53 protein-coding genes, 1 tRNA gene, 1 pseudogene and 1 riboswitch are annotated in these 54,535 nt (G+C 70.3%); of the genes and pseudogenes, 27 read left to right on the top strand and 28 right to left on the bottom strand.

What is annotated here, in order from left to right:
• Positions 1-93: 93 nt before the first annotated feature.
• Positions 94-828, top strand: coding sequence for a YebC/PmpR family DNA-binding transcriptional regulator (locus DEIPH_RS06350; protein ID WP_034355598.1), 735 nt, complete (start codon positions 94-96; stop codon positions 826-828).
• A gap of 104 nt (positions 829-932) precedes the next feature.
• Positions 933-1,355 (top strand): hypothetical protein, encoded by a 423-nt coding sequence (locus DEIPH_RS06345; RefSeq protein WP_034355594.1) that lies wholly within the window; start codon positions 933-935, stop codon positions 1,353-1,355.
• 22 nt (positions 1,356-1,377) lie between these two features.
• Here DEIPH_RS06345 and DEIPH_RS06340 read toward each other — a convergent pair whose 3' ends face one another.
• Positions 1,378-2,889: an amidohydrolase gene (locus DEIPH_RS06340; RefSeq protein ID WP_034355592.1), complete on the bottom strand. Its 1,512-nt coding sequence runs from the start codon at positions 2,887-2,889 to the stop codon at positions 1,378-1,380.
• Between the two features lie 84 nt (positions 2,890-2,973).
• On the opposite strand from DEIPH_RS06340, the gene DEIPH_RS06335 reads away from it, so the two are divergent.
• The gene (locus DEIPH_RS06335) at positions 2,974-4,008 is read left to right on the top strand and encodes a response regulator (RefSeq protein ID WP_034355589.1); all 1,035 of its coding nucleotides are present in this window, start codon (positions 2,974-2,976) and stop codon (positions 4,006-4,008) included.
• A 53-nt stretch (positions 4,009-4,061) separates the two neighbouring features.
• Here the strand turns inward: DEIPH_RS06335 and hisA are convergent, their stop codons facing one another.
• On the bottom strand, positions 4,062-4,790 hold the full coding sequence (hisA, locus tag DEIPH_RS06330) for a 1-(5-phosphoribosyl)-5-[(5-phosphoribosylamino)methylideneamino]imidazole-4-carboxamide isomerase (protein ID WP_034355587.1): 729 nt from the start codon (positions 4,788-4,790) through the stop codon (positions 4,062-4,064).
• A 72-nt stretch (positions 4,791-4,862) separates the two neighbouring features.
• Here hisA and DEIPH_RS06325 point away from each other — a divergent pair, with 72 nt between their 5' ends.
• The gene (locus DEIPH_RS06325; RefSeq protein ID WP_034355584.1) at positions 4,863-6,026 is read left to right on the top strand and encodes a glycosyltransferase family 4 protein; all 1,164 of its coding nucleotides are present in this window, start codon (positions 4,863-4,865) and stop codon (positions 6,024-6,026) included.
• 309 nt (positions 6,027-6,335) lie between these two features.
• Here the strand turns inward: DEIPH_RS06325 and DEIPH_RS06320 are convergent.
• The 5 genes from DEIPH_RS06320 to DEIPH_RS06305 form a co-directional block, all read right to left on the bottom strand.
• Positions 6,336-6,420: transfer RNA gene (locus DEIPH_RS06320), tRNA-Leu, on the bottom strand.
• 183 nt (positions 6,421-6,603) lie between these two features.
• Positions 6,604-7,608, bottom strand: coding sequence for a malate dehydrogenase (locus DEIPH_RS06315; RefSeq protein ID WP_051517195.1), 1,005 nt, complete (start codon positions 7,606-7,608; stop codon positions 6,604-6,606).
• A 158-nt stretch (positions 7,609-7,766) separates the two neighbouring features.
• The gene (locus DEIPH_RS19725; RefSeq protein ID WP_152544835.1) at positions 7,767-8,336 is read right to left on the bottom strand and encodes a hypothetical protein; all 570 of its coding nucleotides are present in this window, start codon (positions 8,334-8,336) and stop codon (positions 7,767-7,769) included.
• Between the two features lie 99 nt (positions 8,337-8,435).
• Entirely contained in the window at positions 8,436-9,272 is an 837-nt protein-coding gene (locus tag DEIPH_RS06310; protein ID WP_034355581.1) for an enoyl-CoA hydratase/isomerase family protein, read from the bottom strand.
• Between the two features lie 25 nt (positions 9,273-9,297).
• Positions 9,298-9,894, bottom strand: a complete 597-nt coding sequence (locus DEIPH_RS06305; protein ID WP_034355578.1) for a hypothetical protein — start codon at positions 9,892-9,894, stop codon at positions 9,298-9,300.
• Positions 9,895-9,971: 77 nt separating this feature from the next.
• On the opposite strand from DEIPH_RS06305, the gene DEIPH_RS06300 reads away from it, so the two are divergent.
• On the top strand, positions 9,972-10,505 hold the full coding sequence (locus tag DEIPH_RS06300; protein ID WP_034355574.1) for a DinB family protein: 534 nt from the start codon (positions 9,972-9,974) through the stop codon (positions 10,503-10,505).
• Between the two features lie 28 nt (positions 10,506-10,533).
• Here DEIPH_RS06300 and DEIPH_RS06295 read toward each other — a convergent pair.
• Together DEIPH_RS06295 and DEIPH_RS06290 are read right to left on the bottom strand one after the other, a co-directional pair.
• A pseudogene (locus DEIPH_RS06295) lies at positions 10,534-11,073 on the bottom strand (histidine phosphatase family protein); the annotation flags it as partial.
• 27 nt (positions 11,074-11,100) lie between these two features.
• Positions 11,101-11,580, bottom strand: a complete 480-nt coding sequence (locus tag DEIPH_RS06290) for an acyl-CoA thioesterase (protein ID WP_051517193.1) — start codon at positions 11,578-11,580, stop codon at positions 11,101-11,103.
• 201 nt (positions 11,581-11,781) lie between these two features.
• Between DEIPH_RS06290 and DEIPH_RS06285 the strand changes: the two genes are divergently transcribed.
• From DEIPH_RS06285 to sugE, 8 genes are all read left to right on the top strand, one after another.
• The gene (locus DEIPH_RS06285; RefSeq protein WP_034355571.1) at positions 11,782-12,918 is read left to right on the top strand and encodes an ABC transporter substrate-binding protein; all 1,137 of its coding nucleotides are present in this window, start codon (positions 11,782-11,784) and stop codon (positions 12,916-12,918) included.
• A gap of 61 nt (positions 12,919-12,979) precedes the next feature.
• Entirely contained in the window at positions 12,980-13,840 is an 861-nt protein-coding gene (locus tag DEIPH_RS06280) for a branched-chain amino acid ABC transporter permease (RefSeq protein WP_034355616.1), read from the top strand.
• A 118-nt stretch (positions 13,841-13,958) separates the two neighbouring features.
• Positions 13,959-14,942 carry a branched-chain amino acid ABC transporter permease gene (locus DEIPH_RS06275; RefSeq protein WP_034355568.1) on the top strand — a complete coding sequence of 328 codons (984 nt, stop codon included), beginning with the start codon at positions 13,959-13,961 and terminating at the stop codon, positions 14,940-14,942.
• On the top strand, positions 14,935-15,762 hold the full coding sequence (locus tag DEIPH_RS06270) for an ABC transporter ATP-binding protein (protein ID WP_034355565.1): 828 nt from the start codon (positions 14,935-14,937) through the stop codon (positions 15,760-15,762). Before DEIPH_RS06275 ends, DEIPH_RS06270 begins: the two co-directional genes overlap by 8 nt.
• Positions 15,755-16,462: an ABC transporter ATP-binding protein gene (locus DEIPH_RS06265; protein WP_034355562.1), complete on the top strand. Its 708-nt coding sequence runs from the start codon at positions 15,755-15,757 to the stop codon at positions 16,460-16,462. Before DEIPH_RS06270 ends, DEIPH_RS06265 begins: the two co-directional genes overlap by 8 nt.
• Positions 16,463-16,580: 118 nt before the next feature.
• The gene (locus DEIPH_RS06260; RefSeq protein ID WP_034355559.1) at positions 16,581-17,072 is read left to right on the top strand and encodes a hypothetical protein; all 492 of its coding nucleotides are present in this window, start codon (positions 16,581-16,583) and stop codon (positions 17,070-17,072) included.
• A complete protein-coding gene (locus DEIPH_RS06255) occupies positions 17,069-17,602 on the top strand; it encodes a hypothetical protein (protein ID WP_034355556.1) in 534 nt (177 codons plus the stop codon). Before DEIPH_RS06260 ends, DEIPH_RS06255 begins: the two co-directional genes overlap by 4 nt.
• Before the next feature lie 206 nt (positions 17,603-17,808).
• Positions 17,809-17,880: riboswitch (guanidine-III (ykkC-III) riboswitch) on the top strand.
• Positions 17,881-17,900: 20 nt separating this feature from the next.
• Positions 17,901-18,221, top strand: coding sequence for a quaternary ammonium compound efflux SMR transporter SugE (gene sugE, locus DEIPH_RS20390; RefSeq protein ID WP_034355553.1), 321 nt, complete (start codon positions 17,901-17,903; stop codon positions 18,219-18,221).
• A 72-nt stretch (positions 18,222-18,293) separates the two neighbouring features.
• Here the strand turns inward: sugE and DEIPH_RS06245 are convergent, their stop codons facing one another.
• A complete protein-coding gene (locus DEIPH_RS06245; RefSeq protein WP_034355551.1) occupies positions 18,294-19,073 on the bottom strand; it encodes a DeoR/GlpR family DNA-binding transcription regulator in 780 nt (259 codons plus the stop codon).
• Positions 19,074-19,350: 277 nt separating this feature from the next.
• Between DEIPH_RS06245 and ptsP the strand changes: the two genes are divergently transcribed.
• The 3 genes from ptsP to DEIPH_RS06230 are packed head-to-tail and all read left to right on the top strand — an operon-like array spanning position 19,351 to position 24,765.
• Positions 19,351-21,849 (top strand): phosphoenolpyruvate--protein phosphotransferase, encoded by a 2,499-nt coding sequence (gene ptsP / locus DEIPH_RS06240; RefSeq protein ID WP_034355549.1) that lies wholly within the window; start codon positions 19,351-19,353, stop codon positions 21,847-21,849.
• Positions 21,846-22,817 (top strand): 1-phosphofructokinase, encoded by a 972-nt coding sequence (pfkB, locus tag DEIPH_RS06235; protein ID WP_081790816.1) that lies wholly within the window; start codon positions 21,846-21,848, stop codon positions 22,815-22,817. The genes ptsP and pfkB overlap by 4 nt, the downstream gene beginning before the upstream one ends.
• Before the next feature lie 58 nt (positions 22,818-22,875).
• The gene (locus DEIPH_RS06230) at positions 22,876-24,765 is read left to right on the top strand and encodes a PTS fructose-like transporter subunit IIB (RefSeq protein WP_034355546.1); all 1,890 of its coding nucleotides are present in this window, start codon (positions 22,876-22,878) and stop codon (positions 24,763-24,765) included.
• An 86-nt stretch (positions 24,766-24,851) separates the two neighbouring features.
• On the opposite strand, the gene DEIPH_RS06225 is transcribed toward DEIPH_RS06230, so the two are convergent.
• From DEIPH_RS06225 to DEIPH_RS06200, 6 genes are all read right to left on the bottom strand, one after another.
• A complete protein-coding gene (locus DEIPH_RS06225; RefSeq protein ID WP_034355542.1) occupies positions 24,852-26,216 on the bottom strand; it encodes a flavin monoamine oxidase family protein in 1,365 nt (454 codons plus the stop codon).
• Positions 26,217-26,447: 231 nt separating this feature from the next.
• A complete protein-coding gene (locus DEIPH_RS06220) occupies positions 26,448-27,392 on the bottom strand; it encodes an acetyl-CoA carboxylase carboxyltransferase subunit alpha (protein ID WP_034355539.1) in 945 nt (314 codons plus the stop codon).
• Positions 27,389-28,243, bottom strand: coding sequence for an acetyl-CoA carboxylase, carboxyltransferase subunit beta (gene accD, locus DEIPH_RS06215; protein WP_034355536.1), 855 nt, complete (start codon positions 28,241-28,243; stop codon positions 27,389-27,391). Before accD ends, DEIPH_RS06220 begins: the two co-directional genes overlap by 4 nt.
• A gap of 140 nt (positions 28,244-28,383) precedes the next feature.
• On the bottom strand, positions 28,384-28,836 hold the full coding sequence (locus DEIPH_RS06210) for a hypothetical protein (RefSeq protein WP_034355534.1): 453 nt from the start codon (positions 28,834-28,836) through the stop codon (positions 28,384-28,386).
• 177 nt (positions 28,837-29,013) lie between these two features.
• Complete coding sequence (locus tag DEIPH_RS06205) at positions 29,014-29,682, bottom strand: response regulator transcription factor (protein WP_034355531.1); 669 nt, start codon at positions 29,680-29,682, stop codon at positions 29,014-29,016.
• A gap of 104 nt (positions 29,683-29,786) precedes the next feature.
• On the bottom strand, positions 29,787-30,065 hold the full coding sequence (locus DEIPH_RS06200; RefSeq protein WP_034355529.1) for a hypothetical protein: 279 nt from the start codon (positions 30,063-30,065) through the stop codon (positions 29,787-29,789).
• A gap of 121 nt (positions 30,066-30,186) precedes the next feature.
• Between DEIPH_RS06200 and DEIPH_RS06195 the strand changes: the two genes are divergently transcribed.
• The 3 genes from DEIPH_RS06195 to DEIPH_RS06185 all read left to right on the top strand — a co-directional run bounded on the left by DEIPH_RS06195 (position 30,187) and on the right by DEIPH_RS06185 (position 32,440).
• The gene (locus tag DEIPH_RS06195; RefSeq protein WP_034355526.1) at positions 30,187-31,113 is read left to right on the top strand and encodes an alpha/beta fold hydrolase; all 927 of its coding nucleotides are present in this window, start codon (positions 30,187-30,189) and stop codon (positions 31,111-31,113) included.
• Positions 31,114-31,180: 67 nt separating this feature from the next.
• Complete coding sequence (locus DEIPH_RS06190) at positions 31,181-32,218, top strand: sugar phosphate nucleotidyltransferase (protein ID WP_034355523.1); 1,038 nt, start codon at positions 31,181-31,183, stop codon at positions 32,216-32,218.
• A gap of 42 nt (positions 32,219-32,260) precedes the next feature.
• Complete coding sequence (locus tag DEIPH_RS06185) at positions 32,261-32,440, top strand: hypothetical protein (RefSeq protein ID WP_034355520.1); 180 nt, start codon at positions 32,261-32,263, stop codon at positions 32,438-32,440.
• A 25-nt stretch (positions 32,441-32,465) separates the two neighbouring features.
• On the opposite strand, the gene DEIPH_RS06180 is transcribed toward DEIPH_RS06185, so the two are convergent.
• Complete coding sequence (locus tag DEIPH_RS06180; RefSeq protein ID WP_034355519.1) at positions 32,466-33,704, bottom strand: MFS transporter; 1,239 nt, start codon at positions 33,702-33,704, stop codon at positions 32,466-32,468.
• A gap of 30 nt (positions 33,705-33,734) precedes the next feature.
• Between DEIPH_RS06180 and DEIPH_RS18685 the strand changes: the two genes are divergently transcribed.
• From DEIPH_RS18685 to DEIPH_RS06160, 4 genes are all read left to right on the top strand, one after another.
• Positions 33,735-34,427, top strand: coding sequence for a hypothetical protein (locus DEIPH_RS18685; protein WP_051517192.1), 693 nt, complete (start codon positions 33,735-33,737; stop codon positions 34,425-34,427).
• A 76-nt stretch (positions 34,428-34,503) separates the two neighbouring features.
• A complete protein-coding gene (locus DEIPH_RS06170) occupies positions 34,504-35,208 on the top strand; it encodes an IclR family transcriptional regulator (protein ID WP_034355516.1) in 705 nt (234 codons plus the stop codon).
• A 163-nt stretch (positions 35,209-35,371) separates the two neighbouring features.
• Positions 35,372-35,671 carry a DNA-directed RNA polymerase subunit omega gene (gene rpoZ, locus DEIPH_RS06165; protein WP_026332496.1) on the top strand — a complete coding sequence of 100 codons (300 nt, stop codon included), beginning with the start codon at positions 35,372-35,374 and terminating at the stop codon, positions 35,669-35,671.
• Positions 35,672-35,825: 154 nt separating this feature from the next.
• Positions 35,826-37,088 (top strand): cation:proton antiporter, encoded by a 1,263-nt coding sequence (locus DEIPH_RS06160; protein ID WP_034355511.1) that lies wholly within the window; start codon positions 35,826-35,828, stop codon positions 37,086-37,088.
• Positions 37,089-37,234: 146 nt separating this feature from the next.
• On the opposite strand, the gene DEIPH_RS06155 is transcribed toward DEIPH_RS06160, so the two are convergent.
• The 3 genes from DEIPH_RS06155 to DEIPH_RS06145 form a co-directional block, all read right to left on the bottom strand.
• A complete protein-coding gene (locus DEIPH_RS06155) occupies positions 37,235-39,025 on the bottom strand; it encodes an N-acetylmuramoyl-L-alanine amidase (protein ID WP_034355508.1) in 1,791 nt (596 codons plus the stop codon).
• A gap of 124 nt (positions 39,026-39,149) precedes the next feature.
• The gene (locus tag DEIPH_RS06150; protein WP_034355504.1) at positions 39,150-39,950 is read right to left on the bottom strand and encodes an AIM24 family protein; all 801 of its coding nucleotides are present in this window, start codon (positions 39,948-39,950) and stop codon (positions 39,150-39,152) included.
• Between the two features lie 15 nt (positions 39,951-39,965).
• Positions 39,966-41,141 (bottom strand): DUF418 domain-containing protein, encoded by a 1,176-nt coding sequence (locus tag DEIPH_RS06145; protein ID WP_034355501.1) that lies wholly within the window; start codon positions 41,139-41,141, stop codon positions 39,966-39,968.
• Positions 41,142-41,433: 292 nt separating this feature from the next.
• Here DEIPH_RS06145 and DEIPH_RS06140 point away from each other — a divergent pair, with 292 nt between their 5' ends.
• Positions 41,434-42,177 (top strand): GNAT family N-acetyltransferase, encoded by a 744-nt coding sequence (locus tag DEIPH_RS06140; RefSeq protein ID WP_034355498.1) that lies wholly within the window; start codon positions 41,434-41,436, stop codon positions 42,175-42,177.
• Positions 42,178-42,207: 30 nt separating this feature from the next.
• Here the strand turns inward: DEIPH_RS06140 and DEIPH_RS06135 are convergent, their stop codons facing one another.
• The 6 genes from DEIPH_RS06135 to ftsH all read right to left on the bottom strand — a co-directional run bounded on the left by DEIPH_RS06135 (position 42,208) and on the right by ftsH (position 47,952).
• Positions 42,208-42,666 (bottom strand): NUDIX hydrolase, encoded by a 459-nt coding sequence (locus tag DEIPH_RS06135; RefSeq protein ID WP_034355495.1) that lies wholly within the window; start codon positions 42,664-42,666, stop codon positions 42,208-42,210.
• Positions 42,663-43,106 carry an NUDIX hydrolase gene (locus DEIPH_RS06130; protein ID WP_034355493.1) on the bottom strand — a complete coding sequence of 148 codons (444 nt, stop codon included), beginning with the start codon at positions 43,104-43,106 and terminating at the stop codon, positions 42,663-42,665. The genes DEIPH_RS06135 and DEIPH_RS06130 overlap by 4 nt, the downstream gene beginning before the upstream one ends.
• A 13-nt stretch (positions 43,107-43,119) precedes the next feature.
• Positions 43,120-44,019: a P1 family peptidase gene (locus DEIPH_RS06125; protein ID WP_034355490.1), complete on the bottom strand. Its 900-nt coding sequence runs from the start codon at positions 44,017-44,019 to the stop codon at positions 43,120-43,122.
• An 82-nt stretch (positions 44,020-44,101) separates the two neighbouring features.
• Positions 44,102-45,409, bottom strand: a complete 1,308-nt coding sequence (locus DEIPH_RS06120) for a thymidine phosphorylase (protein ID WP_034355487.1) — start codon at positions 45,407-45,409, stop codon at positions 44,102-44,104.
• 24 nt (positions 45,410-45,433) lie between these two features.
• A complete protein-coding gene (locus DEIPH_RS06115; protein ID WP_034355484.1) occupies positions 45,434-45,973 on the bottom strand; it encodes a (4Fe-4S)-binding protein in 540 nt (179 codons plus the stop codon).
• Positions 45,974-46,092: 119 nt separating this feature from the next.
• Complete coding sequence (gene ftsH / locus DEIPH_RS06110) at positions 46,093-47,952, bottom strand: ATP-dependent zinc metalloprotease FtsH (protein WP_034355482.1); 1,860 nt, start codon at positions 47,950-47,952, stop codon at positions 46,093-46,095.
• A 246-nt stretch (positions 47,953-48,198) separates the two neighbouring features.
• Here ftsH and DEIPH_RS06105 point away from each other — a divergent pair, with 246 nt between their 5' ends.
• On the top strand, positions 48,199-49,599 hold the full coding sequence (locus tag DEIPH_RS06105) for a tetratricopeptide repeat protein (RefSeq protein WP_034355480.1): 1,401 nt from the start codon (positions 48,199-48,201) through the stop codon (positions 49,597-49,599).
• Positions 49,600-49,674: 75 nt separating this feature from the next.
• On the opposite strand, the gene DEIPH_RS06100 is transcribed toward DEIPH_RS06105, so the two are convergent.
• A complete protein-coding gene (locus tag DEIPH_RS06100; RefSeq protein ID WP_034355477.1) occupies positions 49,675-50,433 on the bottom strand; it encodes an ABC transporter substrate-binding protein in 759 nt (252 codons plus the stop codon).
• A gap of 123 nt (positions 50,434-50,556) precedes the next feature.
• Here DEIPH_RS06100 and DEIPH_RS06095 point away from each other — a divergent pair, with 123 nt between their 5' ends.
• Positions 50,557-51,168 (top strand): hypothetical protein, encoded by a 612-nt coding sequence (locus DEIPH_RS06095; RefSeq protein WP_034355474.1) that lies wholly within the window; start codon positions 50,557-50,559, stop codon positions 51,166-51,168.
• A gap of 63 nt (positions 51,169-51,231) precedes the next feature.
• Here DEIPH_RS06095 and DEIPH_RS06090 read toward each other — a convergent pair whose 3' ends face one another.
• A complete protein-coding gene (locus DEIPH_RS06090; RefSeq protein WP_034355471.1) occupies positions 51,232-53,688 on the bottom strand; it encodes a glutamine--tRNA ligase/YqeY domain fusion protein in 2,457 nt (818 codons plus the stop codon).
• Between the two features lie 58 nt (positions 53,689-53,746).
• Here DEIPH_RS06090 and DEIPH_RS06085 point away from each other — a divergent pair, with 58 nt between their 5' ends.
• Entirely contained in the window at positions 53,747-54,478 is a 732-nt protein-coding gene (locus tag DEIPH_RS06085; RefSeq protein ID WP_034355469.1) for a GNAT family N-acetyltransferase, read from the top strand.
• Positions 54,479-54,535: the final 57 nt, after the last annotated feature.

The following is a 54,535-nucleotide window of genomic DNA, read 5'->3' as shown; positions in this document are numbered from 1 at the left end:
CAGAGTGCGGCGGACGCGGCGCGTTAGAATGCTGGCCGTCACGCGCCCCCGGCTTCCCAGCGGGCGCGGTTCTACGGTAAGGAGACACTGAACATGGCCGGTCACAGCAAGTGGGCGCAGATCAAGCGCAAGAAGGGTGCGAACGACAAGAAGCGCAGCGCGATGTACTCCAAGCACATCCGCGCGATTCAGGCGGCGGTGCGGTCGGGCGGGAGCGGCGACCCGGCGGGCAACCTCAGCCTGAAAAACGCCATCGCGGCGGCCAAGGCCGACACCGTCCCCGCCGACAACATCGAGAACGCGATCAAGCGTGCGGTGGGGGCAGCAGAAGGTGCCGCCGAATACAAGGAAGTCACCTACGAGGGCTACGGCCCCGGCGGCACCGCGATCTTCATCGAGACGCTGACCGACAACGTGAACCGCACGGTGGCCGACATCCGCGCCGTGTTCAACAAGCGCGGCGGCTCGCTGGGCACCAGCGGCTCGGTCGCCTGGCAGTTCGAGAAAAAGGGTGTGATTCTGCTGCCCGACGCCTCGGAGGCCGCCCAGGAAGCCGCCATCGAGCACGGCGCGGAGGACATGCAGGAATCGGAGGACGGCCTGGAGATCAGCACCGCCCCCAACGATCTGTATGCCGTGCAGGACGGGCTGGCGGCGGCCGGCTTCCGGGCCGAGAGCGGGCAGATCACCATGATCCCCACCAACACGGTGGCCGTGAGCGGTGACGACGTGCGCAAGCTCATGACCCTGATCGACTCGCTCGAAGACCTCGACGACGTGCAGAACGTCTATTCCAACGCGGAATTGCCGGAGGACGTGGAGGCGTAAAGGGTGGGACGGAGCAGAGGGGCGGAGGGCCAACGGGTGCCTCCGCCTCTCTGCCTGGTGGAACGGCCCGCTCAGGACTCACGCCTGTCCCGTGTGGGGATGACATGGGGTTGAACAACCGCTGGATGGCCGCCTTTTTGAAAGACGTGGGGGATGCCTTCCCGGAACTGCGGCGGGAACTCAACCCCATCGTGGGGCGGCATGGGCCGTCCGGACTCGCCCTGCTGCCCGTCCTCCATCACCTTCAACGAATGGTCGCCCACGGCGAGACCGTCCCGCTCGCGCAGATGGTTGCCCTACTGGAACAGTACTACTGCCCGGACGATGAACGGCTCAAACCCTTCAACGACATAGTTGAGCAGTGCATCTTCGACTCCCTGACCTTCCACTGCCGGGGTGGACGGGCCTCCTGGCTGGTTTTCACGCCCAGGCTCCGACGAGCGTACAGGCGCTGGATCACCGAGGGGTTGGGGTTTCCCTGGCGGAACTTCGCGCCCTACAACCCCGGCGATCTGCCGGACGGCTGACGCCCGGGGTTCTTCCTGCCCCCTACAGCATCAGTGCCCGCGCGTTCCCGCCCACGCGGTCCCACAGCGTAAAGGCGGCGCGCGCTCCGGGCCGGATGATTCCCTCGTCGTCCCACCCGGCGGCGAGGGCGGGGCCTCGGGTATGTGCCCAGAGCACGTCCTGCTCCGTCAGGGCCTCCCGCGGCGCGAGGCGGTGGCCCGTGTCGTCCACGCGGGTCATGGCCGCGGCGAAGTTGGCGCGGTACTCGGGCGGCGCGACCGGGGCATCGGACCCGAAGGCCAGGACCGCCCCGGCGTCCCGCAGTGAGCGGAAGGCGTAACTGGTCTCTGTCAGGTGCGGCAGCAGCTCGCGGATCATCGCGCCGTCCGCCTGGAGGTGAATGGGCTGCGCGCTGACCGTGAGGCCCCGGAAACGGGTGATGTCTTCCGGGCGCAGATGCTGGGCGTGTTCGATCCGCAGGCGCACCCCCTTCTCGGCGGCGAGGGGGCGCAGGGCGTCATAGGCGTCCAGCACCTCGGTATTCGCGCGGTCCCCGATCGCGTGCGTGACGGGCGTCAGGCCCAGGCGCAGCGCCTCGGCGCCCAGCTCGCGGATCAGCTCGGGCGGGTCGAGGGGCATTCCGGTGCCGCTGCCGTCCGCGAAGCCGGGGGCGTGCAGCCAGGCCGTGCGGCTGCCCAGCGCCCCGTCCGCGAAGAACTTCACGCCGCCCCACTGGAAGAGGCCGCCGGGATTGAGGCCCAGGCCCAGCTCGCGGGCGTGCGGGAGGCGGGCGTGCGGCAGGGTGGCCCAGATTCTCAGCGGCAGTTCTCCCCGCGCCGCGAGGGTCTGGAGGGCACGCGGCGCTTCCGGGGCCTCGAAGGCCATGGTGTGCGCGCTGACGTAGCCCCGCGCGGCGAGGTCGTCCGCCCCGGTTCTGGCCGCCGCCAGGAACTCGGCCTCACTGGGAACGGGCATGACGCGGGTGACCAGGGCGCTGGCGCTTTCCAGCAGCGTGCCCAGGGGACGCACGATCTTCCCGCCCTCGGGGTCGGGGGTGTCCGGGGTCACGCCCGAGAGCCGCAGCGCCAGCGCGTTGGCCCAGCTCAGGTGCAGGTCGCGCGAGTACAGCAAGACGGGGTGGTGGGGGCTGACCTCGTCCAGCAGGGCGGCGGTCGGATAGTCGCCCAGGCCCAGTTCGCTCAGCAGGAACCCGCCGCCGCGAATCCAGGTCCCGGCGGGCAGGGTGCTGGCCCGCTGCGCCACCCGCGCCTGCACCTCGGACACGCTGCGCGCGCCGTGCAGGTTGAGTTCCGAGAGCGAGAAGCCGTAGGCGACGAGGTGAATGTGCGCCTCGGCCAGCCCCGGCGTCAGGGTGAGGTCACGGTGATCAAGGACACGGGCGCGGGGGGCCTGGGCGCGGACCTCCTCGCGGCTTCCGGCCGCCAGCACCCGCCCGCCGCCGACGAGCACCGCCTCCGCCTGGGGACGGGCATCGTCGAGGGTGAGGGTGGTCGCGTGAATCACGGTCAGGTCAGTGCCGGGCGGGAGAGTCATGCCCCTCAGCCTAAGCCAGCCGCAGCCTGAAGGGAGGGTGAAGTTTCGTACTCGCCCTTCTCAGGGCGCTGCTAGACTGCGCCTATGCCGCGCATCCTTGTCGTGGATGACGACGCCGCCATCCTCAAACTCATCAGCGTGATCCTCAGCCGCGCCGGGCACGAGGTCCGCACCAGCAGCCACCCGGTCGAGGCCCTCGATCTGCTTCAGGTGTTCACGCCCGATCTGGTCATCAGCGACGTGGTGATGCCGTACATGACCGGCCTGGAGTTTCTGGAAAAGGTGCGCGACCACGAGAAGCTGGGCGCGCTGCCCTTCGTGCTGCTTTCCAGCCACGCCGAGCGTGACGACGTGCGCCGGGGCATGAACCTGGGTGCGGACGACTACCTGCCCAAGCCCTTCACGCCGCAGGACCTGACGACCGCCGTGGACGCGAGGTTGCGCCGCGCGGGCCTGACCCTCCAGGGCGAGAGCGGCATGTCGGCGCGGGGGCTGGGGACGGCGCAGGTCGTGTGGCAGGGCACGCCCGTGTCCTGGGTGTCACGCAAGGCGCTGGAGCTGTTCTTCTACCTGCTGGAACACAAGGAAGTCACCTCCTGGGAGGCCGCCGAGGCGCTCTGGCCGGAAAAGGACGAGGCGCGGGCCAGCAGCCTTTTCCACACCACCCTGCACCGCTTGCGCCGCAGCCTGAGCGGCGAGGCGGTCATCAGCACCAACCGCCGGTATGCGCTGGCCGCCGACCTGCGCCCCGACTATGACGTGGCCCGCTTCGAGCTGCTGGCCGCGCAGGCCGAGCAGGGCGCGCTGGGGCTGGAGGAACTGCGCGAACTGACCGGCCTGTACGGCCACTTTCTGCCCGGAGCCGACAGCCCCTGGGTGGACGACGTGCGCTCGCGCCTGGAGCAAAAGCAACTGAGCGTGCTGGGGCTGGCCGCACAGGCCGCCACCCAGGCGGGCCGCGCCAAGGACGCCGCCACCTTCCACCAGCGGGCGCTGGCGCTCGACCCCATGAGCGAACTCGACTGGCAGGGCCTGACGCGGGCACTGGACACGATCGGCGACCCCCGCGCCCGTCTGGCCGCCCAGCGCGAAGCGTGGTGGGCCGTGGACCTGGATTGAGCGGCTGGGACTGAGCGGGTGGGACTGGGCGGGTGGGGCCGTTGCCCATCCGCTCAGAGCAAGACCGGATAGGCCAGCGTGCCCTCGTAGATCGCGCGGCCCACGATGGCCCCGTGGATGCCCTCCTCGGCGAGCAGCCGCACGTCGGCCTCGTTGGCGACGCCGCCGCCCACGATCAGGGTATTGGTCCAGAGCTGGCGCACCTGCCGCATCAGGGCGCGGTCCAGGCCCCTCAGGGTGCCGTCGCGGGTCACGTCGGTAAAGATCAAGGTTTCCAGGCCCGCATCGGCTAGGGCGGGCGTGAGTTCCGCGACGCTCACGCCGCTGCCCTCGGCCCAGCCGTGGGTGGCGACTTCCAGACCACGCGCGTCGAGGCTGACGACCACCCGTTCGGGGCCGTGGGCGGCGATCAGGGTGCGCACCAGTTCCGGGTCCTTCACGGCGGCGGTACCGATCACCACCCGCTCCACGCCCGCCCGCAGCAACTCCTCCGCCGTCTCGCGGTCCCGGATGCCGCCGCCCACCTCGGTGGGCACACCCAGCTCGGCGGTGATCTGCCGGATCACCCGGCGGTTCTCGCCGCGTCCGGTGGCGGCATCGAGGTCCACCAGATGCACCAGCGGTGCGCCCAGCCCGGCCCAGTGGCGCGCGGCGGCCAGCGGCGACTCGAAGTACACCGTCTCGCGGTCGGGGTCCCCCTCGTACAGGCGCACGGCGCGGCCCGACTGGATGTCCACGCACGGGATGATCAGGGGAAGGGAGGCCAGGGGCGTGCCGGTCATGCGGGCAGGATAGCGGCCTGCCGCCCGTGGGTCGGGCCTGCCGGGCGGGGAGGAGGGTAGACTCCGGGGGTCGTGCGTATCGGGATCGTCACCGCCACCTACCTGCCGTCCCGCAACGGCGTCGCCACCAGTACGGCGCTGTATGCACGCGGCCTGCGCGCGCTCGGCCACGAGGTCCGCATCTTCGCGCCGCGCCACCCGCAGGAACCCGCGCACGAGGACGGCGTCTACCGCCTGAACAGTTCCTTTGCGGGCGCGCGGGCGCTGGGTGCCCCCGCCGACTACCCGGTGATGCTGGCCCCGGGGCCGCTGCTGACCTCGCGGCTGCCGCTGCGCGATCTGGACGTGCTGCACACCATGCACCCCTTTCTGGCCGGACGGCTGGCCCTGACGTGGTCGCGGCTGGCGAACGCCCCGGTGGTCTTCACGGCGCACACCCAGTACGACCAGTACCTGCACTACGCGCCCATGCCGAAGCGGGTGGGGCGCGCGATGCTGCGCCCCCACGTGGCCGCCTTCGCGCGGCGGGTGGACACGGTGCTGGCCCCGGGCCGCGCGATGGTCGAGATGCTGCGCGAATACGGCTTCGGGGGCGAGGTGGGGCTGTTTCCCAATCCGGTGGACCTGGCGGCCTTCCGGCAGGCGCGGGGCCAGGCCTTCCGCGCCGAGTACGGCGTGCCGCAGGACGTGCCGCTCGTCATGTACCTGGGCCGCCTGGCCCCCGAGAAGAATCTGGAAGTGATGCTGCGGGCCTTTGCCCAGGCGCAGGCCTCGCGCCCGGACCTGCGCCTGCTGGTGGTGGGCGACGGCCCCAGCCGGCAGGAGGCGCAGGCGGGAGCGCCGCAGGGCGTCACCTTCACTGGCCCGGTCCCCTACGCCCGCGTGCCGGAAGCCCTGGCCGCCGCCGACGCCTTCATGACCGCCAGCACCAGCGAGGTGCTGCCCATGAGCATGATCGAGGCGCTGGCCGCCGGTGCCCCGCTGGTCGCCGCCCGCAGCCCCGCCGCCCTCGATCTGGTGCAGGAGGGCCTGAACGGCACGGTGACGGACGCTGCGCCCGAAGGGCTGGCCGCCGGGCTGCTGGACGTGCTGGACCCGGCCCGCCTGCCCGCCTTGCAGGCCGGGGCACGCGCCAGTGCGGTCCAGTACGACCTGCCGACCCGCGCCGCCGCGCTGGAGGAGGTCTACGCGCGGACAGTGGCGCGGGGACGCACCCGCAGCCGCTTTTCACGGTAGGGCCATGCCGGGACAGATCCCCGAACCTGTCTGAGCCGCATGGCCTTAGAGCATTTGTCCGAATTACACCGTTGGAGAGAAAGCGCCTCCAACGGTTCCATTCTCCCAAACGCTCTTCCTCTTTCACTCGCTGTCTTGGGCAGAACGGACGCCCTTGAGGACGCCTGCCCGCCCGCTCGGTCAAAAAGAAGGTCTCTTTTTGACAAATGCTCTAGGAAGCTGCGGGAGAACCCGTGGTGACGACGGCGCACCCCAGACGGCAGACCCAAAGGCAAAAGCCCCCGCAACCTTCGCGGGGGCCTTGTGCTGTGGTGCCGAGGATGGGACTTGAACCCACACGCCTCGCGGCGCTAGTCCCTGAAACTAGTGCGTCTACCAATTCCGCCACCTCGGCAACCTCTGGTATGTGCGCCCGCGCAGGAGCGCGTTTCAGGGCTTGCTTACTTTAGCGGCGGTCCCCCGAACTGTCAACCGGGGGCCGGCTGGGGAGAAGAAGAAACCACCAGGGGAAGGCGGCCTGAGCCGGGCCAGCAGGAAAAGGCGAGGCCCACCGGACCCCGCCCTCTCCCCTGCCGGCTTACTTCACCAGGCCGAGCTTGCGGACCTCGTCGCGTTCCTCGGTAAGTTCCTGGGCGGTGGCGTCCATCTTGCCCCGGCTGAAGTCGGACACGTCCAGGCCCTGCACGATCTCGTACTGGCCGCCGTGCGTGCGCACGGGGAAGCCGTAGATCAGCCCTTCGGGGATGCCGTAGCTGCCGTCGCTGGGAATGCCCATGCTGACCCACTCGCCCTCGGCGGTGCCCAGCGCCCAGTCGCGCATGTGGTCGATGGCCGCCGACGCGGCGGAAGCGGCGCTGCTGGCCCCGCGCGCCTCGATGATCGCCGCGCCGCGCTTGGCGACGGTGGGGATGTAGGTGGTCTCGTACCACTCGCGGTCCACCAGGTCGAGGGCGGGCGTGCCGTTCACCGTGGCCTGCGAGAGGTCGGGGTACTGGGTGGAGGAGTGGTTGCCCCAGATGATCACGTTCTTGATCGCGGTGACGGGCGCGTCCGTCTTCTCCGCGAGCTGCGAGATCGCGCGGTTGAGGTCGAGGCGGACCATCGCCGTGAACTGTTTGGGGTCGAGGTCGGGGGCGTTCTGCTGCGCAATCAGGGCGTTGGTGTTGGCGGGGTTGCCCACGACCAGCACCTTCACGTCACGGCTGGCCACCTTGTTCAGCGCCTCGCCCTGGGGCTTGAAGATGCCGCCGTTGGCCCCCAGCAGGTCGCCGCGCTCCATCCCGGCCTTGCGCGGCATCGCGCCGACCAGCAGGGCGTAATCGGCGTCCTTGAAGGCCACCATCGGGTCGTCGCTGGTGATGACGTCGGCCAGCAGGGGGAAGGCGCAGTCGCGCAGCTCCATCACGACGCCCGCCAAGGCCTTGAGGGCGGGCGTGATCTCCAGCAGTTGCAGGATCACAGGCTGGTCCTTGCCCAGCATGTCGCCGGAAGCGATGCGGAACAGCAGGCTGTAGCCGATCTGCCCGGCAGCGCCGGTCACGGCCACACGAACGGGTTGCTTGGTGCTCTGGTTCATCGTCATGGTGATGCCCTCCCGAAAGGTGAAGTTTTTCGGCCCATCCTAACGCCAGGGGCGGCCCAGGGGCGGGGGCGTTCCCCTGGGGGAGACAGGGGGAGAGGGCACAGCAAAATCTCACCAAGGGTAACAGAATGAACGGGGCTGTACCTCTCCGCAACTGTCTACTCGTTTAGCTTTTGAGAGGCCTTCTCGGCATATCTAAGGCGCTTGAGTTCTAAAGTGGACAACTTATCTAATATAGAACTGTATATCTCTATTACAAGATCATACTCTCGATTCTTCCAGGCCTCCTCTGCCTTCTCTTTAACGGGTAAGTTAAAGTAACGATACATTGCTTCAGCGCTAACTCTTTCGCGTTCAAATAAAATCCTCTCAAGTGAATCTCTCTCAGCCAAGATTAGCCCGATGGCATATGACTTCAACGCCTCAACAAGTAGATTAAAGACAAGGTCGGTCTTATTTGTGTATGGATACAAAAATAAAGACTTCCTATTATAAGCGGGCAAAATGTCATTTAAAGAAAATCTCTCATAGATTAGCTCATTCGATAGAACATTAAAGATGCACCTAATCTCTCCCGAAGACCTACTCTGAATGATTAACAGTTTTGAAGTGGCAAATTCATACCGTAATCCACGGTCATCCACATTAACAGAAATGAAACCGTCCAGCTCCTCTAGATACGAGAGCAGTCGCCCTAGATGCTCCCAATGTGCTGATTCCAACTTCATGTTTACCTATCCTGGACGTGTTCATTACTGAGGGTTACATCGAGCACCCCGACACACAACCTGAAGTTTCTTGATCTCCCCTACGCCTTACTCCTTCCCTCAGATCGGCGCGTCCTCCTGAAACCTCGGCTCGCGCTTCTCGCGCAGACTGGCGAGGCCCTCTTTCACGTCGGGGCCGGTGAAGCCCAGGAACTCCAGGGCGAGGCTGGCGTCGAAGGTCGGCCCGGCCTGCCTCAGCCAGTTGTTCAGGGCGTACTTGGTCCAGCGGACGGCGGTGGGGCTGCCCGCTGCGAGCTTGCGCGCCACCGTCCAGGCGCGCGGGAGCAGCTCCTCGTCGGGGACGCACAGGCTGACCAGGCCGATGCGCTCGGCTTCCTCGCCGCTGACAGGTTCGCCGGTCAGGAGGTGGTATTTGGCCTTGTTCAGCCCGCACAGCAGGGGCCAGATAATCGCGGCGTGGTCGCCCGCCGCCACGCCGAGGCGCACGTGCCCGTCGAGCAGGCGCGCACTTTTTGCCGCCACGCTCACGTCGGCCAGCAGCGCCACCGCCAGGCCCGCGCCCACACAGGGGCCGTGAATGGCGCTCACGATAGGCTTACCGCAGTTGACGACGTTGTAGACGAGGTCCCGCGCCTCGCGCCACACGCGGGCCAGGGCGGTGAAGTCCCCGCTCATCTCCTCGATCAGCGTGAAGTCGCCGCCCGAAGAAAAGCCGCGCCCCTCGCCCCGGATCAGCACGCAGCGGATACCGGACGCGGCGTCGATGTCGCGCCACACGTAGGTCAGCGCGCGGTGGGCATCCGCGTTCACGCTGTTGAGCGTCCCTTCGCTGCGGATGACGAGTTCGAGCAGGCCGCCCCCGTGCAAGGTCAGGTCCAGGCCCGGGTACGCTCCCGGCGCGGTCAGTTGCTCGGCGCTCAGTGAATGTGGGGTCATGGGCGGAGGCTAACACTCTGCCGCGTCAGGGCAGCCCAACCAGCCCCAGCGGATTCACCAGCGCCGTCTCCGTCCCCAGTTCGGCGGCGAGGCCCGCGTCCGGCACGCCCGGCGGCCCGGCCAGCAGCAGCGTCGGGCGGGCTTCCAGGGCGATGCTGCCGGTGTCGTCCAGCCTGGAGAGCAGCGCCTCGAAGGTCCAGTCGTGTGCCCACAGCCGCTTGACGGCGTGCAGGGCGGCGGTGCCGGGGGGCGTAACGCGGGCGGCCTCCACCCCCCGCCCACCTGGTCGCCGGGCGTGGACCTCGCCCGCACTCAGGCCCGCGTTGCCCAGCGCGCGGTAAAAGACCTGCACGCCGTCGTCGAGCAATGAACTGGTGCGGATGAGAGCCTGGGCCTGGGCGGCCAGCCTTTCGAGCAGGTCCTCGTCCAGGCGGGCCGGGTTCACGGGCGCAAGCAGGCGCGCGAGCTGTTCGGGCAGGTTGGCCGTGCGGTAAAACGTTTCCTCGAAGGCCGCAGGCACCAGCATCGCGGCGGGCACGCGGTCAGGGTGCGCCGCCAGCCGCCGTATTTCCGCGCCCACCTGCGTTCCTGGGAACCGGGCCGCCTCCGCCAGCGTCAGCATGGGGGCAGCTTAACGTGCAGCAGGCTGGCGACGGCTGTGTTCCGTCCCTGCTGGCAGCCAGGGGCAATACTGTCCGCATGACCCCCGACCCCGACGCCCGGCGCTTTCCCATCGGCCCGCTTCAGGACCTGCCCCGGCGGGACGCGGCCATGCTGGCGGAGGTCGCGGCGCGCATGGAGGACACGGCCCGCCAGTGGCGCGCGGCCCTGGCCGAGCTGGCCCAGGCCGTCCTGACCCGCAGCTACCGCCCCGGTGCATGGACGGTGGCGCAGCTCGCCCACCATGCGGCGGACGCGCACCTGCACGGGCTGAACCGCCTGCGCTTCGGCCTCACGACTGAGGAATACGTGATTCAGCCCTTCGATCAGGAGGCGTGGCTGGCCCTGCCCGACGCGGCTCTGCCTCCCTCGGCGGCGCTGGCCCTGCTGGACGCGGCGAATCTGCGCTGGGGGGCGCTGCTGCGTGGGGTCGCCCCCGAACACTTCGCCCGCCGCGTCATGCACCCGCAGGAGGGCGAGCAGGACCTCTGGCGGCTCCTGGCCAAGCACGACTGGCACCTGCGCCACCACTTGGGGCACGTGCGGCTGGTGCTGGCCGTCACGGCCTCCTGAGCGGCGGCTCCGCCGATGTCACGACACCTCAATCTTCCAGGTGCGCGTGATCGTTGTAGGTGAGCAGGGTCCAGCGGCCCGCCTCACGGGTCAGGCGGGTCAGGCCGGTGTGGGCCAAGCGGTAGGGAAAGGGCAGGACGTAATCCGGCTGGGGCGTCACCGGCCAGCCGAACAGGTCGCACAGCAGCGCGCGGAGGGCGGCCCCGTGCGTGAAGGCGGTGACTGTGCCGCCGGGCAGTTCCTCCGCCCAGCCGCGCAGGCGGGCCGCGACCTCGCGCAGGCTCTCGCCGCCCGGGGCGGGAAGGGTCCAGGGGTCACGCTGCCACGCCGCGTAGCCGGGGTCATGCCGGACCTCGGCGCTGGAGACGCCCTCGTAGTCGCCGAAGTGCAGTTCGCGCAGCCGCACGTCGAGGGTCAGCGGCTGACCCGGCAGGGCGAGCAGAGCGGTGTCGGCGGCCCGCTGGAGGTCGCTGGCATAGACCCGGCCCGGATCACGGCCCGCCAGCCGCCGCCCCAGCCGGCGCGCCTGCTCGGTGCCGAGGGTGCCCAGCGGCGTGTCGGTCCAGCCCTGCCAGCGGGCCGGTCTGGGAGGCGGTCAGGGCCGGGCCTCGGGGTCAGGCTCCTCGCTGGAGGTGTCGGCGTCCCCGGCCAGGGGCGGCACCGGACGGGGTTTGCCGTCCTCGTCCACCGCCACGAACACGAAAAAGCCGGTGGTGGCGAGCTGCTGCTCGCCCGAGGCCATGTTCTCGCGGTACACGTCCACCCGGATGGTCATCGAGCTGCGGCCCACCCGGACCACCCGCGCGTCGAGGGCCACCGCGTCTCCCACCCGGATCGGGGTATGAAAGTCCACGCCGTCCATGCGGGCCGTCACGACCGCGCCGCCCGCGTGCCGCACCGCCGCGACGCTGGCCGCCTTGTCCATCAGCGACAGCACGAAGCCCCCGAAGGCTGTGCCGAGATAGTTGGTGTCCTTGGGAAACACCAGTTCCAGCATCCGGGCGCGGCTGCGGGGGGCGGGGGTGGTGGCGGGTTGGGCCAGGTCGGGCCGGGCGGGGGAGGGACGTTCAGACATCGCGCCGAGTGTAGCGGGCGGCGCCGCATTTGCCCCTGCCCGCTTTTCATTCGGCGCGTTTCCAGAATGGGGGGGAGACAATTGACACCCTCTGCCCCCCGTGCCAGCATGACGGGCACACTCAACTTGTACTGCGTCCAGGGCCGCGAGGCCCGGCTGGCCCCTAGCTTTCTGCCGGATCACCGGCACCGGAGGTTTCCTATGCAAAGGCGCACCCTCGTTTCCCTCGTCCTCGCCCTGGCGGCCGGTTCGGCGCTGGCCGACAAGGTCGTGAACATCGGCTACAGCGGCCCCCTCTCGGGCGGCGCGGCCTTTTACGGCAAGGACGTGCAAAGCGGCATCGACATGGCGATCGGCGAGATCAACAAGGCGGGCGGCGTGACCGTGAACGGCGAGAAGGTCACCTTCAAGCTGGTCGCGCTCGACGACCGCTACCTGCCCAACGAGACGGCCACCAACGTCAAGCGCCTGACCAGCCAGGGCATCGACGTGATTTTCGTGCCCCACGCGGGCGGCATCCTGACCGTGCAGCCGCTGGCGACCCGCGACCCGAACTTCCTGCTGGTCGCGTACTCCAGCGAGCCGAAGATTCTGGAGGCGAAAAACCCCCTCACCTTCATGCTGCCGCCCCGCTACGACAACTACGTGGCCCCCTTTGTCAGCACCGAGATGAAGGCCTTCGGCAAGAAGCTGGGGCTGGTCGGGACCACCAGCGCCTACGGCAAACAGTGGACCGAGGCCGTGACCGACGAGTGGAAAAAGCAGGGCGGCACGGTCGGCAGCAACAACGGCGTGGACTACGGCACCACCGTGGACTATTCCAGCGCCGTGACCAAGGCCCTGGCCGAGAAGCCCGACGTGCTGTTCGTGGGTGGCCCCAGCCAGCCGACCGCGCTGGTGATCAAGGCGGCCCGCGAACAGGGCTTCAAGGGCGGCTTCATCGTGATGGACCAGGCCAAGTTCGAGCAGATGAACCAGATCGTGCCGCAGGCGTACCTGGACGGCTCGGTCGGCGTGCTGCCCACGGCGCAGTACCCCGGCGCACCCGTCTTCGTCGCGCAGTACCAGCGCCTCTACAAGAAGATTCCGACCAGCGAGGCGGCCCTGAACTACGTGGGGATGCACGCCGTCGCCCGCGCCATGGCCCTGGCGGGCACCACCACCGACCCGGTCGCCATTCGCGCCAAGCTGGGGGCCGCCGTCGCCGCGCTGCCCAAATCCGTCGCGATCTACAGCCTCAAGGGCGTGACCCCCGCCGGACACCTCGACGCCGACGTGGTCGCCGCGAGCGTGAAGAACGGCAAGTTCACCAAACTCCGTCTGCCCAACCTGAAGTAAGCCGCCTGCACCGCGCCCCGTCCGCATGAGGGGCGCGGCCTTCATTCTCTGGAGACTGTCCTTGACCACCTTCTTGCAACAACTCTTCAACGCGCTGGCGCTGGGCGGCGTCTACGCGCTCGTGGCGCTGGGGCTGACGCTGGTCTACGGCGTGATGCGGGTGCCCAACTTCGCCCACGGCGGCCTGTACATGCTGGGCGCGTACTTCGCCTACGCCGCGCTCTCGGGGCTGGGGGTGCCCTACGTAGCCGCGCTGCTGCTGGCGGCGGCGGGGGTGGCCCTGCTGGCCGCCCTGCTGGAGCGCGCGGTGTTCTATCCCCTCAGGAACGCGCCCCACGTTCACTCCATGATTGCCGCCATCGGCGTGCTGTTTTTTGTGGAGGCCGCCGTGCAACTGATCTGGGGGCCGGACTTCAAGCAGATCGCCGAACCGGTCCCGGGCATCGTGAACCTGGGCGGCGTGATCATCACCTGGCAGCGCGTGCTGGTCATCGCCGCGTCCGTGCTGGTGGTGCTGGGCCTGAACTACTTCCTCAAGCGCACCCTGACCGGGGCCACCATCGAGGCCATGAGCCAGAACCGCGAGGGCGCGCGGCTGGTGGGCGTGAACGTGAACCGGGTCGGGATGCTGACCTTTGCGATCTCCGGGGGGCTGGCCGCCGCCGCCGCCGCCCTCATCGCGCCGATCATCTCGGTGGCCCCCTCGATGGGCGAGGTGATGAACCTCAAGGTCTTCGCCATCATCATTCTGGGCGGCATGGGCAGCGTGCCGGGCGCGATCGTGGGCGCCTTTCTGCTGGCGCTGGCCGAGGTTTTCGGCGGCTTTTACATCAACCTCGATTTTGCCGACGTGATCGGCTTCGCGATGCTGGTGCTGGTGCTGGCGATCAAGCCCGAGGGCCTCTTCCGGAGGGGGACGTGATGCCAGTGAGCGCCCCCGCACGAACCCGGCCGGAAGGAGCAGGAACCGTGAGGGACACGCGCAGGTGGAGGGCCGGGCGGTGTCCTGCCGTGCCGGCACGCGACCGGAGCGTGATCCGATGAACCGCGCCGCCTTCAAACCCGGCCCGTGGGGCTGGCTCGTCATTTTTGCCCTGGCGGCGCTGTTGCCGCTGCTGAAACCCGGCGGCTATGTGCTGGACATCGGGATCAACATCATGATCTGGGCCATGCTGGCTTACGGCCTGAACGTGATGCTGGGCTACAGCGGCCTGCTGTCGCTGGCGCACGCCGGGTTTTTCGGCATCGGCGCGTATGCGGTGGGCATCCTGACCCTCAAGGCCCACTGGAGTTTCTGGCTGGCCCTGCCGGCAGGCGTGCTGATCAGCGCGCTGGGTGGCCTGCTGCTGGGCCTGGTGGCCTTCCGCACCCGGGGGGACGCCTTTGCGATCTTCACGCTGGGCGTCGGGGTGATTCTCCAGCTGGTCATCAACAAATGGGACGCGCTGACGGGTGGCAACGAGGGCCTCAACGGCGTGCCGCCCGCCACCAGCCTGCTGGGGATCGACTTTTCCAAGGGGGCCAACTTCTATTACGTGGCCCTGGCCGCGCTGGCCCTGACGGTGCTGGTGGTGGCGCGGACACGGGGCAGCGTGTTCGGGCGCTCGCTGGTCGCCATCCGGGGCGGCGAGGACCTGGCCCGCAGCGCCGGAATCGACGTGTATACCCACAAGCTGCGCGCGCTGATGCTCTCGACCGCCATCGCGGGGCTGGCGGGCGGCGTGTACGCGGCCTACGTGGGCTTTCTGGGATCAAGCGTGACCGGGCCGGTCACCACCTTCACGGTGCTGCTGTACCTGCTGGTGGGCGGCGTGGGGACATTGGCGGGGCCGCTGCTGGGCACGGCCCTGATGTACGGCCTGACGCAGTCGCTCAAGGGCCTTCAGGATTACCAGTACATCGTGTTCGGGCCGCTGCTGGTGCTGCTGGTGATGTTCGTGCCGCAGGGCCTCGCCGGGCTGTGGGACCGTGCCCAGGCGCGCCGGGTCGCCGCACGGACGGAAAGGACGGTGGACCATGCCTGAGGCCGCGCCTGAACCGGTGCTGGAGGTCCGGGACCTGGGCATCCACTTCGGCGGGCTGCACGCCGTCCGCGACGTGACGGCGAGTGTTCCGGCGGGGCAGATCACCGCGATCATCGGGCCGAACGGGGCGGGCAAGAGCACCTTTTTCAACCTGATCTCGGGCTTTTATCAGCCGACCTCGGGGAGCATCCGCTTTCTGGGCGAGGACATCACGCGCCTGAAAACGCATCAGGTGGTGGCGCGCGGCATCGCCCGGACCTTTCAGACCACCACCATCTACAAGGAACTCAGCGTGCTGGACAATGCCATGATCGGCCACCGCGTCCGCACCCGCGCCGGGCTGCTCGACGCGCTGCTGCGGACAGGCCGCGAGCGCCAGGACGAGCAGGGGAGCCGCGCCGGGGCCATGCGGGCGCTGGAACGGGTCGGGCTGGCCTCTCAGGCCGGGCGGCCCGCCGGGGCACTCACCCAGGAGGGCCAGAAGCGCGTCGGCATCGCGATGGCGCTGGCGAGCGATCCCCGGTTGCTGCTGCTGGACGAACCCGCCGCCGGAATGAACCCCGAAGAAACTGTCAGCCTGATGGGCCTGATCCGCGAACTGGTGGCGGGCGGCCTGACGGTCGCGCTGGTGGAACACAAGATGAGCCTGGTGATGGGCCTGGCCGACCGGATTCTGGTGCTGCACCACGGCCAGAAGATCGCGCAGGGCACGCCCGCCGAAGTCAGCCGCGACCCCACCGTGATCGAGGCGTACCTGGGCGGCCACGCGCACGGCGGGCAGATGGGCCAGCCCGGACAGGCCGGAGGGTCCCATGCTTGAGGTTCGTGACCTGAGCGTGAATTACGGCCCCTTCCGGGCGCTGCACGACGTGAACCTGACCGTGCAGGGCGGCGAGATCGTGGTGCTGCTGGGCGCGAACGGGGCGGGCAAAAGTACCCTTTTCCGCACCCTGAGCGGGTTGCAGCGGCCCTCGGGCGGCACGGCGACCTGGAACGGCACGCCGCTGACGGGCGGCCGGCCCGAGTTCAACGTGTCGCGGGGCGTCTCGCAGTGCCCGGAAGGCCGCCTGCTGTTTCCCGACCTCAGCGTGGACAAGAACCTGCGGCTGGGGGCCTTCGTCCACCGCCAGGACGCCGCCGGGAACGCGCGGGAACTGGAGCGGGTGTATACCCTCTTTCCCGCACTGGTGGAAAAGCGCCGCGCGCCTGCCGGGAGCCTCAGCGGCGGGCAGCAGCAGATGGTGGCGATTGCCCGCGCGCTGATGGCCCGCCCAGAGCTGCTGCTCCTCGACGAACCCTCGCTGGGCCTCGCGCCGCTGGTGGTCGAGCAGGTCTTCGAGGCGGTGCAGCGCGTGAACGAGGCGGGTGTCAGTGTGCTGCTGGCCGAACAGAACGCCTTCGCCGCGCTGGGGATCGCCCACCGGGGCTACGTGCTGGAAGGCGGGCGCGTCTCGCTGCAAGGCTCCCAGGCCGAGCTGCTCGGAGACGACCGCGTGCGGAGCGCGTACCTGGGCGTGTAGCACAAGGTTGAGGTGGGGCGGAGAGTCAGCGAACGTTGGCCCTCCGCCGCCTTCTTTTGCGGGCCTTCCACCTTTGGGAGGACGACAGCCCCCCCGTGAGTGAAGCACTCTCGTGAGTATGTTGAGTGACGAGGAGATGCGGCGCATCGAGGAGGAGGAACTGGCCGCCGCCCGCGCCCTACAGGTGCAGCAGGAACGCGCCCGTCATCAACTGGCCCTGCACGCCTACCGCCAGGAGGTGCGCTCGGTCCTCCAGCCACCCAAAGCCCCGTGGTGGCGCCCGGGCCTCTGGCTGCTGCCGGTCCTGGTGGTCCTCGCGGGGGTGATTCTGCTGCGCCCCTCCCCCGCCGGGAGCGACGACGCGAGCGGAGGCATCACGGCGTCCGCGCTGATGGACCGCTGCCAGGCGGAAGTGGGCGCACAGCTCGGCCTGCCCGAATTGCGCTTCCCCAGCCCGCGTGAGGCGGCGGGGCAGATGAGCGCGAACGCCGACGGCAAACGCTGGGACGGCTGGGTCACGGCCCAGGACCGCACCCGCACCGACTTCAGTTGCCGCTTCACCGCCGCCGACAGCTCGGTGCAGGTGGAATTGCTTGAGGAGACCCCATGAACCGAGTCCTGACCCTGCTGGCCCTCTGCACGCTCGGCCTCGCCCATGCGGCGGCCCCCCGCAGCCTCCCCATTCCGCGCGAGAAGGTCCGCCTCACCTGCGCCGACACCTACTTCAAGTCCCCGCGCCAGAACTTTCTGCTGGCGGACGAAACGTACCCCCACTGCACGCTGCGGCTGCCGCTGGCCCTGCGTGAGCGCTGGCCGGGCGCGCGCACCTTCTATTTCATCCCGCGCGTGTCCGCCACGCTGTACGCGAAAGACAGCCGGGGCAAGGGCCGCTGGCTGCCCCTCTCGCCCCTGGTGAACCCCGGCGGCGATCCCCTGCACCGCGCCGCCGCCTCACAGAGCTACGAGGCGGCAGAACTCACCGGGCAATTCCCGAAACTGAGCGGCGTGGCCGGAGAGGACCGGCCCGACACCGTGAGCGTCGGCGGCAAATTGACCGTCTGTGTCGCCCCAGTGCTGGCGGGCGAGGCCCCCTGCGTGACCTACGACATCACGGCAAGGTACCGGGTCTACACCCGCTGAGTCGGCTGGCGGAGAGGCATGTAAACAGGCGCTTACACGCCTCTCCTCTTTTGCCGACCGCCAGCGGCTAGAGCATTTGTCCGAATTACGCCGGAGGAGGAAAAGCGCCTCCTCCGGCTCCATTCTCCCAAACGCTCTCCCTCTTTCACTCGCTTCGCTCGGTCAAAAAGAAGGTCTCTTTTTGACAAATGCTCTAGACTTGCTCTCAGTCGCCCCCGCAAGGGGCAGGACTCCGGACGAGAGCACCGCCGTACCCGGTCACGACAAGACGGCGCGGACACTGGAGGAGGTGTCACGCATGGCATGGATACTGCTCGTGATCGCGGGACTGCTGGAAGTCGGCTGGGCCATCGGCCTGAAATACACCGAGGGGTTCACCCGGCCCCTGCCCACCGTGCTGACCGTTGCCAGCATGATCGCCAGCATGGGCCTGCTGGGCCTGGCAACCAAAACGCTGCCCATCGGGACAGCCTACGGCGTGTGGGTGGGCATCGGCGCGGTCGGTGCGGCCATTTTAGGCATCGTGCTGTTCAGGGAACCCGCCACGCCTGCGCGCCTCGCCTTTCTCGCGATGATGGTCGTCGCCATTATCGGGCTGAAGGCGACGAGCGGGCACTGAGCACCACAGAACAGCAACCCAGACAACAGCCAAAGGGAGGGGAAGAAGGCCAGCGGACCTTCTCCCCTCTTCTCACTTCAGGACGGCGTCGGCCTCGACCACCTGCGCGCCCGCCGACTGGAAAGCCCGAAGCGCGTCCGCCGGGGCGCGGTCGGTGACCCACGCGGCAACGTCTCCCAGGCCCGCGAAGGTGGCGAAGCCCGCGTGCCCCCACTTGCTGTGGTCCGCGATCAGGAGGCTGCGGCGGGCGCGGCGCAGGATGGCCGCCTTCTGCTGCGCCTCCACCAGATTGCTGTTCGTCAGGCCGCGTTCGGGATCGATGCTGGTGCAGCCGACCAGAAAGGTGTCGTAGCTGTAGCGGTCCACCGTCGCCAGCGCGTCGGGACCGGTCAGGCTGTAGGTGGAGCCGTACACCTCGCCGCCGACCACGTACAGCGGGCACTCGCCGTTGAGTTCGTAGGCCACGTCGATGCCGTGGGTCACGACGCGCAACGTGCGGGTGAGGGCGGGCGTGCGGCGAAGCGCCTGCGCGACATGCAGCGCCGTGGTGCCCGCGTCCAGATACACCGTCTGCCCGGGCGTGAGCAGGGTCAGCGCGGCCTGGGCCAGCCGTTCCTTGCCGCCGCGTTCGAGTTGCTGGCGGTCGCGGTACTGCTGGTCCTGACTCGCCAGCGCCGCGCCCCCATGCAGCTTGCGGATCAGCCCCCGCCCCGCCAGCACGTCGAGGTCGCGCCGCACCGTGGCCCCACTCACGCCCAGGTGTGCGGTGATGGCCGTCGTGCGGACCGTCCCCTGGCGGGCCAGCAGGTCCAGGATGCGCGTCAGGCGTTCCTCTGCGAGCGGGGCAGTCATCTGAACGCATAGTAGCGCAGGCGCACACGAAGTTGCTCAAAAGTGCTCAGCAGCGTGGCCCGCGCCCTGGCGAAACGAGTGGTGCCGCTGGTGGCGAAGATTCCCTCATACACCGGGAGAACGCCGCTTTTCAGCAGAGTGCCCCGCCCCCTTGAACTCCCCCGGGGGGCAGAGTATGATCCGAAATGATCAAAATTAATCAGGATTCTTCAGAAGCAAGCAAGGTTCCGAAGCAGGGCGTCGCCCGCAGGTGGCACACGGGGAGGGCAGCAGAGGCATGATCGATCTTCCGCAGGGACTGATTCGGCTGGGGGCGCAGGCGGGCAGCAAGGCCGACGCCATCGCACAGGTCGCCGCGCTGCTGGTGCAGAACGGCAACGTCGCGCCAGGGTATGTGGACGGGATGCTGGCGCGTGAGGGGCAGGCCAATACTTATCTGGGCAGCGGCATCGCCATTCCGCACGGCACGCCCGAGACGCGCGACCTGATTCGCCAGACGGGCATTGCGGTCTTGCAGGTCCCCGGCGGCGTGCGTTGGGGCGTGGGGGGTGAACGGGTGCGCCTGGTGGTCGGCATCGCCGCCGCGAGCGACGAGCACCTGGATATCCTGCGCCGCCTGACCCGCGTGCTGGCCGATGACGCGCTGGTGGAAAAGCTCTCCACCACCACCGACCCCGCCGACGTGCAGGAGGCGCTGACCGGGGAGCGGCCCGCCGCAGCCACCACGCCCACCTCCGGCTCCGACCTGCCCTACACCGCACAGGTCATGCTGCCCAACCCCCTGGGGATGCACGCCCGACCCGCGACGGGGCTGGCGACGCTGGTGCGGTCGCGCGGCGGGCGGGTGCGCCTGAGCCGGGAGTCCGGCGAGAGCGCCGACGCCACCCGGCTGATGGAAGTGCTGAGCCTGGGCCTCACGCGCGGCACGCCCCTCACGGTGAGCGCGGACAGCCCTGAACTGCTCGCCGCCGTCACCGACGCGATTCGCTCCGGGCTGGGCGACGACCTCAGCGCCGCACCGGCCAGCACAGCCCCCGTCCGCCGTGAACCCGACTGGGTGCCCGACGGGGCCGGGGCGACGGTGGATGGAGTGGCCGCCGCCGACGGCCTGGTAGTGGGCGTGACGCGGCAGCACGCGCCCCGCCCGCTGGACGTGCGCGACGAACCCGGCGACCCCGCCCAGGAAGCCGCCCGGCTGGACAACGCCCTGGCCGCCGCCAACGCCGAACTGGACACCGTGATCTCGGACGTGGGCGCGAAGTTCGGCAGCCACAAGGCCGCCATCTTCCGCGCGCATCAGGAACTGCTGACCGATGAAGGGACCGTGCAGGACACCGTGGCCCGCATTCTGGACGGGCACGGCGTGGCCTGGGCCTACCGCGCGGCCACCGATGACCGCATCGCGCAGCTTCAGAAACTGGATGACCCAACGCTCGCCGCCCGCGCGGTGGACCTCAGCGACGTGCAGCGGCGGGTGCTGCGGCAGCTGCTGGGGATTCGCGAGGCGGACGTGCAGGCGGGCGGCCCGGTGATCCTGCTCGCGCCCGACCTCACGCCCAGCGACACCGCGCGGCTGGGGCCGGACACGCTGCTGGGCTTCGTGACCGCGCAGGGGGGGCCGACCAGTCACACGGCGATTATCGCGCGGGGGCTGGGGCTGCCGGCGGTGGTGGCCGCCGGGAATGGCGTGCTGGACATCCCCGACGGCACGCCCGCGATTCTGGACGGCTCGGCGGGGCGGCTGTACCTCAATCCCTCGGAGGCGGACGTGCAGTCGGCCCGCGAGCGGCAGGGCGTGCTGGAGCGGGAGCGCGAGGCCGCCCGCGCCGCCCGCTTCGAGCCGGGCGCGACCCGCGACGGGGCGAGGGTGGAGGTCGCCGCCAACATCAACCGCGCCGCCGACGCGCTGGCCGCGCTGGAAGCCGGGGCCGAGGGCGTGGGCCTGATGCGGACCGAGTTCCTCTTTCTGGAACGCGATTCGGTGCCCACCGAGGACGAGCAGGAACGCGAATACCGCGCGATGGCCGCCGCGCTGGAGGGCCGCCCGCTGATTATCCGCACGCTGGACATCGGCGGGGACAAGGAGGTGCCTTACCTGGGCCTGGCCCACGAGGACAATTCCTTCCTGGGACTGCGCGGCATCCGGCTGTGCTTCGAGCGCCCCGACCTCTTCCTGCCGCAACTGCGCGCGGTGGCCCGGGTGGCGAAGGATTACCCCAACGTCCACCTGATGTTCCCGATGATCTCCACGCTGGAGGACTTCCGCCGCGCCCGCGCGATCTTTGACGAGGTACGGGCCGAACTCGGCGCGCCGCGCGTGCCGCTGGGCGTGATGATCGAGGTGCCCTCGGCGGCCCTGATCGCGGAACAACTCGCGCCGGAGGTGGACTTCTTCAGCATCGGCACGAACGACCTGACCCAGTACACGCTGGCGATGGACCGCCTGCACCCGCAACTCGCCCGCCAGACGGACGCGATGCACCCCGCCGTCCTGCAACTGATCGCGCTGACGGTGCAGGCCGCCGACCGGCACGGCAAATGGGTCGGCGTGTGCGGCGGCGCGGCGGGCGACGACGTGGGCGCGCTGCTGCTGACGGGCCTGGGCGTGAAGGAACTGTCGGTCAGCACCCCGCAAATCGCGGGCGTGAAGGCGGCGCTCCGTCAGCGCACGCTGGGCGAACTCCAGGCGCTCGCCCGGGAAGCCCTGGCCCAGCCCAACGCCGAGGCCGTGCGCGCCCTGGTGCGCCCGCCGCAGCCGGAAGGGGCGACCGCGTGACCGCCGCTCCTTTCCGGGTGGCGACGCTCACGCTGAATCCGGCCCTGGACCTCACGGTGCGTGCCGACGGCTGGCGGCAGGGCGAGGTGAATGCCGGGCAATCCCTCCAGCTCGACGCGGGCGGCAAGGGCGTGAACGTGGCCTCCTTCCTCGCTGACTGGGGCCTGAGCGTGACGGCGACCGGGCTGCTGGGGAGCGAGAACCCCGAGCGGTTTGAGATGCTGTTCCGCGCGAAAGGCGTGCGCGACGAGTTCGTGCGCGTCCCCGGCGCGACCCGCGTGGGCGTCAAACTGGTGGACGGCGCGGCCCAGGAGACGACCGACATCAACCTGCCGGGCCTGGCCGCCACGCCGGAGGCGTTGCAGGACCTGGAGGCGCGGCTGGACCACCTCACCGCCGACCACGCCGCCTTCGTACTGGCGGGGAGCCTGCCGCCCGGCGTGGCCCCCGACTTCTACGCCCGCCTGACTGCCCGGCTGCGCGCGGCGGGCCGCTTCGTCGCGCTGGATACCAGCGGTGCGGCGCTGAATGCGGCCCTCGCGGCGGACGTGCTGCCCGACCTCGTCAAGCCGAACATTCACGAGCTGGAGGCGGCCCTGGGTCGCCCGCTGGGCGGGGAGGCCGAGGTGCTGAACGCGGCGCGCGAACTGCTGCGGCGCGGGGCCGGACTCGTCGCCGTGTCGCAGGGCGAACGCGGGGCGCTGCTGGTGACCGAACGGGAGGCGGTGCGCGCCCTTCCCCCCCGCGTGACCGTCAAAAGCACCGTCGGCGCGGGCGACGCGATGGTGGCGGGGCTGGTGGCGGCCCACGCGGACAGTCTGGGTCTGGCGGACGCGGCGCGGCGCGCGACGGCCTTCAGTCTGGGGGCGATTACCCGCCTGGGCGCACACCTGCCGCCGCGTGCGGAACTGGACGCTTTCGCCGCGCAGGTGCAGGTGGACGCGGCAGAGCGGGTGGAGACGGCATGAACTTCAAGGCTCAGGACCCGGCAACCCGGCTTCATTCCCCCTCCCAGGAGGCGCAGTCATGGCAAAGCTAGTCGCAGTCACGGCCTGTCCGACAGGCATCGCACACACGTTCATGGCCGCCGAGGCGCTGCGGCGGGCCGCCCAGGCCGCAGGCGACGACCTGCGGGTGGAAACGCAGGGCGGCGTCGGCGCGCAGGACACCCTGACGCCCGCAGAAATCGCGGCGGCGGACGCGGTCATTCTCGCCGCCGACGTGAAGGTGGACGAGGGGCGCTTCGCCGGGAAACGCATCGTGCGCGCAAGCATAGGGGAAGCGATTCGGAACGCGGCGGGACTGATCTCGCAGGCGGGGGGTTCGGGCACGGGGAGCACGGGAGCGGGCGGCACGGTCGCCACCACGACCACAGCAGGGACCGTCTCCCCTCCCCCGACCTCAACCCCCGGCACGGCGGGCCGTCCCCTGAGCATCGTGGGCATCACCTCCTGCCCGACCGGCATCGCGCATACCTTCATGGCCGCCGAGGGGCTGGAAAGTGGCGCGAAGGCGCTGGGCTACCGGGTGAAGGTGGAGACGCAGGGCAGCGTGGGCGCGGGCAACCCGCTCACCCCGCAGGACATCGCGGCGGCGGACGTGGTGATTATCGCGGCGGACACCAACGTGGACCTCTCGCGCTTTGCGGGCAAGCGGGTGTATCAGACCGGCACCAAACCCGCCATCAGTGGCGGGCAGGCCCTGGTGCAGCGCGCGCTGGCCGAGGCTCCCGTCTACGGCACGGCGGCGGGTCTGGCCGTCGCGGGCGCGGAGGGCGGCACCGATTTCGTCTCGCAGGCGAGCGCCGGGAAGGCCGCCAAGAACGCGGGGACGCCGGCCTTTTACAAGCACTTGATGACCGGCGTCTCGCACATGCTGCCCTTCGTGGTGGCGGGCGGGCTGCTGATCGCCATCGCCTTTGCCATCGGCTCTTTCCAGTTCGGTGACCAGGGCATCTTCATCTATGAGGACCGGTACGCGGGGACGCTGGGGAACACCCTCTTCCAGATCGGGTCGAAGGGCGCGTTCGGGCTGTTCGTGCCGGTGCTGGCGGGGTACATCGCCTTCTCGATCGCGGACCGGCCCGGCCTCGCCCCCGGCATGATCGGCGGCTTCCTGGCGGGGCTGACGGGCAGCGGCTTTCTGGGCGGCATCATCGCGGGGTTCCTGGCCGGGTACATCGTGCTGTGGCTGACGCGCTCGATCCGGCTGCCGCGCACGCTGGAGGGCCTCAAGCCCACGCTGATCCTGCCGCTGCTGGGCACGCTGGCCGTCGGCCTGCTGATGATGCTGGTCGTGGGTCGGCCCGTCGCGGCGGCGCTGACCGGGCTGACCGCCTGGCTCCAGGGCCTCGGCAACACCAGCGCGGGTCTGCTGGGCGCGCTGCTCGGCGCGATGATGGCCTTCGACATGGGCGGCCCCATCAACAAAGCCGCGTACACCTTCAGCACCGGCCTGCTGGGCGCGAAGGTCTACGGCCCGATTGCCGCCGTGATGGCCGCTGGCATGACGCCGCCGCTGGCCCTGTTCTTCGCCACCCTGTTCTTCAAGAACCGCTTCACCCACGACGAGCGCGAGGCCGGCAAGGCCGCCGGGGTGCTGGGCATCTCCTTCATCACGGAAGGCGCGATTCCCTTCGCCGCCCGCGACCCCCTGCGCGTGATTCCGGCGCTGATGGTCGGCTCGGCGGTCGCCGGAGCCATCAGCATGGCCGCCGGGTGCCTGCTGCGCGCCCCGCACGGCGGCATCTTCGTGCTGTTCATCCCCAACGCCGTGACCAACCTGCCCATGTATGTGGTCGCGCTGCTGGCCGGGACAGCCGTGAGCACGGTCATGCTGGGCATCCTGAAAAAACCCATCGTGGAGACGCCTGCCGCGACGAATACGCCGAGTGTGGCGAACGCGGCGACGGACTGAAGGGAGGTCGTGGGTTGTAGGACGTGGGCAGTGGGAAAAGCGGGAGGGCGGCTCCGTGACGGGGTGGCCCTCCTTTTCCGTTCCAGTCAAAGCCCCGCCCCCAGCACCTCCGCCGCCGCGCGCTCGCCGCTTTCCACCGCGCCGTCCATGTAGTTCATCCACACGCGGGCGGTTTCCGCTCCGGCCCAGTGCAGGCGGCCCACCGGGGCGCGCAGCGCCGGGCCGTACCCGGTCCAGGTGCCGGGGCCGAAGAGGGCACCGTAACAGCCGCCGCTGTAGGGTTCGGCGGCCCAGTCGCGTTCCACCGTTTCCAGCGGGTGCAGCGCCTGGGGACCGAACAGCCGGGCGAGGCTGGTGAGGGCGGCGTCCCGGCGTTCCGCCTCGCGGCTTTCCATCAGGGCGCGGGCGGCGTGGCCCTCGATGAACCCGAGCAACACGCCGGGCGTGCCCTGCGGCGGGCTGCTGTCAAAGGTGACGGTCACCGGCCCCGTGTCGCTGATCGCCATGCCGCTGAGGCCCGCCTCCCGCCAGAAGGGGCGCCCGTAGACGGCCAGAAACTTGACCACTGCCCCCATCGGCAGCCGTTGCTGAAGCTGCGCGCGGCGGGCGGGCAAGGGGGGGTCGAAAGGAACGCCCGCCAGCAGGGCCGGGGGCACAGCGAGGATGACGTGCGGGGCGTGGTGCGGGCCGTCCGGCGTGTGAAGGGTGACGCCCGCCCCGTCCTGTTCGACCCGCGTGACCGGGCTTTTGAGGCGCACGTCAGATAATCCGTCCGCCAGCCGTTGCGCGATGGCCTGCGCGCCGCCCAGCACGCGGTCTTGCAGGGCGTTGCCGCGTGTCAGGGTGTGCCCGTTGATGCCGCCCCCGTGCGCGGTGTAGGCCAGCGCGTGCAACAGGCTGAGTTCCGCCGCGTCCGCACTGAAGACTGCCCCGGCATACAGGCGCATCAGGGCGCGGGTCTGGGGGGTGTGGGCGTGGCGGGTGATCCAGGTGTCGAAGGTCTGGGCGTCCAGGGCAGCGGCGTCCGGGGCATCCCAGGGGGCCTCTTTCGGGAGACGGCGGGCCAGCGCCTCGAAGCGCCCCGAGAGCAGCGCGTAATCGGCCAGGACATGCGGCGGCAGTGGCGGAATCAACCCCCGATACCGCAGCGTGCGCCCCAGCAGGTGCGCCAGATTCTGCCCCGCGTCGTGGGTGGGAAAGACTTCCAGCCCCAGTTCGCGGATCAAGGCCATCACGTGCGGCTGGTTCGGCCCCACCCACTGCCCGCCCACGTCCACGCTGACACCTGTCACCGGGAGACGCAGGGTCTGGGTCCGCCCGCCGACCCGCTCCCGCGCCTCCAGCACCCGCACCCGCCGCCCCGCCTGCGTCAGCCTGCGCGCGGCGGTCAGGCCCGCGAGGCCGGCACCGACGACGATGACCTCTGGGGCCTGCGGGTGGGTTGTGATCATGGATCAGCGTACCGCGCCGGGGCGGCAAAGGCGTCCCCAAAAATTGAGGAGGTGGAGCAGGCTGGGCCTCTGCGCCCCACCGCTCCACCTCCGTCCGCCCCGTTCCTAGGGCGGCGCTCCGTTTCGTTGCCGCATGTCTCGGGCGTCCACTCCACTGCGCGCCGCCCTTTTTGCGCTTCTCGCTCCGCTCGGAAAGGTTGCCAAAAGGTGGCAACCTTTCTGCGCCCCGCCCTAGCTCTCGGTAAAGGCTCCCAGCGCCCGGAAGCGGGCGGCCCGTTGCGCCCGCAACTCGTCCCCGTCCAGCCCGGCGAGGTCCGCGAGGTTGCGGCTGACGGCCTCCCCCAATGCCTGGGCGGCGGCGTCCATGTCCAGATGCGCGCCGCCGGGCGGCTCGGGAATGACCTCCTCGACGATTCGCAGGTCCAGCAGGTCGGGGGCGGTGAGCTTCAGCGCCTCGGCAGCCTCGGGGGCCTTGCCCGCGTCCTTCCAGATGATGCTGGCGGCCCCCTCGGGCGAGATCACCGAGTACCAGGCGTTTTCCTGAATCAGCACCCGGTTGCCGACGCCGATGGCGAGTGCCCCGCCCGACCCGCCCTCACCGATCACGGCGCAGACGGCGGGCACCCGCAGGCGCACCATCCGCTGAATGCTCTCGGCAATCGCCCAGCCCTGGCCGCGTTCCTCGGCCTCGATGCCGGGGTACGCCCCCTGGGTGTCGATCAGGGCCACGACCGGCAGCCCGAAGCGGTCGGCTAGGTCCATCAGGCGCACGGCCTTGCGGTAGCCTTCGGGGTTGGCGCTGCCGAAACGGCGTTTGATCTTGCTCTTGGTGTCGCGGCCCTTTTGCTGGAGCAGCAGCATGACGGGTGTGCCCTGCCAGCGCGCCGGGCCACCGATCAGGGCGGGATCGTCGCCGTAGGCCCGGTCGCCGTGCAGCTCGGTGAAGTCGGTGCAGAGCCGCTCGACGTAATCGAGCGCGGTGGGCCGCCCCGGCGTGCGGGCCAGCTGGACCCGGTCCCAGCGCGACAGGTTGGCGCTTTTCTCGGCGCGCAGGCGCTGCACCTCGGCCCGCAGCGGCGTCAGGGCCGCGTCGAGGTTCTGTCCGGTTTCGCGGGCGGTGGTTTCCAGGTCGCGCACGCGGGCTTCCAGCTTGGTCAGCGTGTCGGCGGCGGTCACGCCCCCACCTCTTGCCGCGTCAGCACGCCCAGCAGGCGGGTCAGGTAGGCGCGGTGTTCGCGGCGGTCCACCACGTCGTCCACCATGCCGTGGTCCAGCAGAAACTCGGCCCGCTGGAAGCCTTCCGGGAGGTGCTGGCGGATGGTCTGCTGGATCACGCGCGGCCCGGCGAAGCCGATCAGGGCGCCCGGTTCGGCCAGGATCACGTCCGCGATGGTGGCAAAGGAGGCCGTCACGCCCCCGGTCGTCGGGTCGCTCAGGATGCTGATATAGGGCAGACCGCGTGCGGCGAGGCCCTCCAGCGCCACGGTGGTCTTCGCCATCTGCATCAGCGACAGGGCGCTTTCCTGCATCCTGGCCCCGCCGCTGGCCGCGACCAGCACGAAGGGCGTGCCTGCCCGGGCCGCGTGTTCAGCCGCGCGCGCGATTTCCTCGCCCACCACACTGCCCATGCTGCCGCCGCTGAAGGTGAAGTCCATCGCCGCAACCGTTACCGGGAGGCCCCCGATGGTGCCCGTCCCGGTCAGGACGGCGTCGGGGCGGCCCGTCTTGGCCTGCGCCCGCGCCAGCCGCGCCGGGTAGGGTTCGGTGTCCTGAAAGTTCAGTGGGTCGGTCGGGTGCACGCGGCCCGACTGTGGCCGGAAGGACCCCTCGTCCAGCAGCACGTCGAGGCGCTTCTGGGCGTCCAGGCGGAAGTGATGGCCGCACTTGGGACAAACGAAGCTGGCCGCTTCGAGGTCACGGTTATACAGCCCCTCCTTGCACTGGGGGCACTGGGTCCAGAGGTCCGGCAGGTCGGCCCCCGCCTGCTGCTGCGGGCGGCGTCTGCGGAAAAAACGGTCGAGCGCCATACGCTTCACTCCTTCAGGAAAGACACGCTTTCCCGCGCCATTCTAGACGGGCACGGCGCAGGCGACTGAACCGGGTGCAAGCCCGCAGGCGCACCGGCCCCTTGCCGGCGGGCGGAGGGGCCGGGGAGAAGGCAGGCAGGTCAGCCCAGGCGGCGCTTGAGGTAATCGTCGATCTGCGCGAGTTGCACGTTCACGTCGCGCTGAAGGGCGTCGAGGCGGGCATTCACGGTCGCCAGATCGGCGCTGGAGGGGGTGGCCGCGCCGTTTCCCAGCGTGTGGAAGCGCTCATCCAGGTACATCTGCAACTGCGCGAAGCGGCTGCTTTCCTGACTGTCGAGGTTGACCCGCAGCGCCTCCATGTCGCGGAGCAGCCGCGCGCTGTCGGCCTGGGCGCGCAGGCCCGCCACCCCGGCCCAGAAGTAGAAGATCAGCGCCAGCGCGAGGGCGGTCAGCAGCAGGATCAAGCCCAGCGGGACGCCCGTGTACGTCACGAAACCCAGGTTGAGCGTATGTCCGAACATCAGGGCGTGCCGGTTCAGCACCGCGAACAGCACGGCGAGCACCACGATGACGATCAGGACGACGGTCCGCATGTGCCGAGGGTAACACCTCCCCTTCGCTACACCAGCGAGGCCCGGTTGCGGGAACGTTTACGCAGCGGCCGGGCGGGAACCTCCGGGGCAGGCGGTCAGCCCGGGCATGCCCCGCCCCACCGGCAAGGCAAAAAGCCCCACCTTACCGGCAGGGCCTCCCCCTCGTCGCGCGCCGCCTTACGGGGTCTTCAGCGCGTAGCCGATCCCCCGCACCGTGCGGATAATCCCGTAGCCGTCGAGGTCGCGCAGCTTGGCGCGCATGTTCGCCATATGCACGTCCACGACGTTCGAGTTGCTGGGCAATTCGCCGTTCCAGACCTCGCGCTCGATTTCCTGGCGCGAGTACACCCGGCCCGGCTGGCGGGCCAGGAAGGTCAGCAGGTCGAATTCCTTGGGCGAGAGGCGCACCTCGTGGCCGTTGTAATGGCACAGCCGCTTTTGCGGATGGATTTCCAGCGCGCCGATGCTGATGACCTCGCCGTGCTGCTGGTGGCGGAGCTGCACCTTGACCCGGGCGACGAGTTCTTCCGGGTGGAAAGGTTTGGTCATGTAGTCGTCGGCCCCCGCTTCCAGCAAATTGACCTTGCGGTCCACGGCGTCCATCGCGGTCAGGATGATGATGGGCACGCTGCTGGTCTTGCGCAGGCGGCGGGCGATTTCCGCGCCGTCGAAGTCGGGCAGGCCGAGGTCGAGAATCACGAGGTCGGGCGTGTTCTCACGGGCGCTGGTGAGGCCCGTGACGCCGTCCGGCGCGGTCAGCACCCGGTACCCGGCCTGCTCCAGTTCGTACTGGACGACGCGGGTGATGTCCGGGTTGTCTTCGATCAAGAGAATGCGTTGGTCCATGGGGTCTGCCTTTGTCTCCCGGCGTGAGCCTGTTTCCGGTCATGGTAGGGGCCGGGATGGGCGGGGCGGGTGACTGAGGCGGTTTATGCACTCTTAACGCCCCGTCAGCTTCCCCCGGGCACCTGCACCGAATCCACCTGCACGCCGTGGCGCAGAAGCAGGGTCTTGAGCCGCTGCATCGCCTGCACCGCCCGGGTGCGGTCCTGCGGCCAGAACACCAGCGTCAGGCGCGCGGGCCGGCCGGGGCGCGGTTCCTGGGCCTGCACCTGGAGGGGCCGGGCAAAGGCCGCGTCGCCCAGCACGTCGCGCAGGATGCGGGTAAAGGTCAGTTCGTCCACGCCGTCGAGCGTGAAGGCGATGCCCTGCGGCGCGGGGGAGGTCATGCGCGCAGGGTAGCGGAGGCGCGGGCGGCAAAGCTGTGGGCGGCACCCCGAGCCGCAACACACCGGAGAACCTTACGCCCGGAACCCTTGCGCCCGGGGCCGCCCCGCCTAGAATGCCCCCATGACCACGCCCGACGAGCCGAGTTTCGAGCGCCTGAACGGCGCGGACCTGTACTTCGAGGTCACGGGGCCAGAGGACCTGGGCACAGAGGCCGCCCCGGAACCGCCCCTGGTCTTTTTGCACGGCGGTCCCGGCTACAACAGCTACTCGTTCCGGGAACTGTTCGGCGAGCGGCTCGCGGGGCGCCGGGTGGTGTACCTCGACCAGCGCGGCTCGGGGCGCAGCGGCCCGCTGGAAGACACCGAGCAGGGCGCGGACACCCTCGACCTCGACACCCTGGTCGCCGACCTGGAGGCCCTGCGCGCGTATCTGGGTGCGGAGCGGATCGTGCCGCTGGGGCACGGCTTCGGCGCGCTGGTCGCGCTGGAATACGCGCGGCGGCACCCTGACCGCACCGCCCGCGTGATCGTGGTGAATCCCTGGGTGCAGTTCCCCGAACTCGCCCTGACGCTGCTGCGCGAGGCCAGCGCCCTGCGCGGCGTGCCCCTGGAGGACCCCGCCGACGCCGTGCGCGCCCGCACCCCCGAGGGCCAGCATCCCCCGGTCGGGGAGGCCCGCATCGAGGCCGCCTTCGGCCTGCTGAATGCCCGCGACCTGCTGAACGCCCTGCAATTCCGTGACGCGCCCAGCCGGATGCGCCTGGAGTTCACCGACACCGAGGGGCAACTGGCGGGCGGCGGCGAGGTGCAAGAAGCGCTCGTCCACCAGGGCCTCTGGGAGTTCGAGTACCCGCCCTTTCTCCAGGAGTTGCGCCGGCCCCTCTTCGTGATCGCGGGGGTCCATGACCGCACCAGTTACCCCGAACAGGTCGAGTGGCTGGTGGACCTCGGCGGCGCGGACCTGACCGTGCTGGACGCCGGCCACTACCCCTGGCTCGACGACGAGGACGCCTTCGCGGAGGCGCTGGAGGAGGCGCTGACGCGCTGACCCCGCCGCCGCTCCTCCCGCTCTTTCCGCTCTCTCACAGGTCGGCGGCTATACTCGGCCCATCCATATGAAAGGCGTGATCCTCGCTGCCGGTCGTGGCAGCCGTCTCCTTCCGGTCAGTGCCGGCCGGCCCAAACCCGCCGTGCCCATCGCGGGCGTGCCGATCATCGCGCGGGCGGTGCGGGCGCTGCGGGCCGCCGGCGCCGGGGAGGTCGCGGTGGTCACCAGCCCCGCCAGCGAGGCCGCCCTGCGCGCCGCCACCCGGGGCGAGGGGCCGCTGACCTTCCTGCGGCAGGAGGAACCGCGCGGCACCGGACACGCGGTCCTGGCGGCGCGCGCCTTTCTGGAAGGCGGCCCGGGTCTGCTGTACCTGGGCGACAACCTGTTCGCGGACTCCCTGCGGCCCCTGGTGGACGCGCTGGACGGGGCCGACGCCGCCCTGGGCGTCAAGCGCGTGCCCGACCCCAGCGCCTACGGGGTGGCGGTCGTGCAGGAAGGCTGGCTGACCCGCCTCGACGAGAAGCCGCGCCGCCCGCAAAGCGACCTGGCGGCCTGCGGCGTGTTCGCCTTTCACCCGCACGTGCTGGAGGAGGTGGCGCAGCTGGAACCCAGCGTGCGCGGCGAGATCGAGTTTCCCCAGGCGCTGCTGCGGGTGGTCGCGGCGGGCGGGCGGGTGCGGGCGGTGCCCTTCGCGGGGTTCTGGAGCGACGCGGGCACCCCCGCCGACCTGCTGACCGCCAGCGCGCATTTTCTGGCGGGCCTGCCTTCCCGGGTGGACGGCGACGTGCGGGAGAGCCACCTCAGCGGCCCGGTCGTGGTGGAGGCGGGCGCGACGGTGCAGGACTGCACGTTGACCGGCCCCGTGCTGGTTGGTGCGGGGGCCAGCGTGCGCGGCAGCACCCTCGGGCCGAACGTCAGCATCGGGCCGCACGCGCAGGTCGAGGGCGCGGTCCTGTCCGACACCCTGATCGACGAACACGCGGCGGTGTGCCGGCCCACCCGGCCCCTGCGGCGCGCCGTCATCGGCCGGTATGCCACCGTTGCCGCACCGACCGACCTGGGTTTGCAGATCGTGGTGGGGGATCACAGCGTCCTGCGGGTCTAGGGACACACATCACCTGCCCCCACCCCTGCCGTACCCTGGGGCATGACCCAACAACCCGACCGGCCACCGGAGCCTCAGGACGAGGCGCGCGGCGAAGTCGTGATCAGCGGCCTGGACACCGGCCCCAGCCGGGAAGAACGGGAGAACATCACGCCGACGGACGAACACGCCCGCCTCACGCCCATGCTGCCCCACAAGGAACCGACGGACGAGGACGGCTGAACGCCCCGGGGCAGAGGCCCGCAGGTCATTCCGTTGCCGCTCCCCCGGGGAGGCCCGCCAGGGGAGCGGCGCGCCGCCTCTCCGCCCGCAGCGCCGCCGTCCAGCCCAGGGCCAGCAGCGCTAGGATGAGGCCCAGGCCCAGCATCAGCGTGGGGGTGCCCGGGGGCCGGGCGGCCAGCGCCGCGCCCAGGCTCAGGCCGACGGCATTCACACCCATCAGCGCCCCGACCACCCGGCCGCGCAGACCGTCCGGCACGAGCTGCTGCGAGCGGGTGGTGGCGGCGACCTCCAGCAGCCCCAGGCCCAGCCCGAAGACCGCCGCCGCGCCCCACCAGACCGGGACGGGCGTGAACACGAAGCCCAGCGTGCCCAGCACCAGCACCCAGCGGCCCGCGCCGATCAGAACGTCGAGGCTCCAGCGCCCGGCCAGGGGCGTGACCAGCGCGATCCCGGCCAGCACCCCGCCCGAGATCAGCATCTCGAAGATGGCGTAGTCGGGTGCGCCCCTGCCAAAGGCCGTCAGGTGCAGCGGCGCGCGCACGTTCATCACGTTCATGGCGAGATTCAGCGCAAAGCTCATGCCCAGCAGGGCCAGCAGCAGCGGCGAGCGGCGAATCACGCCCAGCCCTTCCCGGAAGTCGGCGAGGGGCTGAACGCGTCCACCGCCCCCGGCCCCGGGCAGGGTCGGCAGCGCCAGCGCGGCGAGGGCTAGGCCCAGAATCAGCGGCGCACTGACCAGCAGCGTGCCGCCCGCGCCGAATAGGTGGATCAGCAGGCCGCCCAGGCCGTACCCCAGCAGGGGTGCCCCCATCAGTGCGCCGCTGTTCAGGCTGTTCGCGCGGGCCAGCAGGTGCGGGGCGACCAGGCGCGGCACCAGGGCGCTCCCGGTCGCGTAGGCCAGCGTGGAAAGCAGCCCGTTCAGAAAGGCCAGGACCAGCAGCGCCGCCAGCGGCAGCAGGCCCGCCCCGACCAGCAGGCCCGCCGCCGCGACGGCCAGCGCCCGCACCCCCGTGCTGAGGGCCAGCAGGCCGCGCGGGGCCAGCCGGTCCGCCAGGCCGCCCAGCAGCGGCGCGAGAAACCGGGGCAGGCTGCCCGCCAGCACCACCAGGCCGACCGCTCCGGCTCCCCCGCCCGGCGGCGTGGCGAGGGCCAGGAAGGGCAGGGCGACCGAGACGGTGGCGTCTCCCAGTGCGGTGAGGGTCACGCCCGCCCCATACGTCCAGAAGGCGCGGGGCAGGCCGGGAGAGGCAGTGGGGCTGGTCATGCCCCCAGCGTCCGGCGTACCCTCCCGAAAATGCCGCATACCATTTTGGGTTCCTTCGACGGCGAGTGGTTCGAGGTCCGTACGCCCCGGCAAGCGCGGCTGCTGAGCGACCCGGCGGCGCTGCGGCACCTCGAACCCTTTATCGGGCGGACGCTCGGGGCGGCGGAGGCGGCGCGGGAAGCGGGCGTCAGCGTGGAACGGATGCTCTACCGCGTCCGGCAGCTCAGGGCGGCGGGCCTGCTGGAAGGGGCGGGCGAGCGGCAGCGGGCGGGCCGCGCCATCCGGCTTTACCGCGCGCCGGGCGGCTTCCGCATTCCCTTTCACCTGACGCCCTTCGCGGACCTGGAAGCGCAGATCGCCCGGCACGGCCTCCCCTTCGACCGGTTGCGGGCGCGGGCCGGGGCGCGGGGCCTCGCCCACCTCCCCCTGAATGCCCGCCTGCTGTACCGCAGCACGGGCGGCGAGGTGCATTCGGAGACGTTCATGCCGGATGCCCGGACCTATGCCGCGCTGCGCGAGCACCACATCGGCGGAGACTACATGGGCGTGCTGTGGCTGGACGACGCGGCGGCCCGTCAGGTTCAGGAGGCGCTGGACGCCCTCCGGGAGCGGCTCGGCCAGCAGGGCACCGGGCGCGAGGGAAAACGGCCCTACCTGATCCAGACAGCCCTCGCCCCCCTGGACCCGGACGACCCCGAAACCCTTCTCGGCCCGCCCGGGTAAATGCCCCGCCCCGGCTCTGCCGGCGGTGGGTGGCCCGCAGCGCCCATCCGCGCGCTCGTCCGTGTACGCTGGACGGGTGCTGTCCCTTCAGAAAGCCGCGAGCATCCTGGGAGCCTTCAGCGCCGAGCAGCCCGAGTGGGGCGTGCGGGCGCTGGCCGTCCACCTGACGCTTCCCCGCGCCACCGCCCACGCCTACCTCGCGGGCCTCACCGAGGCCGGGTTCCTGCGCCGCACGCCGGCGGGCAAGTACCGCCTCTCGTGGCACATCGCGGAGATGGGCGCACACCTCACCTCGGCGTTGCCCTGGTTTCAGGATGCCCGCGCGCTGATTACCCGGCTGGCCCTGGAGGTCAAGGCGGTCGCGTTCCTGTGCATCCTGGAGGGCGAGGAGGTCGTGTGCGCGATCCGTGAACGCCACCCCGACGCCGACATCGACCTGCCGCTCGACATCTACCTGCCCGCCACCGCCACGGCCAGCGGGAAGATCCTGTACGCGCACGGCGACCACCAGCCGCGTGAGTTCGCCGTCTGCACCGTGAACAGCATCACCACCCCCGACGAGTGGCGCACCGAGGTCGCCCGCGTACGGCGGCGCGGCTACGCCTATTCCATCGAGGAATGGATTCCGGGTCAATGCACGCTGGGTGTGCCGTACCGCCATGCCGGGCAGGTGGTGGCCGCCATCGGCGTGCAGATGAGCGCGGGCCGCTACCTGCGCGAGGAACGCGCCGTCCGCGAGCGCGTGCTGAGCATCGTCCGGGAAGCGGAGGACCAGGGCTGAGGTCCCGGAATGCCCCGCAGCCCCGGCACAAGGTGTGCTTCACCGTTGGTTCGACCTGCCGCGCCGGGGTAGACTGAGCGGCTGAGAGCGCCCCGCCGCAAGACAGGCAGCGCGAAGACGTGCCGGTATCCGCAGGGATGACCGGGCCGAAAGGGGTTTAACCATGGCCGAGAAGGACATCGACAAATTGCTTTCCCTGACCGACAGCAAGTACCGGCTGTCGGTCGTGACCGCGAAACGGGCGCTGCAACTGCGCTCGGGCGCGCCCAGCGTGCTGCCCGTCGAGCAGCGCGTGCGGACCCGCAACCTGGTCACGCAGGCGATGCGCGAACTGGCCACCGGCAAGCTGACGGTCGGCACCGAGCTGATGGACGAGGGCCGCTTCCATCAGGATTACGTGCGGCAGAAGCAGGCGCAGTTGCAAGCCCAGCTGAACGCCGAGCGCGAACGCGAGCGCGACTGAAGCTGAAGTGGCCCACCGTCTGACCGTCAAACCGTCGGACGGCTGGAGAAACCAGCACGACCAGGTTTTGAGCCGTCAGACGGTTCGACTTTGAGACGCCTCCTGCGCGCTGTTCGCAGGAGGTTTCCTGTTTCCGGCGGCTAGAGTGGGCGGCATGTTGACCGCGTTTGCCGTCCTGCTGAGTGTGACCGCCGTGCTGGCGTATCTGAATGAGCGCCTGCTGCACTTTCCCACGACGGTCGGCGTGACTCTGGCGGGCGCGGTCGCCAGCATCCTCCTGATCGCCCTCGACGCGCTGGGGGTGCCGGGGCTGCGCGGCTGGGCGTCGGGACTGCTGGAGACGCTGAACTTCACGGATTTCGTGCTGAACGGCATCCTGAGCATCCTGCTGTTCGCGGGGGCGCTGAGCCTGAACGCCGGACAGATGTTCCGCCAGCGGGTCAGCATCCTGACGCTGGCGCTGCTCAGCACGCTGCTCAGCACGTTCCTGATCGGGTTCGCGGCGTACTTCGTGTTCGGGCTGGTGGGCCTGAACGTGCCGCTGATGTGGGCGCTGCTGTTCGGCGCCCTGATCAGCCCCACCGATCCGGTCGCCGTGCTGGACCTGCTGAAGCGCGCGCGGGTGCCGGCCCGGATCGAGACGCTGATCGCGGGCGAGAGCCTTTTTAACGACGGCGTGGGCGTGGTGATCTTCCTGGTGCTGGCGGGGCTGGCCGGGGTGGGCGGCCACCACGCCGAGCCGAGCGTGGCCGGTGCCCTCACGCTGTTCGTGCGCGAGGCGCTGGGCGGCATGCTGTTCGGGGCGCTGCTGGGGGGCCTGGGCTACGCGCTGCTGCGGAGCATCGAGCAACACGCGGTGGAGGTGCTGCTCACGCTGGCGCTGGTGGTCGGCGGGTACGTGGCCGCCAGCGCGCTGGGCGTCAGCGGCCCGCTGGCGATGGTGGTCGCGGGCCTGATCATCTCGGCCACCAAGGACCGGGCCTTCGGGCAGGAGACGCGCGAACACGTCGAGGGCTTCTGGGAAACCGCCGACCAGGTGCTGAACATCGTGTTGTTCGCCTTTATCGGCCTGGACGTGCTGCTGACCCGGACGACCGCGCCGCAGCTCCTCGCCAGCGTCCTGCTGATCGTCGTGGCGCTCGCCGCCCGCTGGATCAGCGTGGCGCTGCCCTTCCTGCTGGTGCGCGCCCGCGACGGCTACGGCGCGTACACCGTGCGGCTGCTGACCTGGGGCGGCCTGCGCGGGGGTATCGCCATCAGCCTGGTGCTGGGCCTGCCCGACAGCCCCTACCGCACGCACCTGGTCACGGCTACCTACGCCGTCGTGCTGTTTACCATCGCCGTGCAGGGCCTGACCATCATGCCGCTGGTGCACAAGGCCAGCGCGGCCAGTGGCGGGGGAACCCGGCCGGGCTGAGGGCCAATCCTCCCCTTCAGACCACCGGCTTTTTCAGGCCCCTTGCTTCGAGGCCCAGGCCCCACCCTCCACGCGAGAAGGCGGGACGCTGGGCCTCTCTCCGTGTGTCCCGCCCCGCGCCGGCTGCTCTCCTGGGAGTGGGCGGCTTACTTGCCCGCGCCGCCCACTGCGCCGCCCGCCGTGACGCCCGTCACCAGCGCCTCGCGGATGCCCTGGGCGATGCCGAGCGCCACCCGGTCGAGGTAATTGCTGTCCTTGAGGTTCAGGCCGTCGACCGGATGACTGGTGTAGCCGATCTCCACCAGTGCGGCGGGAATCCGGCTGTTGCGCAGCACCGAGAGCGAGCGGTTGTTCCGCAGGCCCTGCGGGAACGCGCCCGTGACCGCCACGACGTTCTTCTGGATCAGGGCGGCGAAGCTGCTCGACAGCGGGTGGTTGGGATTCCACCACGTCTCGACGCCGTAGCCGCGCAGGGCGTTGGCGGCGGGCATCGCGTTCACGTGGATGCTCAGAAACATCTGGGTTCCCGGCGTGCCCATCGCGGCGCGCATCTCCAGATCGGTGTTCTTGTTGGGGTTCAGCTCGCGGTCGCTGTCGCGGGTCAGCACCGCGTCCACGCCCGCCACCCGCAGCAGCTCCCGCACCCGCAGCGCCACGTCGAGCGTGACCTGCTTCTCGACAATGGAGCCGACCGCGCCCGGGTCGCGCCCCCCGTGGCCCGCATCGATCACGACGCGCGGCTGCATCATGCTCGCGCTGAAGGCCAGAATCGCCGTCCCGCCGATGGCGCTGACGCGCGGAACAGTCGCCAGGACGCGCTCGCGGGCGCTCAGCGGCGTGAGATCGGCCAGGGCGGGCGAGAGATCGATGGCCAGCCGCGAACGGTCGCTGCCCTCGGTCGGCGGGACCAGTTGCGCCCGCCACCCGCTGCGGTCGGTCAGCGACGTGCCCGTCAGCAGCGTCACGGTCACGCCCCCCACCGTCGGCTCGTAGCGCCAGGCGCGCACCTCGGGGCTGACGTTCTGCGCGGTCAGCTGGCTGGCCGTCACCCCGTCCAGGTCCACCCGCAGGCCCAGGCTGCCGGGCACCATGCGGTAGGTCACGCCGGGTGGCAGGTCCAGCACCACCCGCGTCATGCCGGGATTCTTACCCACGCGCGGCGGCGTGAGGCTTGCCCCGGGCTGCAACAGGCCCGGAGCGCGGCCCGCGAGGGCACTGGGCCGGGCGGGGTCCTGGCCGGGCAGGGCCGGGGCGGGGGGCGGCAGGCTGCTCCTGGAGGCCGACGGCACCGTATCGCCCGGCGGCAACTGGGCCGCGAGGGGCAGATTCGCCGGCGCCGTGCCGACCGGCGCCGTGAGCGCCTGGGTCTGCGCGGGCGTCGCGGGCGCGGCGGACGTGCGGACCAGGGCGAGCAGCGAAGGGCTGGCCCCACCCGCCAGGGTCGGCCCGAACTCCAGGATCAGGACCCGGGTGCCCGAGGCCAGCGTCGCCTCGCTGGCCCGCCAACCGTCGGTCAGCGAGAGCGGAAAGGGCGTGACCAGCGTCACCTGGCCGCCGCCCGCCCGGTACTCGGTGACGCTGGCCCCCAGCCGGGCCGTTACGGCAGGCAACACCCGCGCCCCGCGCACGTCGATGCGCAGGCCCCCGAAGGTCGGGGTCAGGGTATAGGTCACGCCGGGCGTCAGGTCGAACACCACCCGGGTCTGGCTCCCGTCACTGCTGGAACGCGGGGTGCCGAACGTCACGCTCGGCACCCCGGTCAGGTTGTTGAGGTTGCCTGGCGTTCCCGCCGCTGCGGCGGGCGCAGGGGACGTGCGCAGGTTGGGTGCAGCCTGGACCGGAGCTGCGCGCTGGAAGGGATCTGCCTGCGCCTCAGCCCAGGACCCTGCCAGACCGCACGACAGGACCGATGAGAGGAAAATGGCCTGCGGCTTCATGGGTCTCTATCTTGTCCTGCCACGCCGTGAGAAATGAGCATCAGCACTCATTTATGAAGGGCGGACCGGGAGGCCTACCCACCCCCGCGCCGGAAAGCGCCTCTTCCTGCCGGCTCGGCCCTGCTCAGGCCGTGGGCAGGAGGGGTCCCGCCGGGGCGTGAACCGGCAGGGTCGGCGTGAGCCACACGCGCCCGGTGCCCCGGTAGACCTGCACGTACCCCTCACCGGTGCGGCCACTGCCCAGCAGGCCGCGCGCGCTTTTTTCCACGCTGAAGGCCAGGCCCCCCGTGTAGGCCAGCACCAGATTGCCATCCACCTTCAGCGTTTCTCCCTTCAGGTCCAGAATCTGGAACTCGCCGGGATGGACGGGGCTTTGCAGGGCGAACACGCCCGAGCCGCTCAGTTTGGGCTGCACCCGGCCCTCGCCGCTGCCCAGCATCGCGGCCACACCCTTGTTCACGTGCCGGCCCACGGTGACGTTGCCCGCGCAGGCCACGAACGCGCCGTCGTCCACGATCAGGTCCTCGCCGCGCAGCTCGCCCAGCAGCAGGTGCAGGCGGGTCGGCTCGGTGTAGATCACGCCCGACCCCCGGTAGGCGGTCTTGAAGAGGCTCTCGCCGGTGGCCGCCGCCGTCACCGCGCCGCGCAGGAGGCCGCCCAGACCGCCGCCACCGCTGCCGGCACCCGTCACCGCCGCCTGCATCTCGATCTCGCCGCGCAGGTACTGGAGGGCGCCGGGTTCGAGGACCGCCGCGCCCCCGTCCAGATGCAGGGCCAGTTGCCGCCAGCGGGCCGGGCGCTGGAGCGGCTGAAAAAAGCCTTCCAGGGGGCGCTCGGTGGGCCGGGGGTCGAACTCGGTGACCTCCAGGCGGGCACCACTGGCCTCGGCGGTGTGGATGATCTCGGGATGCAGGCGGAATTCCATACCGGGGGTACGCCGTCAGGGGGCGCGGGGTTCCCGCCGCGTGACGCGCCCGTACACCAACAGGCGCGTGAGGCGTTCGAGGGGACCACTGCCGAAGCGCGCCAGCACCCACGCGCTGACCGGCAGTTGGGCCAGGCCCACGACCAGGGCCAGCAACACGGCGGGGGCCGCGCCCCACTGGCCGTACTGCGCCCCGCCGTAGGGATAGAAGAAGGTGGTCATGATCAGGCTCTGGGCGATGTAGTTGCTCATGGCGACGCGCCCGCTGGCGGCAAAAGCCCGCAGCGGCCCCAGCCGGCCCCGCGCGGCGAACAGGCCCAGCACGCCCACATAACCCAGCGCGGTGGCGAGGCCGCCCCCCATCCGCACCGGAATCGCCAGCAGCCCCGCCGCGACGTTCCCCTGGGTGTTCAGCCACGCCAGCAGCGCGCCCAGCGGCAGCCCGGCACCCAGCCCCCAGACGGCGAGGCGGCGCAGCAGCGGCAGGTGCGCCTGTGGCCGCGTCAGCAGCCCGCTGCGCTGCGCGGCGGCCCCCAGACAGAACAGGCCGATCAACCAGGGCGCGTTGTAGAGCGTGTCGGCCACCAGCACTTCGGGAAAGGTCGCGGCGCGCCGGGCCACCAGTTCCAGGTAGCCCAGGCCGGGAGCCAGATCGGGCAGGCCCGCGAACCGGGGCCGCGCACTGCCCAGCACACTGAACCCGGCCAGCAGGCCCATCAGCAGCCACCACGTTCCCAGCAGTCCCCCCAGCGTGACCAGCATGCGGGCAGACAGCCGCGCGGTGAACAGCAGCGCCAGCGCCAGCAGCGCGTAGACCGCGATGATGTCGCCGTACCACACCAGAACGTGATGCGCCGCACCCAGGGCGAGCAACACGGCCAGCCGCCGCGCCAGCGTGCCCGGCCCGTACCGCGCCAGCATCCCCGCCGCACCCCACCCGAACAGCATCGCAAAGAGGCTGATCGAGCGGCCATTGCAGAAGATGTCGGTCACGATCTGCACGGCCCGGTCAACACCGGTCTGGGTCCACTCCCGGAACCCCGCGAAGTTCTGCACGTTCACGATCAGGATGCCCAGCAGCGCCAGCCCCCGCAGCACGTCCGGCAGCAGCGACCGCTCACCCGCCGCGACCGGCCGGGGTGGGCCAGACTCCGGAGCGGGTGCGGATGCGGGCGGCGCGGGGAGGCTCATGCGCTCAGGCTAGCGCGTGACGCACGGGGGCAAGCACCCGGGACAATAAAAAAGCCGCCTCTCGGGCGGTGATGTCAAAAAGGATAGCGTGGGATGCAGGAGAAGTCAAATTATGCAGGCGAAAGACGGCCAGAAACTGGCATCCACACGCCCGGAACGCGGGTCTTCGGCTCCTGGCTGGTGTTCAGGCTGGCAAACTTTACTCAAGGGAGAGCCGGTGGACGCGTGTTCTTCGCAGTGGAAGTTCGTCCACAGTTCAGCTGCGGGCAAGAGTTCCGGGTACGCTGGCGGCATGACCCCCCAACCCAGTGCCCTGCTGTCACGTCTTGCCCGGGCGGAAGCGGCGGGCCATGCGCGGTACGGGGTGGTCGGGGCGGCGGCGCGCTTCGGGCCGCTGGTGGCCGTGTCTGCCGGACCGGGTCTGCCGGTCAATACCGCCTGGCACGACGGGAGCGGCCCACCGACCGAGGCCGACCTGATCGCCTTTGAAGCCTTCAGCGCCGCGCACGGGCAGCCCGCAGTCCTTCATCTCCTGTCGCACGCCGCGCCGACCCTGCTGCCCCGGCTGCGCTCCAGGGGCTACACGCTGGCTACCGTCCTGCACGTCTACACGCACGGCCTCACTTCGCTTCCCCCAGAGCCGGCCCTGGAGATCCGTGAAGAACCGGACGTGACCGTCTGGGCGGCGCTGTCCGCGCAGGGCTTCGGGCCAGGCACCGGCAGGATCATGCGGCTGGTCGGGCAGGCACCCGGCACCCGCCGCCTCGTGGCGCGGGTGGACGGTCAGCCCGCGGCCACGGCGGCCCTCAGTCTTCAGAACGGCGTTGCGGCGCTGCACGGCAGCTCCACGCTGCCCGAGTTTCGGGGCCGGGGGGCACAGATGGCCCTCCTGGCCGCGCGGTTGCGGCAAGCGGCAGCGGCGGGGGCAGACCTGGCAAGCGTGTTCGTGACGCCCGGCAGCGCCAGCGAACGCAACGTGTGCCGTGCCGGTTTCGGGCTGGCCGGCATGCGGCTGACCTTCACGCAGGAGGACTGAGCGGGACAGGTGTGGCGGCGGGCTGCCCCGTCAGGTCCGGTGCCGCAGCCGCACCAGCGCCTGCCTGTCCACCGGACCGAGGCGGTCAGGCAGCGCGTCCAACGGGAAGAAGCGCAGCTCCACGCCCTCTTCCCCGTCCGCCTCGGGGACGCCGGTCCAGTCGCGGACCAGGTAGACCGCCGTGACCTGATAGAACTCGTCGCCGTTCGGCAGCTTCTGGAAGGTGCCGGGGCCGCTCACCACGGTCAGCAGCTCGGCCCCGCGCGGCGTGAGGCCCGCTTCCTCCCGCAGTTCGCGCCGCAGGGTGTCTTCCAGCGCCTCCCCCAGTTCCGCGATCCCGCCCAGCGTTCCCCAGCCGCCCGTGTCGGTGCGCCGCTGCAACAGCACCTCGCCCGCCGCATTCACCACCAGCGCGCAGACGCCCACCCAGTTCACCGGGCGCGGCCCGACCAGGCGCCGCAGGTCGCGGACAGAGTTGGGCGCGGTCATGCCAGGACCTCCCTGGCCTTCTCGCCCAGGCGCGTCAGGGGCGGGAGGTCGCCCAGTTTGAAGAAGCGCAGTTCCGCGATTTCCACGCCGTCCGGCACCGGGTCGCCACTCCATTCGGTCACGCGAAACAGCGCCGTGTAGGAATAGAACTGGTCGCCGTTCGCCACCTGGACGAGCCGGTCGGGGCTGAGCATCTCCAGCAGTTCGGCGCCGTGCAGGGTCAGGCCGGTTTCTTCCCGCATCTCGCGCCGCAGCGTCTCTTCCAGCGCCTCGCCCAGTTCGCTGATCCCCGTGACCAGCCCCCACCGCTCCGCGCCGACGCGGCGAAGCAGCAGCACCTGACCGCCTTCGTTCTGGATCAGGCCCGCCGCGCCCACGAAGTTGACCGGGCGGGTGCCGATCAGTGCCCGCAGGTCGCGCACATAGTCATTTGTACTCATGTGAGTATATTACTCAACCCACTCTCGACATCCGCACCGCGTCGCGCACCGCCGCGCACACGGCCTCCTGCACCAGCGCCCCCAGCAGCAGGGGATCGGCGGGCGGCAAGGTGCAACTGCTCAGCATGAAGGCGCTGTCGCCGTCCCAGAAGGTGTGGCTGGGGGCAATGACGCGCCCCAGCGCGGTCTGGGCGGCGTCGGCAAAGCGGTGGGCCTCGGCCTTGGTCAGGGTGTGTTCGGTGACGACGGCGACCAGGGTGGTGTTTTCCACCTCGCCGGGCGTGAAGGCGCCAGCACCCGGCCCCACGCCCGGCCCGGCCAGCACGCCGCCTGATTCGTCCAGCACGTCCCCGATCGGATTGACCACCGCCAGTGCCCCCACGCGGACGCCGTGCCGCTCCAGGCACACGCTGCCCAGGCCGCCCGGCACCGCGCCGGCACCCAGGTACTTGCCCGCCGTCGCGCCCGTGCCTGCACCCACCCGGCCACGCGGCACCGGATCAGCCGAGGCCGCCCGCGCCGCCGCTTCCCCTTCCCGCTCGCCGGGTCTGGCTCCCGGGTCGCCCACGCCCAGGTCGTAGATCACGGCCGCCGGGACAATCGGCACGCGCGCCCAGGGCGTCTCGTGGCCCACGCCGCGTTCCTCCAGCACGCGCACCACGCCCGCCGCCGCCGCGAGGCCGAAGGCACTCCCGCCCGTCAGCAGCAGGGCGTGGACACGCTCCACCTTCTTCCCGGGGGCGAGCAGCACGCCCTCACGGGTGCCGGGACTCGGCCCCAGGAAACTCGCGGAGGCCACCGCGCCCGCATCCGGGCAGAGAATCACGGTGCAGCCGGTCCGGCCCACGGCGTCGGTCCAGTGCCCCACGCGGAAACCGGGAAGGGCGGTCAGGGTGGCGTTGGGAAGGGCCATGCCCGCTCTATACCGCATCCCGCACCTGTCCGGGCGGAGCGGCTCTGCGCGGCTCCCCCTCCCAGACGGCCGCTCGATGTCCTCAGTTCACCCGGTCCAGAATCAGAGGCTCGGGCGCAGGGGCCTTCTCGCCCACGCTGAGGCCCTCTTCCAGCAACCCGCGCGCCGCGTCCAGCCCCCGGCCGTCCCGGTGGTACAGGCGCAGCACCGCCTCTCCCGCCTGCACGGCCTCGCCGGGTTTCTTCAGCAGTTCCACGCCGACCCCGTGGTCGATGGCTTCACCCTTGCGCTCGCGTCCGCCGCCCAGGGCCAGGACGGCGCGGCCCACCGAGAGGGCGTCTATGCGCCCCACGAAGCCGGAGACCGGGGCCAGGACCTCCGCGCGGCCGGGGGCCACGTCCAGCCGCTCCGGGTGGTCCACCAGGGTCGCGTCGCCGCCCTGCGCCGCGATGAAGGCGTGGAACTTCGCCAGGGCCGAGCCGTCTTGCAGGGTGACGCGGGCGCGGGCCTCCGCCTGTTCCTCGTCCTCGCCGGAGGCTGCCAGAGCCTCCACCGCCAGCGCCACGCACAGCTCGGTCAGGTCCCCGGGTCCCGCGCCGCGCAGGGTATGAATAGCCTCCTGCACCTCCAGGCTGTTTCCGGCCAAGTGCCCCAGCGGCGTGTCCATGTCGGTCAGCACGGCGCGCACCTGCCGCCCGGCGCGCGTGCCGATGTCCACCATCGCGCGGGCCAGCCCCCGCCCATCCTCCAGCGTCCGCATAAAGGCCCCGGCCCCCACCTTCACGTCCAGCACCACCGTATGCGCGCCCGACGCGAGCTTCTTGCTCATGATCGAGGAGGCGATCAAGGGCAGACAGTCCACCGTCGCGGTCACGTCGCGCAGGGCGTACAGTTTGCCGTCGGCGGGCGCGAGGTCCCGCGACTGCCCCACCAGCGCGAGGCCGATGGCGCGGGCCTGCGCCAGAAAGCGGTCCTCAGACAGTTCGGAGGTCCAGCCCGGAAAGCTTTCCAGCTTGTCGATGGTGCCGCCGGTATGCGCCAGCCCCCGCCCGCTCATCTTGGCGACGGTCAGGCCCAGGGCCGCCAGCATCGGCGTGAGGATCAGGCTGGTCTTGTCGCCCACGCCGCCGGTCGAGTGCTTGTCCACCGTGCGCGGCAGGTCCCCCAGGTCGAGCTGCTCGCCGCTTTCCGCCATCACCAAGGTCAGGTCGGCGGTTTCCTGCGGCGTCATGCCTTTCAAGTACACGGCCATCAGCCAGGCGCTGATCTGGTAGTCGGGTACCTCGCTGCGGGTGTAGCCCAGCACCAACTGTTCGAGTTCGGCGCGGGTGTGCGTTTCGCCGTCGCGCTTCTTGCGGATCAGGTCGGGGACATTGAGAGCAGAGGTCATACGGCAGTCTAGGCCGGACCGGGGCTAGGTCTCGCCCGACTCGCGCGCCCCGTCCGCCCGCTGGCCGGCTTCCGGGTGGCCGTCGCCGCGCTGGCTGCGGGGCGCCTCTCCCCCACTCTTCCAGCCGATCTTGGCATGGGTGCCGTCGCAAAAGGGTTTGTTCCCGCTGGCCCCGCAGCGGCACAGCGCCGCCCGGACCTCGCGCACCTCGCCGTCCGGGGTCCGGATCACCAGATCACCCCGGATGTTCAGGGGGCCGTCGGTGACCGGCGTGATGGTGGTGGGCTGGTCGGGCACCTCGGCGGGGCCGCCCTCCAGCACGTAGTGCAGCGCCCCGGTCGGGCAGGTGCGGACCACCGCCGCGATCTGCTCGGCGGGGGCGTTCCCGGCCTGCACCCAGGGCCGCTCTTTGGGCCTGAACACGTGGGGCAGCCCCCTGACGCAATTGGCGACATGGATGCAGCGCGGCGCGTCGAAATACACGGTCACGCCTTCGCCCGTGTAGGCCTTGCCGCGCGCAGGCGTGGCCGCCGGGAAGCCCGGCTGGGGATCGGATCCGGTCATGGCTCAGGGTACTGCGGACCGGGGCAGGAAAGGCCACCCGGAGCCACCAGGGCACCCACAAGCAGGGCGGGCCTCCCCACCGGAAGGCCCGCCCCGAGAACAGAAACTGGCTTTACGCTTTACGCGGTCGTCTGCGGCGCAGGCTGAGTGCTGCCGCCCAGGCGGGCCACGGCGTCACGCACCACGTCGCCCGTGATGAGTTCCTGCGTGAGCAGCGCGTCAGCGACCTCATGCATGGCGGCGGCGTACTCGGTCACCAGGCTCTTGGCGCGGTCGTAGGCCCGGTGCAGGATGCGTTTCACGTCCTCGTCCACGAGTTGCGAGGTGTGTTCGCTGAAGGCCTTGGGCTTGGCCATGTCCTCGCCCAGGAAGACCGGGCCGGAATCGGTGGTCAGGGCCATGTTCTTGAAGTTCTCGCCCATGCCCCACTCCAGCACCATCTTGCGGGCGATGTTGGTGGCCTTGCGGAAGTCGTCGGCGGCCCCGCTGGTCACGCTGCCCATAAAGACTTCCTCGGCGGCGCGGCCCCCCAGCGACACCACCAGCTGGTTTTCCAGGCGCTCCTTGCTCATCAGCACCTGCTCTTCGGGCAGGTAGAAGGCGGCCCCCAGCGCGCGGCCACGCGGGATGATGCTGACTTTCTGGAGCTTGTCGCTGCCCGGAATCACGGCGGCGGTCACGGCGTGCCCGGCCTCGTGGTAGGCGATGGCTTTCTTTTCCTCGGGGCTGATGGTCAGCGAGCCGTTTTCCAGACCCAGCGTGATCTTGTCGAGCGCGCGGTAGAAGTCGCTCATGTCGATCTGGGTCTTGCCCAGGCGTGCGGCTTCCAGCGCGGCCTCGTTGGTCACGTTCTTGAGGTCGGCCCCCGAGAAGTAGGGCGTGCTCTTGGCGATCTCGGGCACGTCCACACCGGGCGCCATCGGCTTGTTGCGCAGGTGGACTTTCAGGATGGCCTCGCGCTCCTTGAGGTTGGGGAGGTCGATGGTCACCTGGCGGTCGAAGCGGCCCGGGCGCAGCAGCGCGGGATCGAGCACGTCGGGGCGGTTGGTCGCGCCCAGCACGATCACGCTGCTGGTCTTGTCGAAGCCGTCCATCTCGGACAGGATCTGGTTGAGGGTCTGTTCGCGCTCGTCGTGCCCGCCGCCGATGCCCGCACCGCGCTTGCGCCCGATGGAGTCGATCTCATCGATGAACATGATGGCGGGCGCACTCTTGCGGGCGTCCTCGAAGAGGGTGCGCACGCGGCTCGCGCCGACACCCACGAACATCTCCATGAACTCGGACGCACTCACCGAGAAGAAGGGCACGTCGGCCTCGCCCGCGATGGCGCGCGCCAGCAGCGTCTTACCGGTGCCGGGAGGGCCGACCAACAGCACGCCCTTGGGAATCTCGGCGCCGATCTGGTGGTACTTGCCGGGGTTTTTCAGGAAGTCCACGACCTCGATCAGTTCGCGCTTGGCTTCCTCGTGCCCCGCGACATCCGTGAACTTGGTCTGGACCCGGTTTTCCTTGCCGTACTTCTTGGCCCGGCTCTGGCCGAACTGCATCACGCCGCTCTGGCCGCCCTGCGCGCGCATGAAGAAGAAGTACATCATGCCGATCAGGAGGATGATGGGCAGGAAGTTCAGCAAGATGCCGAGCCACTGGCTGGGCTGCTCGAAGCGGTAATTCACGCCCTGCGCTTCGAGCTGGGGAATCAGGGCACTGTCGGGGGTGGCCTGACTGCTGGGCAGGCGCACGTTAAAGCCGGTCACCTCGCGCGGCTGGGGTGCGCCGACGACGGGCACGGTGGTCGGGGCCTTGAGGGTCACGTTGGCCTGACCCTCCTGCACCACCACCCGTTCGATCTTGCCCTGCGCGAGCAGGGACCGGAAATCGTTGTAATTGACACTGGCCCGCCCGCTCATGGGTGCCTGAGAAAACATCAGGAACAACGCCAGAACGAACAGGACGATCAGCCAGGGATTGAGCCGCCTCAAGTGTGGTCCTCCACGGGAGAAATAGAACGATTGGGACGGCACCCGCCCCACCGGACTTGAGTGTACCAGACTCAAGATGTGTACGCGTAGGCAGTGTCACACACAGGCTTAAGATTCCGTGAACACAGCACAGAACATGCCGCCCCGACGTTCCCGGCCGGTCTCCAGGGGACGCGGGTACCGGCGCCGGACCAGGCGGGGCGGACGAGAACCGCCCCCGGCCCGCCCGCGCTATCCTGAGGGGTGATGATCGATGTCGCCACCACCTGGCAGCAGGCTTGCACGGCGCTCGCAGGGGGCGACTACGACACGGCGTTCGGCGTGCTGGACGCTGCCATGCAGGAAGCCCGGAGGCCCGAGCGCGCCCGGCTCGCGCTGTACCTCGCCAGCGTTCACGCCCTGTACGGGGACGCCGCGACCACCGAGGTCGGTGCGGCCCTGCAAGAAGCCCGGACTCTCGACCCCGCGCTGCGGGAAGACCCGCTTTACCTGGCCCTGAGTGCCGAACTCGGTGCCCGGACGCGCGGCGCGGAAGCGGCGCTGCCCCCCCAGGCCGTCCGCGAGGCCGCCGACCCCCTGGCCCGTTATCACGCGCTGGCGGCCCTGGCCCTGGCCGAGCAACCCCAGGCCGCGCTCGACGTGCATCTGCCGCTGGCCGAACTGCCTGAACACCTGGGGTGGCGCCTGAGAAGCTGGCAGGCCGACGCCGAGGAACAGCTGGGGCATGCGCTGGAGGCCGCGCACCTGTATGCGGAGGCCGCCCACCACGCTGCGGGCCTGAACCGCGCAATCATGCTTCAGGAAGGCGCGGCGCTGCGGCTGCAACTCGGGGAAGCCCAGGAGGCGCAGCAGGCGCTGGCGCAGGCCCGGCCCCTCTACACCGGCCACGACCCGGAAGAAGGGCTGAACCTCGCCACCTGGCATTACCTCCAGGCCCAGGCGCTGCTGAACCTGGGCAAGCCGGAGGAGGCGCTGGCAGCCATCCGGGAAGCGGACCGGCTGGAGCGGGTCCACGGTGATCCCAGCTACGGCGTGACGCTGGTGTGGGGCCAGGTGATGACCCACCTGGGGCAACATGAGGACGCCCTGAAGTATTTCGAGCGGGCCTTGACGCTGGCGCAGGACGCCGACCGGCCCTACGCGCAGCACGAACTGGGGGTGGCGCTGCTCGACCTCGACCGGCCCGTGGAGGCCCGCGAACGGCTGGAAGCGGCCCTGGCCGACCCCGACTACCCCTATCAGCCCGAAGTTCTGGCCGACCTCGCAGAGTGCGACTACCGTCTGGGCCGCCTTCAGGAGGCGCAACTGGGGGCCGAGCAGGCGCTCGCGCAGGGCGCGGTGGTGCCCGCCAGCCTGGTGCTGGGCAGCGTGGCGCTGGACTACTACCACCTCGACGAGGCGCTGGACCATTACGAGCGCGTGGTGCGCGAGGCCGCACCGCAGAGCCGCGACTGGATCACCGGCCACCAGATGGCCGCCGACGTGATGGCCCAGCAGGGCTTCCGCGACCCCGCCGCCGCCTACGCCCACGCCCAGCAGGCGCTGGACCACACGCCCGAGAGCGACGACTGGTACGGCACCCTGCAAGACCACCTGAAAAAAGCCGGGGACCTGATGAGCAGCAGCGGCGGGCGGATGCTGAACTAGGCTGAGGGCAGAGGGTGAGAAGGCGCCCTGTCCTCACCCCGCTGCCTTTACTTGCCTGCCCTTACTGGTCTGCGGTCACTTGCAGCGGATGTCTTCCCCGAAGTACTTCTCGGAAAGCTTCTTGTAGCTGCCGTCGGCCAGCATCTTCCCCAGCGCGGTGTTGATGGCCGCCGTGACGGTGGTGTTGCCCTTCTTGACCGCGATGCCGATCTTCTCCTGGAACAGCATCTCGCCCAGTTTCAGCTTCGCCTGCGGGAACTTCTTGCGGCCCTCGATGGCGACGAAGCGGTCGGTGATGAAGGCGTCCACCCGCTTCGAGAGCAGCATTTGCAGCGCGGCGGCGTTGTTGGGGTACGTCTTGACGCTGCCCAGACCGGGGAGGCTCTGCGCGCGCTCTGCGTAGGTGGTGCCCAGTTGCACGGCGACCGTCTTGCCTTTCAGCGCGGCGACGGTCAGCGGCCCGTTCGCCGGGGCGAGGATCACGCCGCCGGAGCAGTAGTGGGGCCGCGCGAAGTCCACGGCCTTCTGCCGTTCGGGCGTGATGCCGTGGCTGGCGATCACCATGTCGAAGCGGTCCTGGTTCAGCCCGATCAGGAGCGTGTCGAAGGCGCTGGGCTTCCACTCAACCTTCAGGCCCATGCGCTTTGCCAGCGCTTCGGCCAGTTCGGCCTCGAAGCCCACGATCTTCTTGCCCTGGGTGTACGTAAAGGGCGCGTAGGTGGGTTCGGTGCCGACCACCAGCGTGCCCGACGCCTTGATCGCCGCGAAGTCGCGGGCGGAGGCGGTGCCCAGGGTGCAGGCCAGGAGCGTCAGCAGGACGGAAGTCTTCTTCACCAGGGGAGGGTAGCGCAGGTGGCTGACGCGGGGGTGAAGGGAGAACCCTTTTGCGTCTCCACGGGGCCGGTGTATGCCAGTTGCGCTCATGCTGCGGCCAGAAACGGAACCTAGAGTGCCCCGGTGAAACTGTCTTCCTGGTTGACCCTGGCCGTTACCTTCAACGCCGCCGCCCTCAGTGCCCCTGCCTTCGCGCAGGCGGTGCAACAGGTGCCCGGCGCGAAGTGCTCCACCGTACAGATCGACGACTCCGGCACGCTGACCGTGCAGGCAAGCGGCCAGACGGCTTCCCTGAACGCGCCCTACACCTTCAAGTGCGGCACCCTCAAGGTCACCGACAACGGCAGGATCCTGAATGTCAGCGGGAAGACCCTGCGGGAGGCGCTCTCGGTCTTTCCGGCGGGCAGCGCGTTCGGGCAGGTCTGGGGCCTGTACGCCGTGGACCTCCGCCAGCCGGGCGTCCTGAGCATCACCGACACCAGCGACGGGACCAAACCCGGCACGGCGCTGCTGCGAGAGATGAAAAGCGCCATCGGGGACGCCTCGGCCACCTTCACGCAGCCGGGCGGCGTGAGCGGCTGGGTGTTCAGGGACGCCCGCACCCAGACCGCCAGATACAACGTGAACAAGCCCCTGACCCTCACCATCAAGGCCAGCGAGAGCACACCCCCCTGGACGGCCATCACGCTGGACGCCGGGAAAGGCACGCTGCGCGCCGTCCGCTCCGGGTCGTAACGCCCAGGCAGGACAACCCCCCGCCCCACCTCCAGCCGGGGTGGGGCGGGGGTTTTGACGGGGCTAGGCCAGCGCCTCCGTCAGTTTCTGCGCGACGAGTTTGGGGTCGGCCTGCCCGCCCGTGGCGCGCATCACCTGGCCGGTGAAAAAGCCCATCAAGCCCGCCTTGCCGCCCCGGTACGCCTCCACCTTGTCGGGGTTGGCGGCCAGGATTTCCCTGATCACCCGTTCCAGTTCGGCGCTGTCCGTGACGGTCGTCAGGCCCTCGCGCTCGATGATGCGGGCGGGCGCTTCACCCGAGGCGGCGGCGCGCGCGAGGGTGTCCCGGGCGACCCGGGTGGTGATCTGCCCGGAGGCCAGGAGCGTGGCGAGCGGGGCCAGGTCCGCCGCCCCCACCCCCACTTCACCGGAACGCAGCGCCGCCGCGAGGTCGTTGACGGTCCAGGAGGCCACCTGTCCGAAGGTGCCGTCCTGCACCGCGCCCCCCAGGAAGGCGAGAAGCTGCGCGTCCCGGACCAGCGTGCGGGCGTCCCCGGCCGAGGCCCCCAGCGCGGTCAGGCGGGCCACCTCGGCCTCCTGCTCAGGGGTGAGGAGGAGGGCCTGGGGCCGGGAGCCTGCGGCCTGCGGCCCAGGTGCCCCGGGCTGCGGCTTCCCGGCCTTCTGCGCGGCCTGCGGCGCCCGGCCTTCCGCCTTCTGCGTCTCCTTCGCCCAGGTGTCCTTCAGCGTGATGATGCGCCCGAAGACCAGCGCGTCCTCGCGGCTGTCCACGGGGTCGCGCCAGAAGTAGCCCTGCCGCTCGAACTGGTAGCGCGTCTGCGCGGGACCGGACGCCACGCTGGGTTCCACGAAGCCCCGCGTCACGCGCAGGCTGTGGGGATTCAGGTAGCGCAGAAAACCCGCGTCCAGCGGGGCCGCCTCGTTCTCGTGGCTCATGCGCTCGGGGTCGAAGTCGGGGGCGATGTCGTCGGGGTTGTCACCCTCGGGGTTGGGCACACGGAAGAGGCGATCATACAGCCGGAACTCGGCGGGGAGGGCGTGGGCGGCGCTGACCCAGTGGATCACGCCGGCGGCCTTCGCGTCCCCCTCCAGCAGGGTCGCGTGGATGGTGGTCACGTTCCCCGCCGCATCTGTCTCCACCTCGTCGGCGCGAAGGATGCCCGCGCCGCGCAGCCGCACGGTGCCGCCCCTGGTCAGGCGCTTGTAGCCTTTTGGCGGGTCCAGGCTGAAATCCTCCCGCTCGATGTACAGCTCGCGGCCGAGGGGCACCTCCCGCACGGCCTGCTCGGGCGGGACCCGTTCGCCGGTCGGCAACGCCACCCGCCCGTCGGGCGAGTCCCGGATCACGTCGTGCGGCCAGTACGGCAGGGACAGGGTGCGCGTCTCCCCTTCCGGCAGGTTGCCGATCACCACGCGCACCGGGTCCAGCACGGCCATCACGCGCGGGGCGCGGTGGTTGAGGTCGTCGCGCACGGCGTTCTCGTACACGCTGATGTCGACCGTGCGGTTGGTGCGGTTCACCCCGATCTGGGCGGCGAAGGCGAGAACGGCTTCCGGCGTCACGCCGAGCCGCCGCTGGGCGCGCAGGGTGGGCATCCGGGGATCGTCCCAGCCCGTCACCACGCCCTCCTGCACCAACTTTCTCAGCTTGCGCTTGCTGACCACCGTGTATTCCAGGCTGCGCCGCCCGAACTCGTACTGGTGCGGGCGCGGCGAGAAGCCCAGCGTTTCCATCAGCCAGTCGTAGATGGCGCGGTTGTCCACAAATTCCAGGCTGCACATGGAGTGGGTCACGCCCTCCAGCGCGTCCTGAAGCGGGTGCTGGAAGTCGTACATCGGGTAGATGCACCAGTTGTCCCCGGCCCGGTAATGGGAGGCGTGCAGGATGCGGTACAGCACCGGGTCACGCAACTTCATGTTCGGGCTGGCGAGGTCGATTTTCGCCCGCAGGACGTGTGCCCCGTCCGCGAACTCGCCCGCGCGCATCCGGCGGAAGAGGTCGAGGTTCTCCTCCACGCTGCGGTCACGGAAGGGGCTGGGGGTGCCGGGCGTGCCCGCGTCGCCGCGCAGACGGGCCATCTCGTCGCCGCTCACGCTGTCCACGTACGCCTTGCCCAACCGGATGAGCTGCTCGGCGTAGGCGTAATACTTCTCGAAGTTGTCGGAAGCGGAGTAGAAGTTCTCGCCCCAGTCCCAGCCCAGCCAGCGCAGGTCGTCGGCGATGGCGTCCACATATTCCTGGGTCGCCAGTTCGGGATTGGTGTCGTCCATCCGCAGGTGGTAGCGCCCGCCATACTGCGCCGCCGTCTGAAAATCGAGGAAAGAGGCGAACACGTGCCCCAGATGCGCGTACCCGCTCGGCTCGGGCGGAAAGCGCGTCACGACCGCCGGATACTTGCCGCTGTGCAGGTCGCGCTCGACGATCTCGGTGATGAAGTTGGGGGTCACGCGGGGGCCGGGGGAGCTTTCCGGGCCTCCCGTGCTGGCGGGAGCCGGGGAAGAGGAAGCGTCGGGCGCAGTCATAGCGGTCAGGATACGCCGCCCTCATGCCCTGCCGGGAAGCGGGCGCTACCTTGCCCCCATGACCGTGACCGTCCGCCGCGTCACCGACCCGCATGACCCCGCCCTGGCCGCCTTCGGGCAGATTCAGGCCCGGAGTTATTACGCCCCCGACATGCTGATTCCCCCTTCCGCCTTCCCGCATCTCGTGGCGGGCGGAGGCGGTGGGCCGCGCGAGGACCGCATTCTGGTCGCCCAGGACGCGGAGGGCCGGGTGCTGGGCGGCACGGTCTTTCACCTGCTGCCGGAAGCGGCCTTCAGCTCCTTTGTGGCGGTCGCCCCGGAAGCGCGCGGCCAGGGCCTCGGCCACGCCCTGCAGGCGGCGAGACTGGCGGAAGTCCGTGAACGCGGGCTGGCCGGACTGTTCGCCGACAGCGTCTTTGCCGGGCGACAGGATGCCGGGGACCGCGAGGCCGAGGCCCGGACGGGCACGGACCCGGTCACGCGGCGGCGGGCGCTGCACGCCCTGGGGTACCGCACGGTGGACGTGCCCTACTGGCAACCGGTGGGCGGCCCGGACGGGGGTCCGCTGACCGACCTCGACCTGCTGTATCACCCGCTGGACGGCGCGGCCACGGTGCCCACCGCCCTCGTCACCGGCACTCTGCGCGCGTACTGGAGCGCGTGGCTGGGCCAGAGCCGTGCTGCGCGGGAAGCAGAAGCCCTGGCCGAGCGGGCGGGAAGGGACACTCTGGCGCTCCTGCCGGCTCTGGAAACGCCGGGGTATTGGCGGAACCGGGGAACAGCACGTTAGGGCGGGGCGCAGAAAGGTTGCCGGAGGCGTAAGGTGGGGTATGAGGCCGTACTCCCA

This window comes from Deinococcus phoenicis, assembly GCF_000599865.1.
GTDB classification, from domain to species: domain Bacteria; phylum Deinococcota; class Deinococci; order Deinococcales; family Deinococcaceae; genus Deinococcus; species Deinococcus phoenicis.
This window is presented reverse-complemented; position numbering and strand designations above follow the sequence as displayed.

What these genes read in the sequence shown, in the direction of transcription:
- DEIPH_RS06150 (WP_034355504.1), bottom strand. Translation starts at nt 39,950, where the DNA reads ATGGAATTCCGCCTGCATCCCGAGATCATCCACACCGCCGAGGCCAGT.
- DEIPH_RS06185 (WP_034355520.1), top strand. Translation starts at nt 32,261, where the DNA reads ATGACCCAACAACCCGACCGGCCACCGGAGCCTCAGGACGAGGCGCGC.
- DEIPH_RS06180 (WP_034355519.1), bottom strand. Translation starts at nt 33,704, where the DNA reads ATGACCAGCCCCACTGCCTCTCCCGGCCTGCCCCGCGCCTTCTGGACG.
- DEIPH_RS06270 (WP_034355565.1), top strand. Translation starts at nt 14,935, where the DNA reads ATGCCTGAGGCCGCGCCTGAACCGGTGCTGGAGGTCCGGGACCTGGGC.
- accD (WP_034355536.1), bottom strand. Translation starts at nt 28,243, where the DNA reads ATGGCGCTCGACCGTTTTTTCCGCAGACGCCGCCCGCAGCAGCAGGCG.
- DEIPH_RS06140 (WP_034355498.1), top strand. Translation starts at nt 41,434, where the DNA reads ATGACCCCCCAACCCAGTGCCCTGCTGTCACGTCTTGCCCGGGCGGAA.
- DEIPH_RS06245 (WP_034355551.1), bottom strand. Translation starts at nt 19,073, where the DNA reads ATGACTGCCCCGCTCGCAGAGGAACGCCTGACGCGCATCCTGGACCTG.
- ptsP (WP_034355549.1), top strand. Translation starts at nt 19,351, where the DNA reads ATGATCGATCTTCCGCAGGGACTGATTCGGCTGGGGGCGCAGGCGGGC.
- DEIPH_RS06305 (WP_034355578.1), bottom strand. Translation starts at nt 9,894, where the DNA reads ATGCTGACGCTGGCGGAGGCGGCCCGGTTCCCAGGAACGCAGGTGGGC.
- DEIPH_RS06345 (WP_034355594.1), top strand. Translation starts at nt 933, where the DNA reads ATGGGGTTGAACAACCGCTGGATGGCCGCCTTTTTGAAAGACGTGGGG.
- DEIPH_RS06120 (WP_034355487.1), bottom strand. Translation starts at nt 45,409, where the DNA reads ATGACCTCTGCTCTCAATGTCCCCGACCTGATCCGCAAGAAGCGCGAC.
- DEIPH_RS06315 (WP_051517195.1), bottom strand. Translation starts at nt 7,608, where the DNA reads ATGACGATGAACCAGAGCACCAAGCAACCCGTTCGTGTGGCCGTGACC.
- DEIPH_RS06200 (WP_034355529.1), bottom strand. Translation starts at nt 30,065, where the DNA reads ATGACCTCCCCCGCGCCGCAGGGCATCGCCTTCACGCTCGACGGCGTG.
- DEIPH_RS06260 (WP_034355559.1), top strand. Translation starts at nt 16,581, where the DNA reads ATGTTGAGTGACGAGGAGATGCGGCGCATCGAGGAGGAGGAACTGGCC.
- DEIPH_RS06090 (WP_034355471.1), bottom strand. Translation starts at nt 53,688, where the DNA reads ATGACTGCGCCCGACGCTTCCTCTTCCCCGGCTCCCGCCAGCACGGGA.
- DEIPH_RS06310 (WP_034355581.1), bottom strand. Translation starts at nt 9,272, where the DNA reads ATGACCCCACATTCACTGAGCGCCGAGCAACTGACCGCGCCGGGAGCG.
- DEIPH_RS06275 (WP_034355568.1), top strand. Translation starts at nt 13,959, where the DNA reads ATGAACCGCGCCGCCTTCAAACCCGGCCCGTGGGGCTGGCTCGTCATT.
- DEIPH_RS06335 (WP_034355589.1), top strand. Translation starts at nt 2,974, where the DNA reads ATGCCGCGCATCCTTGTCGTGGATGACGACGCCGCCATCCTCAAACTC.
- DEIPH_RS06210 (WP_034355534.1), bottom strand. Translation starts at nt 28,836, where the DNA reads ATGCGGACCGTCGTCCTGATCGTCATCGTGGTGCTCGCCGTGCTGTTC.
- rpoZ (WP_026332496.1), top strand. Translation starts at nt 35,372, where the DNA reads ATGGCCGAGAAGGACATCGACAAATTGCTTTCCCTGACCGACAGCAAG.
- DEIPH_RS06340 (WP_034355592.1), bottom strand. Translation starts at nt 2,889, where the DNA reads ATGACTCTCCCGCCCGGCACTGACCTGACCGTGATTCACGCGACCACC.
- DEIPH_RS06145 (WP_034355501.1), bottom strand. Translation starts at nt 41,141, where the DNA reads ATGAGCCTCCCCGCGCCGCCCGCATCCGCACCCGCTCCGGAGTCTGGC.
- DEIPH_RS06105 (WP_034355480.1), top strand. Translation starts at nt 48,199, where the DNA reads ATGATCGATGTCGCCACCACCTGGCAGCAGGCTTGCACGGCGCTCGCA.
- DEIPH_RS06205 (WP_034355531.1), bottom strand. Translation starts at nt 29,682, where the DNA reads ATGGACCAACGCATTCTCTTGATCGAAGACAACCCGGACATCACCCGC.
- DEIPH_RS06300 (WP_034355574.1), top strand. Translation starts at nt 9,972, where the DNA reads ATGACCCCCGACCCCGACGCCCGGCGCTTTCCCATCGGCCCGCTTCAG.
- DEIPH_RS06135 (WP_034355495.1), bottom strand. Translation starts at nt 42,666, where the DNA reads ATGACCGCGCCCAACTCTGTCCGCGACCTGCGGCGCCTGGTCGGGCCG.
- sugE (WP_034355553.1), top strand. Translation starts at nt 17,901, where the DNA reads ATGGCATGGATACTGCTCGTGATCGCGGGACTGCTGGAAGTCGGCTGG.
- DEIPH_RS06255 (WP_034355556.1), top strand. Translation starts at nt 17,069, where the DNA reads ATGAACCGAGTCCTGACCCTGCTGGCCCTCTGCACGCTCGGCCTCGCC.
- DEIPH_RS06085 (WP_034355469.1), top strand. Translation starts at nt 53,747, where the DNA reads ATGACCGTGACCGTCCGCCGCGTCACCGACCCGCATGACCCCGCCCTG.
- DEIPH_RS06125 (WP_034355490.1), bottom strand. Translation starts at nt 44,019, where the DNA reads ATGGCCCTTCCCAACGCCACCCTGACCGCCCTTCCCGGTTTCCGCGTG.
- DEIPH_RS06155 (WP_034355508.1), bottom strand. Translation starts at nt 39,025, where the DNA reads ATGAAGCCGCAGGCCATTTTCCTCTCATCGGTCCTGTCGTGCGGTCTG.
- DEIPH_RS06230 (WP_034355546.1), top strand. Translation starts at nt 22,876, where the DNA reads ATGGCAAAGCTAGTCGCAGTCACGGCCTGTCCGACAGGCATCGCACAC.
- DEIPH_RS06290 (WP_051517193.1), bottom strand. Translation starts at nt 11,580, where the DNA reads ATGTCTGAACGTCCCTCCCCCGCCCGGCCCGACCTGGCCCAACCCGCC.
- DEIPH_RS06265 (WP_034355562.1), top strand. Translation starts at nt 15,755, where the DNA reads ATGCTTGAGGTTCGTGACCTGAGCGTGAATTACGGCCCCTTCCGGGCG.
- DEIPH_RS06285 (WP_034355571.1), top strand. Translation starts at nt 11,782, where the DNA reads ATGCAAAGGCGCACCCTCGTTTCCCTCGTCCTCGCCCTGGCGGCCGGT.
- DEIPH_RS06115 (WP_034355484.1), bottom strand. Translation starts at nt 45,973, where the DNA reads ATGACCGGATCCGATCCCCAGCCGGGCTTCCCGGCGGCCACGCCTGCG.
- DEIPH_RS06190 (WP_034355523.1), top strand. Translation starts at nt 31,181, where the DNA reads ATGAAAGGCGTGATCCTCGCTGCCGGTCGTGGCAGCCGTCTCCTTCCG.
- DEIPH_RS19725 (WP_152544835.1), bottom strand. Translation starts at nt 8,336, where the DNA reads ATGAAGTTGGAATCAGCACATTGGGAGCATCTAGGGCGACTGCTCTCG.
- DEIPH_RS06350 (WP_034355598.1), top strand. Translation starts at nt 94, where the DNA reads ATGGCCGGTCACAGCAAGTGGGCGCAGATCAAGCGCAAGAAGGGTGCG.
- DEIPH_RS06195 (WP_034355526.1), top strand. Translation starts at nt 30,187, where the DNA reads ATGACCACGCCCGACGAGCCGAGTTTCGAGCGCCTGAACGGCGCGGAC.
- DEIPH_RS18685 (WP_051517192.1), top strand. Translation starts at nt 33,735, where the DNA reads ATGCCGCATACCATTTTGGGTTCCTTCGACGGCGAGTGGTTCGAGGTC.
- hisA (WP_034355587.1), bottom strand. Translation starts at nt 4,790, where the DNA reads ATGACCGGCACGCCCCTGGCCTCCCTTCCCCTGATCATCCCGTGCGTG.
- DEIPH_RS06225 (WP_034355542.1), bottom strand. Translation starts at nt 26,216, where the DNA reads ATGATCACAACCCACCCGCAGGCCCCAGAGGTCATCGTCGTCGGTGCC.
- DEIPH_RS06130 (WP_034355493.1), bottom strand. Translation starts at nt 43,106, where the DNA reads ATGAGTACAAATGACTATGTGCGCGACCTGCGGGCACTGATCGGCACC.
- DEIPH_RS06160 (WP_034355511.1), top strand. Translation starts at nt 35,826, where the DNA reads ATGTTGACCGCGTTTGCCGTCCTGCTGAGTGTGACCGCCGTGCTGGCG.